General features: G+C 63.8%; 46 protein-coding genes and 5 pseudogenes (1 of these 51 running past the window's edge). 20 read left to right on the top strand and 31 right to left on the bottom strand.

Going from position 1 to position 52800, the window contains the following annotated elements:
- Positions 1-311: 311 nt before the first annotated feature.
- Positions 312-3104 (top strand): autotransporter outer membrane beta-barrel domain-containing protein, encoded by a 2793-nt coding sequence (locus A7A08_RS13950; protein ID WP_069096069.1) that lies wholly within the window; start codon positions 312-314, stop codon positions 3102-3104.
- A 254-nt stretch (positions 3105-3358) separates the two neighbouring features.
- Here A7A08_RS13950 and A7A08_RS13945 read toward each other — a convergent pair whose 3' ends face one another.
- On the bottom strand, positions 3359-3853 hold the full coding sequence (locus A7A08_RS13945; RefSeq protein ID WP_069096068.1) for a hypothetical protein: 495 nt from the start codon (positions 3851-3853) through the stop codon (positions 3359-3361).
- A gap of 163 nt (positions 3854-4016) precedes the next feature.
- Positions 4017-4199: a DUF2735 domain-containing protein gene (locus A7A08_RS13940; protein WP_069096067.1), complete on the bottom strand. Its 183-nt coding sequence runs from the start codon at positions 4197-4199 to the stop codon at positions 4017-4019.
- 442 nt (positions 4200-4641) lie between these two features.
- Here A7A08_RS13940 and A7A08_RS13935 point away from each other — a divergent pair, with 442 nt between their 5' ends.
- A complete protein-coding gene (locus tag A7A08_RS13935; protein ID WP_069096066.1) occupies positions 4642-5679 on the top strand; it encodes a glutamine synthetase beta-grasp domain-containing protein in 1038 nt (345 codons plus the stop codon).
- A 71-nt stretch (positions 5680-5750) separates the two neighbouring features.
- On the opposite strand, the gene A7A08_RS13930 is transcribed toward A7A08_RS13935, so the two are convergent.
- Positions 5751-6089 (bottom strand): cupin domain-containing protein, encoded by a 339-nt coding sequence (locus tag A7A08_RS13930; RefSeq protein ID WP_069096065.1) that lies wholly within the window; start codon positions 6087-6089, stop codon positions 5751-5753.
- A 106-nt stretch (positions 6090-6195) separates the two neighbouring features.
- On the opposite strand from A7A08_RS13930, the gene A7A08_RS13925 reads away from it, so the two are divergent.
- Positions 6196-6570 (top strand): hypothetical protein, encoded by a 375-nt coding sequence (locus tag A7A08_RS13925; RefSeq protein ID WP_069096064.1) that lies wholly within the window; start codon positions 6196-6198, stop codon positions 6568-6570.
- Positions 6571-6657: 87 nt separating this feature from the next.
- On the opposite strand, the gene A7A08_RS13920 is transcribed toward A7A08_RS13925, so the two are convergent.
- The 9 genes and pseudogenes from A7A08_RS13920 to A7A08_RS13880 form a co-directional block, all read right to left on the bottom strand.
- Positions 6658-7641, bottom strand: coding sequence for an HpcH/HpaI aldolase/citrate lyase family protein (locus A7A08_RS13920; protein WP_069096063.1), 984 nt, complete (start codon positions 7639-7641; stop codon positions 6658-6660).
- Positions 7642-7668: 27 nt separating this feature from the next.
- The gene (locus tag A7A08_RS13915) at positions 7669-10434 is read right to left on the bottom strand and encodes a phosphoenolpyruvate carboxylase (RefSeq protein WP_069096062.1); all 2766 of its coding nucleotides are present in this window, start codon (positions 10432-10434) and stop codon (positions 7669-7671) included.
- 173 nt (positions 10435-10607) lie between these two features.
- Entirely contained in the window at positions 10608-11510 is a 903-nt protein-coding gene (gene sucD / locus A7A08_RS13910; protein ID WP_069096061.1) for a succinate--CoA ligase subunit alpha, read from the bottom strand.
- Between the two features lie 14 nt (positions 11511-11524).
- Positions 11525-12714, bottom strand: a pseudogene (locus tag A7A08_RS13905) (malate--CoA ligase subunit beta).
- A 40-nt stretch (positions 12715-12754) separates the two neighbouring features.
- A complete protein-coding gene (gene fchA, locus A7A08_RS13900; protein WP_083226809.1) occupies positions 12755-13390 on the bottom strand; it encodes a methenyltetrahydrofolate cyclohydrolase in 636 nt (211 codons plus the stop codon).
- Positions 13391-13398: 8 nt separating this feature from the next.
- The gene (locus A7A08_RS13895) at positions 13399-14256 is read right to left on the bottom strand and encodes an NADP-dependent methylenetetrahydromethanopterin/methylenetetrahydrofolate dehydrogenase (protein ID WP_069096060.1); all 858 of its coding nucleotides are present in this window, start codon (positions 14254-14256) and stop codon (positions 13399-13401) included.
- 52 nt (positions 14257-14308) lie between these two features.
- On the bottom strand, positions 14309-15247 hold the full coding sequence (locus tag A7A08_RS13890; protein ID WP_069096059.1) for a D-2-hydroxyacid dehydrogenase: 939 nt from the start codon (positions 15245-15247) through the stop codon (positions 14309-14311).
- Positions 15248-15345: 98 nt separating this feature from the next.
- Positions 15346-16557 (bottom strand): aminotransferase class V-fold PLP-dependent enzyme, encoded by a 1212-nt coding sequence (locus A7A08_RS13885; RefSeq protein ID WP_069096058.1) that lies wholly within the window; start codon positions 16555-16557, stop codon positions 15346-15348.
- Positions 16558-16689: 132 nt separating this feature from the next.
- Positions 16690-18396, bottom strand: a complete 1707-nt coding sequence (locus A7A08_RS13880; protein WP_069096057.1) for a formate--tetrahydrofolate ligase — start codon at positions 18394-18396, stop codon at positions 16690-16692.
- A gap of 168 nt (positions 18397-18564) precedes the next feature.
- On the opposite strand from A7A08_RS13880, the gene A7A08_RS13875 reads away from it, so the two are divergent.
- Complete coding sequence (locus A7A08_RS13875; RefSeq protein WP_069096056.1) at positions 18565-19824, top strand: glycerate kinase type-2 family protein; 1260 nt, start codon at positions 18565-18567, stop codon at positions 19822-19824.
- 332 nt (positions 19825-20156) lie between these two features.
- Positions 20157-21050, top strand: coding sequence for a D-alanyl-D-alanine carboxypeptidase family protein (locus A7A08_RS13870; protein ID WP_069096055.1), 894 nt, complete (start codon positions 20157-20159; stop codon positions 21048-21050).
- 21 nt (positions 21051-21071) lie between these two features.
- On the opposite strand, the gene A7A08_RS13865 is transcribed toward A7A08_RS13870, so the two are convergent.
- Together A7A08_RS13865 and A7A08_RS13860 are read right to left on the bottom strand one after the other, a co-directional pair.
- Entirely contained in the window at positions 21072-21638 is a 567-nt protein-coding gene (locus A7A08_RS13865) for a CAP domain-containing protein (RefSeq protein WP_083226805.1), read from the bottom strand.
- Positions 21639-21720: 82 nt separating this feature from the next.
- On the bottom strand, positions 21721-22149 hold the full coding sequence (locus A7A08_RS13860; RefSeq protein ID WP_083226804.1) for a TlpA disulfide reductase family protein: 429 nt from the start codon (positions 22147-22149) through the stop codon (positions 21721-21723).
- A 265-nt stretch (positions 22150-22414) separates the two neighbouring features.
- On the opposite strand from A7A08_RS13860, the pseudogene argH reads away from it, so the two are divergent.
- The 4 genes and pseudogenes from argH to A7A08_RS13840 all read left to right on the top strand — a co-directional run bounded on the left by argH (position 22415) and on the right by A7A08_RS13840 (position 28218).
- A pseudogene (gene argH, locus A7A08_RS13855) lies at positions 22415-23811 on the top strand (argininosuccinate lyase).
- Between the two features lie 71 nt (positions 23812-23882).
- A complete protein-coding gene (gene lptM / locus A7A08_RS13850) occupies positions 23883-24083 on the top strand; it encodes an LPS translocon maturation chaperone LptM (RefSeq protein WP_069096053.1) in 201 nt (66 codons plus the stop codon).
- Between the two features lie 18 nt (positions 24084-24101).
- A complete protein-coding gene (lysA, locus tag A7A08_RS13845; protein WP_069096052.1) occupies positions 24102-25373 on the top strand; it encodes a diaminopimelate decarboxylase in 1272 nt (423 codons plus the stop codon).
- Positions 25374-25524: 151 nt separating this feature from the next.
- Complete coding sequence (locus tag A7A08_RS13840) at positions 25525-28218, top strand: TIGR02302 family protein (protein WP_069096051.1); 2694 nt, start codon at positions 25525-25527, stop codon at positions 28216-28218.
- A 20-nt stretch (positions 28219-28238) separates the two neighbouring features.
- Here A7A08_RS13840 and hpt read toward each other — a convergent pair whose 3' ends face one another.
- The 3 genes and pseudogenes from hpt to A7A08_RS17665 form a co-directional block, all read right to left on the bottom strand.
- The gene (gene hpt, locus A7A08_RS13835) at positions 28239-28847 is read right to left on the bottom strand and encodes a hypoxanthine phosphoribosyltransferase (RefSeq protein ID WP_069096050.1); all 609 of its coding nucleotides are present in this window, start codon (positions 28845-28847) and stop codon (positions 28239-28241) included.
- The gene (locus A7A08_RS17205; RefSeq protein ID WP_280948837.1) at positions 28847-29737 is read right to left on the bottom strand and encodes an FxLYD domain-containing protein; all 891 of its coding nucleotides are present in this window, start codon (positions 29735-29737) and stop codon (positions 28847-28849) included. Before A7A08_RS17205 ends, hpt begins: the two co-directional genes overlap by 1 nt.
- Before the next feature lie 237 nt (positions 29738-29974).
- Positions 29975-30076: pseudogene (locus tag A7A08_RS17665) on the bottom strand (zinc-ribbon domain-containing protein); the annotation flags it as partial.
- A 156-nt stretch (positions 30077-30232) separates the two neighbouring features.
- On the opposite strand from A7A08_RS17665, the gene ftsE reads away from it, so the two are divergent.
- The 4 genes from ftsE (at position 30233) to A7A08_RS13810 (ending at position 33425) form a co-directional block, all read left to right on the top strand.
- Positions 30233-30889, top strand: a complete 657-nt coding sequence (gene ftsE, locus A7A08_RS13825; RefSeq protein ID WP_069096048.1) for a cell division ATP-binding protein FtsE — start codon at positions 30233-30235, stop codon at positions 30887-30889.
- Between the two features lie 11 nt (positions 30890-30900).
- Positions 30901-31908 (top strand): cell division protein FtsX, encoded by a 1008-nt coding sequence (locus A7A08_RS13820; RefSeq protein WP_069096047.1) that lies wholly within the window; start codon positions 30901-30903, stop codon positions 31906-31908.
- Between the two features lie 93 nt (positions 31909-32001).
- A complete protein-coding gene (locus A7A08_RS13815; RefSeq protein ID WP_083226801.1) occupies positions 32002-32685 on the top strand; it encodes a YdcF family protein in 684 nt (227 codons plus the stop codon).
- Positions 32685-33425 carry a lysophospholipid acyltransferase family protein gene (locus A7A08_RS13810; protein WP_083226800.1) on the top strand — a complete coding sequence of 247 codons (741 nt, stop codon included), beginning with the start codon at positions 32685-32687 and terminating at the stop codon, positions 33423-33425. Before A7A08_RS13815 ends, A7A08_RS13810 begins: the two co-directional genes overlap by 1 nt.
- 639 nt (positions 33426-34064) lie before the next feature.
- Here A7A08_RS13810 and A7A08_RS13805 read toward each other — a convergent pair.
- From A7A08_RS13805 to hisC, 3 genes and pseudogenes are all read right to left on the bottom strand, one after another.
- Complete coding sequence (locus A7A08_RS13805; protein ID WP_069096083.1) at positions 34065-34604, bottom strand: gamma-glutamylcyclotransferase; 540 nt, start codon at positions 34602-34604, stop codon at positions 34065-34067.
- Between the two features lie 70 nt (positions 34605-34674).
- A complete protein-coding gene (locus A7A08_RS13800; RefSeq protein ID WP_069096045.1) occupies positions 34675-35622 on the bottom strand; it encodes a prephenate/arogenate dehydrogenase family protein in 948 nt (315 codons plus the stop codon).
- Positions 35619-36757, bottom strand: a pseudogene (gene hisC / locus A7A08_RS13795) (histidinol-phosphate transaminase). The gene A7A08_RS13800 and the pseudogene hisC overlap by 4 nt, the downstream one beginning before the upstream one ends.
- Before the next feature lie 185 nt (positions 36758-36942).
- Here hisC and metX point away from each other — a divergent pair.
- Positions 36943-38151, top strand: coding sequence for a homoserine O-acetyltransferase MetX (metX, locus tag A7A08_RS13790; RefSeq protein WP_069096044.1), 1209 nt, complete (start codon positions 36943-36945; stop codon positions 38149-38151).
- 1 nt (position 38152) lies between these two features.
- The gene (metW, locus tag A7A08_RS13785; RefSeq protein ID WP_069096082.1) at positions 38153-38794 is read left to right on the top strand and encodes a methionine biosynthesis protein MetW; all 642 of its coding nucleotides are present in this window, start codon (positions 38153-38155) and stop codon (positions 38792-38794) included.
- Here the strand turns inward: metW and A7A08_RS13780 are convergent.
- Positions 38791-39549, bottom strand: a complete 759-nt coding sequence (locus A7A08_RS13780) for a methyltransferase domain-containing protein (protein ID WP_069096043.1) — start codon at positions 39547-39549, stop codon at positions 38791-38793. The genes metW and A7A08_RS13780 overlap by 4 nt on opposite strands.
- Positions 39550-39754: 205 nt before the next feature.
- On the opposite strand from A7A08_RS13780, the gene gloB reads away from it, so the two are divergent.
- Complete coding sequence (gene gloB, locus A7A08_RS13775; protein ID WP_069096042.1) at positions 39755-40516, top strand: hydroxyacylglutathione hydrolase; 762 nt, start codon at positions 39755-39757, stop codon at positions 40514-40516.
- A 23-nt stretch (positions 40517-40539) separates the two neighbouring features.
- Here gloB and A7A08_RS13770 read toward each other — a convergent pair whose 3' ends face one another.
- Positions 40540-40926: a winged helix-turn-helix transcriptional regulator gene (locus tag A7A08_RS13770; protein ID WP_069096041.1), complete on the bottom strand. Its 387-nt coding sequence runs from the start codon at positions 40924-40926 to the stop codon at positions 40540-40542.
- A gap of 130 nt (positions 40927-41056) precedes the next feature.
- Here A7A08_RS13770 and A7A08_RS13765 point away from each other — a divergent pair, with 130 nt between their 5' ends.
- Together A7A08_RS13765 and A7A08_RS13760 are read left to right on the top strand one after the other, a co-directional pair.
- The gene (locus A7A08_RS13765; protein ID WP_069096040.1) at positions 41057-41653 is read left to right on the top strand and encodes an FMN-dependent NADH-azoreductase; all 597 of its coding nucleotides are present in this window, start codon (positions 41057-41059) and stop codon (positions 41651-41653) included.
- Positions 41654-41749: 96 nt separating this feature from the next.
- Positions 41750-42181, top strand: a complete 432-nt coding sequence (locus A7A08_RS13760) for a cupin domain-containing protein (protein ID WP_425349034.1) — start codon at positions 41750-41752, stop codon at positions 42179-42181.
- Here the strand turns inward: A7A08_RS13760 and A7A08_RS17470 are convergent.
- From A7A08_RS17470 to A7A08_RS13740, 4 genes and pseudogenes are all read right to left on the bottom strand, one after another.
- Positions 42178-42639 carry an adenylate/guanylate cyclase domain-containing protein gene (locus A7A08_RS17470; RefSeq protein ID WP_342586694.1) on the bottom strand — a complete coding sequence of 154 codons (462 nt, stop codon included), beginning with the start codon at positions 42637-42639 and terminating at the stop codon, positions 42178-42180. The two genes, A7A08_RS13760 and A7A08_RS17470, sit on opposite strands and share 4 nt — an antisense overlap.
- A 122-nt stretch (positions 42640-42761) precedes the next feature.
- Positions 42762-43430 (bottom strand): annotated as a pseudogene (locus tag A7A08_RS17465) (adenylate/guanylate cyclase domain-containing protein); the annotation flags it as partial.
- Positions 43431-43555: 125 nt separating this feature from the next.
- A complete protein-coding gene (gene phbB, locus A7A08_RS13745; protein ID WP_069096037.1) occupies positions 43556-44281 on the bottom strand; it encodes an acetoacetyl-CoA reductase in 726 nt (241 codons plus the stop codon).
- A 115-nt stretch (positions 44282-44396) separates the two neighbouring features.
- Positions 44397-45578 carry an acetyl-CoA C-acetyltransferase gene (locus tag A7A08_RS13740; protein WP_069096036.1) on the bottom strand — a complete coding sequence of 394 codons (1182 nt, stop codon included), beginning with the start codon at positions 45576-45578 and terminating at the stop codon, positions 44397-44399.
- Between the two features lie 303 nt (positions 45579-45881).
- Here A7A08_RS13740 and phaR point away from each other — a divergent pair, with 303 nt between their 5' ends.
- Complete coding sequence (phaR, locus tag A7A08_RS13735; protein WP_069096035.1) at positions 45882-46505, top strand: polyhydroxyalkanoate synthesis repressor PhaR; 624 nt, start codon at positions 45882-45884, stop codon at positions 46503-46505.
- Between the two features lie 42 nt (positions 46506-46547).
- Here the strand turns inward: phaR and A7A08_RS13730 are convergent, their stop codons facing one another.
- From A7A08_RS13730 to mtgA, 4 genes are all read right to left on the bottom strand, one after another.
- Positions 46548-48374 carry a GGDEF and EAL domain-containing protein gene (locus tag A7A08_RS13730; protein WP_069096034.1) on the bottom strand — a complete coding sequence of 609 codons (1827 nt, stop codon included), beginning with the start codon at positions 48372-48374 and terminating at the stop codon, positions 46548-46550.
- Positions 48375-48698: 324 nt separating this feature from the next.
- Positions 48699-49148, bottom strand: coding sequence for a hypothetical protein (locus A7A08_RS13725; RefSeq protein WP_208430644.1), 450 nt, complete (start codon positions 49146-49148; stop codon positions 48699-48701).
- Positions 49149-49187: 39 nt separating this feature from the next.
- Positions 49188-49373: a 50S ribosomal protein L32 gene (gene rpmF, locus A7A08_RS13720; protein ID WP_069096033.1), complete on the bottom strand. Its 186-nt coding sequence runs from the start codon at positions 49371-49373 to the stop codon at positions 49188-49190.
- Between the two features lie 125 nt (positions 49374-49498).
- On the bottom strand, positions 49499-50236 hold the full coding sequence (gene mtgA, locus A7A08_RS13715) for a monofunctional biosynthetic peptidoglycan transglycosylase (RefSeq protein WP_141694007.1): 738 nt from the start codon (positions 50234-50236) through the stop codon (positions 49499-49501).
- 118 nt (positions 50237-50354) lie between these two features.
- On the opposite strand from mtgA, the gene A7A08_RS13710 reads away from it, so the two are divergent.
- Positions 50355-51245 carry a polyprenyl synthetase family protein gene (locus A7A08_RS13710; RefSeq protein ID WP_083226798.1) on the top strand — a complete coding sequence of 297 codons (891 nt, stop codon included), beginning with the start codon at positions 50355-50357 and terminating at the stop codon, positions 51243-51245.
- Positions 51246-51271: 26 nt separating this feature from the next.
- Here A7A08_RS13710 and A7A08_RS13705 read toward each other — a convergent pair whose 3' ends face one another.
- Positions 51272-52800, bottom strand: partial view of an autotransporter outer membrane beta-barrel domain-containing protein gene (locus A7A08_RS13705; RefSeq protein ID WP_069096032.1) — the 3' portion only. The gene runs 1279 nt beyond the window's last position; the window shows 1529 of its 2808 coding nt (coding positions 1280-2808); the start codon falls outside the window, past its right edge — the gene reads right to left on this strand; the stop codon is at positions 51272-51274.

Below are 52800 nucleotides of genomic sequence, written 5' to 3'. Positions count from 1 at the left end.
CGCATCCGACGCCGACGAGCACGGCATCAAGGGCCGCGCCTCCTGGAAGTTCTAGATCGCCCTCCCACGGGAGAGGGCGTTCCGCCTCCATGAGCCTATAATCCGTCCAGCATGCCGGCGTGCGTACCGGGTTTGCATTCGGCCACACCCTTGTGGCTAGCCCGCCACAGCGCGGCGACAAAAGCAGCGGAGAGAGGGCCGCTTTCTCCGTGCTTCCGTATATCCCGCCATCCCATCCGGCTACATTTCGGAGAGGATTTCAATAACTTAAGCGCGAGAAACGCGCCGAATACACCCTGGGGGAGGGGCGTGTGACCATTTCAGTAAAGCGGCAGATCCTGCTGTCGACGACGATGCTTGCCGGTGCGATGACCGGCTATTCGGGCCGGGCCTATGCGGCCTGCACGAATTCCGGGGGCTCCACCTATCTCTGCTCCGGAAGCGAGACGACCACCCAATCGATCAACGCCGCCAATCCGACTGTGACCACCGCGTCGGACATGAATTTCGATACGACTGGCGGCATCGGAAACGCGCTGACCATCACGGGCACAGGCGACATCTCCTATACGGACGGATATGCGTCGACCTCTCTTCGGAGCCTGGAGAGGGGTCTTTCGGTATCGAACAACACCGTTGGCGCGGGTTCGACGGCGATCTCCACCGCGGGCGCAATCTACGGTCGAAATGCCGGCATTGTCGCTTGGAATAATAATGGCGTGGCGGGCGATTTGAGCCTCACCACGAACGGCGCCGTCAGCTCCGGTGGCGATGGCATTACGATGACCGGGGGGACTCTCACGGGCGATCTAACCGTCACAAACAATGCCGCCGTTTCGAGCGACGGTTACGGCATGTACCTGGCGCATACCGGCAACGGGGCGCTCACGGTCAACGTCAATGGCGACGTTAAGGGCACCGTCCGCGATGGCATGGACATCAACCTCTACAACGGCACCACGACCATAACCTCGTCGGCCGGCACCACGATTACTGGCGGAAACGACGGCATTGACCTCGATCATAACGGGACGGGCGAGGTGGTCGTCAGTGCCTATGGCAACGTTAAGGGCGCCCAAGCCGCTATCGATATCTCCAACATGGGACCTGCCGAGACACGGATCACCATCGGCGGGGACATATCTGGAAGCTCGGGAGCTGGGCTCGAAATTGCCGGCGCACGCAATTACGCCACCGTTCTCGCCGGTGGCTCCGCCACTGGCTCCTTTGGAATCCGCAGCAGCAGCTTTGGAAGCGCTAACGACATAACCGTGGCGGGGCGGGTCGAGGGCACCGCCAACTTCGCTATCGTGCTGCCGAATTCAACCTCGGGGAATCGTGTCGAACTTCAGACCGGTTTCGAGGTTGTCGGCATCGTGGACTCAGGCGCTGGCACCAACGACAGCCTGGAATTCGGGGGCTCCGGCAGCGACAGCTTCAGCCTCAGCGATATCGGTCCAAAATATCAGAACTTCGAGGACTTCAATGTCATCGGTGGCAAATGGAGCTTTTCGGGCACCACCTCCAAAACCTTCAGCGTCACCGGCGGCACACTCGGCGGCACCGGCACCTTCGGCGGGCTGAATGTCGGCAACGGCGGCACCATCGCGCCGGGCAATTCCATCGGCACGCTCAATGTCGGCAATATCACTTTTGCGCAGGGGTCGACCTACCAGGTGGAGGTCGACAACTCAGGCAATTCGGACCTGATCAATGCCAGCGGGACGGCGACCATCAACGGCGGCACGGTGAGCGTGCTGGCGCAGTCGGGGACGTACGCCACCGGAACCCAATATACGATCCTCACGGCAGCGGGCGGTGTGACAGGGCAGTTCTCCACTGTCACCGCGAATTTCGCCTTCCTCGATCCGACACTCAGCTACGACGCAAACAACGTCTACTTGCTGTTCGGTCAGGCGGCGAGTTTCGTGTCTGCAGCCCGCACGCCGAACCAGCGAGCTGTCGCGGGCGCATTGGATGCCTTGCCCACCGATAACGAAATCTTCGTCCAAGTCCTGAACCAGACCGAAGACGGTGCACGGCAGGCATTCGACGCACTTTCGGGCGAGATCCATGCGAGTGTCGGCGGCGCCCTTCTGGATGAAGGCCGCCATATCCGCGATGCGGTGATGGGCCGGATGGTGCAGGCGTCTTACGACGGCACCGGTCTCGGCTCGGGCGGACCACAGAACACTCAAGCATCACCTTCCGGCATGATGATGCTGGGCTATGGCTCCAAAGACCTGGGCTCTTACGAGCCGCTTCCCACGAAAAAAGGTCCGGTGTTCTGGACGCAGGGCTTCGGGAGCTGGGCCAATTTCGACGGCAACGGCAATGCGGCCAGCCTCGACCGCGACATGGGCGGTTTCATCTCGGGCGTCGATGCGGAGGTGATGCCCGGCTGGCGGGCCGGTATCGCCGCCGGCTACAGCTACACCGGGCTCGACAAAGAGTCCCGTCTGAGCAGCGCCGACGTGGATGCCTATCACCTCGTGCTCTACGGATCGGGTAAGGTGAACCGCTTCGATGTCCGTGGCGGTGGCGCCTATAGCTGGCAGGATATCGAGACCTCACGGAACATCGTGTTCCCCGGCTTCTCGGAGTTCGAGCAAGCGTCCTATGACGGCGACCGGGGACAGCTCTTCGGCGAGATCGCCTACCCGGTCGTGCTCCATCCCAGCATCGCCATGGAAGGTTTCTCAGGGCTGGCTTACGTTCATCAAGAGACCGACGGCTTCACAGAGTCGGGCGGTCTCGCGGCCTTCAACTCCTCCGGGTACAACGAGGATGTGACCTATTCCACGACCGGCTTCCGTGCCGCGACGACGATGGCCTTCGGCAACGCAGTCATCACGCCGAATCTCTCGGTCGCTTGGCTCCATGCCTTCGACAGTGTCGACACCGACCTGGCGCTGGCCTTCGCCGCCGCAGGACCGAGCTTCGACATCCAGGGTACGCCGATCGCGCGGGACTCCGCTCTCGTCCAGGCAGGCCTCGACTTCGCGGTCTCGCCCAACGCGACCCTGTCGGTCGCCTATGACGGGCAGTTCGCATCCGACGCCGACGAGCACGGCATCAAAGGCCGTGCGAGCTGGAAGTTCTAGAAGGTTCGCCTGAAGCATCTGCCGTCCCTCTCCCCCGCGGGGAGAGGTCGAGCGCATGGCGCTCGGGTGAGGGGGAGAAAGACTCGATAGTTGGGTCCCTCACCCCTCCCGCGTCGAACACGGGAGAGGGAGCACGCCGAGCCAATTGGACGGTCTCCCTCGGTCTCATTCCGGCGAGAGCCGGCCCCACAAGGCCGGAAAGGCGGTCTGCGGTTGGATACCGGCTTGTGCCGGTATGACGGTGTCCGAGAGCCCTATTCAGGCAGGTCGCACTCCTCGAGGAGCATCGTCCACATCTCATCCGGCGCGAAGGTGACCTTGCCCGTATCGCGCACCTGGGAGAGCAGCTCACGGCCTTTCGCCGCCGTTTCCGGATCGTCCGCCCGAAGCTGCCAAAGCCCCATGACGTAATAGAGATGCGCCCGCGCCTCCTCGGTCTCCAGCGTCGGGCCGGATTCCGCCACCATGTTGCGTCCCTCTTCGCCGCCATACCAGAGCAGCATCATCCATCCATGCGCCTTCAGATCGCCGCGCGGCGACCCGAGCAGTATCTGCCCGCTTTGGATGACGAGCTGCTCCTCGCTTATATCGGCGAGCTCCGGCTTTTCCTCGATAACGCTGTTGAGGAGATCTGTCGTATTGCTCTTCACGAGCTGATCGACTTCCGCCTGGCACGTGCCGGCGAGGGCTGGCCGCGCCGTTGCGGCGATCATGAACGAGACGAGAAGGCAGGCGAGCAGGCGCGGCATTCGATTTCTCCCGTGAAACACCGGGAAATCTTAGGCGGGGCCGCGCGAGATGTCGATTCGACGCAACCGAGGGCTGGCTGCGGACAAAAAAGAGGGCCGGGCTTTATCCAAGCACGACCCTCTTCACCATCGGCAGCCGCTTGCGCGGCCGCATCGGTCGCCGTCAGCTGTTGTTGGCACGATTGGCATCCCGGATCGCTTCTTCGTGATACCAGGCGCCGCCGGACGCCGTGTTGACATGAGCGTAAGACTGCTCCGTCGCCGTCCGCGTCTCGCGCCGCTCCAAGCCAGCGCGACCGCCAGCAGGGAACTGAATTATCTCAGCCGTTTCCCTAAAAGCATTCATCGCTAGTTCCTTTCTTCAATACTCCGGTTCGGCAAACAACATCGCCGTCACGGGTGTAGTTTCCCGTATATAGGAGTCAGCCACCCCTTTTGCATAAGAAAATAGCCGTTCGCCTAATATTTCAGCTTACTTTATTCTGCCTGCCCAATCGGCATACGGGAGATCGGCCAAAACTGACTCTTTTTTAGCGCCGTCGGGTGCGGCCTCGGGGCGCGGCTCTGCAAAGGCCGACAATGGCGAAGTCCTTTTGTTTATTAAGAAAATATGAAATGCCCCGGCCCGGCCCTCGCCCCCCTGGGCCCTTGATCCCTTCTCGGACTCCGGCCCCACCGCCAATTGGCACATTTAATGCGTCTGCAGGGGCGTCAACGAGGCCCTGAGCTCAGCGGCCGCTAGGGCTAGGGACGGCGCACTGCGCTTTCAGCAGACAAGGGAAAAGCTAATGACCAAGTATAAGCTCGAGTACATTTGGCTCGACGGCTACGAACCGGTACCGAATCTTCGGGGCAAAACGCAGATCAAAGAATTCGAGACGTTCCCGTCTCTTGAAGAACTTCCGCTCTGGGGCTTTGACGGCAGCTCTACCCAGCAGGCCGACGGCAGCAACTCCGACTGCATTCTGAAACCGATCCGTGTCTTCCCCGATGCAGCCCGCGAAAACGGCGTTCTGGTGCTCTGCGAAGTGATGCTGCCCGACGGCGAGCCACATCCCTCCAACAAGCGCGCCACCATCCTGGATGACGACGACGCCTGGTTCGGCTTCGAGCAGGAATACTTCTTCTACAAGGACGGCCGCCCGCTGGGCTTCCCCACCGACGGCTATCCGGAGCCTCAGGGCAAGTACTACACCGGCGTCGGCTATTCGAGCGTCGGTTCGGTCGCCCGCGAGATCGTGGAGGAGCACCTGAACCTCTGCCTCAAGGCCGGCATCAACCACGAAGGCATCAATGCCGAGGTGGCCAAGGGCCAGTGGGAGTTCCAGATCTTCGGCAAGGGCTCCAAGAAGGCCGCCGACGAGATGTGGATGGCGCGCTATCTGCTGGAGCGCCTGACCGAGAAATACGGCATCGATATCGAGTATCACTGCAAGCCGCTGGGCGACACCGACTGGAACGGCTCCGGCATGCATGCCAACTTCTCGACCGCCTATCTGCGCGAAGTCGGCGGCAAGGCCTATTTCGAGGCGCTGATGGCCCAGTTCGAGAAGAACCTCGAAGACCACATTGCCGTCTACGGCCCGGACAACCACATGCGCCTGACCGGCAAGCACGAGACCGCCCCGTGGAACAAGTTCTCCTACGGCGTGGCCGATCGCGGCGCCTCGGTTCGCGTGCCACACTCCTTCGTCAAGAATGACTACAAGGGCTATCTTGAGGATCGCCGCCCGAACTCCCAGGGCGACCCCTACGCCATCGCCTCCCAGATCCTGAAGACGATCTCGGAAGTGCCCATGGAGGGCAAGGCGACCGCCGCCGCGTAGCGGATCCTCTCCTCAACGAGGGACGGAACTGGGGGGCCCGGCGCGGCCCCCCTTTTCTTTTGCGCGATAGGTTAGAAATGCACGGCGAGCCATACCGTCGGCGGCTCGCTTTGGGTCCACGCGACCCGATGCCGGCAATGGGCCGGCAGCATCACCCAGTCGCCGGGGCCCAGTTCCCGCTCCTCCGCCTCGCCTTCGATCTGAAGCGCCGCGGCGCCTGAGACCAGCAAAACGAACTCGTCCGTCTCCTGGTCGTACCAATCTCCTTCAGGCGTCGCCTGGCCCGTGGAAACGATCCGCTCGATCCGAGCATCCCCCTTCTCCGCCAGAATGTGGAAGAGTTCGTCGGCGAGTGAACCGTTGGGAAGATTTGCTAGCAGCGATCCGGCACTCGCAGCGGGCATATTCATCACGTTCTCCCGAAAACCGAGAATACGACAACCAAAAGTGCGTGACTCCAAAGAATGCAATTTGCAAGTTATCGGCTGCATTCTGAGTGTCGTTTTGGGGGGAGTTATGGTTTCGCGTACCGCACTGGTTGTGCTCGTTTTGATCGGTCTTGTAATAGGTAGCTGTGCGAAAAAGGCAGAGGACGTTCCTGCCGCGTATGTCTCACCTCTCACATATCAGCCTTACAACTGTCAGCAGCTAGCCGGCGAAGCGGAGCGCGTTTCGCAGCGGGCAGCTGAATTGTCCGGGGTGCAGAACAAGAAGCGTACCCGAGACACGGTCACCACGACGGCTGCGGTTATCGTTTTCTGGCCAGCAGCTTTTCTGGTGAACGGTGACGATGCTCAGACGGCAGAACTCGCTCGCCTGAAGGGCGAATTCCAAACGATCCAACAGGTATCGGTGCAAAAGAATTGCGGCTTGCAGTTCCAGCAAGGTTGACCCGGTGCTCTGTAGATCAGCGCCCAAAAACAAAAAGGGCGGACCGTTGAGGCCCGCCCCTTTGCGTCTCTCATGTGAGAGAGCAGCTTACTTGCTGATGGCCTCGGCCTTGTCGATCAGCGCCTTGGCCTGACGGATAGACGCGATGTCGATCAGGCGGCCGTCGAGAGAGACGGCGCCGCGGCCTTCCTTCTCGGCAACCTTCATGGCCTCGAGGATACGCTTGGCCTTGGTGACCTCCTCGTCGGACGGGCTGAACACCTCGTTGGCGAGGTCGATCTGCGACGGGTGGATGGCCCACTTGCCTTCCAAGCCGAGCACCGCGGCGCGGCGGGCGGCGGCCTTGAAGCCCTCCGGATCGGAGAAATCGCCGAACGGACCGTCGATCGGACGCAGGCCGTAGGCGCGGCAGGCGATCATCATGCGCGACAGAGCGAAGTGCCACGGGTCGCCCCAGTAGTACTCGCGCTCGGCCTCGTCCTGGCCCTCACGCTTGTCGGTCAGCACGCCGTAATCCGGGTGCGGGCCGCCGATGCCGATGGTGCGCGCGCGGGTCGACGCGGCATAGTCGGCAACGCCGAAGGACATGGCCTCCAGGCGCTTGCTCGACTGGGCGATGGCTTCCACATTGGCCATGCCGAGCGCGGTCTCGATCAGCACTTCAATGCCGACCGGGTTCTCCTTGCGGCCGATGGCCTGCTCGACCTGGGTGATCAGCATGTCGATGGCATAGACGTCGGCGGGCACGCCCACCTTGGGGATCAGCACCATGTCCAGACGCGGCGCCTTCTCGATCACGTCGATGACGTCGCGATAGGCATAATGGGTGTCGAGACCATTGATGCGGATCATCATGGTCTTTTTGCCCCAATCGATGTCGTTCAGGGCTTCGATGATGTTTTTCCGGGCCTGCTCCTTATCGTCCGGCGCGACGGCATCCTCAACGTCGAGGAAGATGACGTCGGCAGAGGACTTGGCCGCCTTTTCGAACAGGCTCGTATTGGAGCCCGGTACAGCCAGTTCGGAGCGATGAAGGCGGGGCCTCGCCTGCTCGATGATCGTGAAACTCATGCGTACTTTTCCTTTCCGTGTTGAACCTTAACCGGTGGCTCCCAAACCAGCGGCAATGCAGTTGATCGACATGAGCAGCGGGACTTTGTATTCCTCCCGCTCGCTCTCGGTTTCGGCGCTTCTGAAGCGCCTCAGCAGTTCGACCTGCTCGCGGTTGACCTCGTTGATGGTCGGCAAGCGGTCTTTCAAGGACCGGCTGAAATCGGGAAAACGCTCGGCGATTTGACTGTCGCCGCTCACCCGCAGGACCATCTCCGTGGTCAGGCGGTATTCCCGTTCGATCATTGAGAAGATGGCATCCCGCGCCTTCTCGTCCGCGACCAGGCTCGCATAGTTGCGGCCCACGGAGAGATCGACGATCAGAAGCATCTTCTCAACCTCGTCCATCACCAGCCGGAACAGACGGGAATCCGAGAACATGCGGCGCAGCAGCTTTTCGCCGCTCTCGCCCCGCACCTCCAGGAAGCTCTTGATGCCGCTGCCAACGCCATACCAACCGGTGATGGCATGGCGGTTCTGCGACCAGGCGAACACCCATGGGATGGCCCGCAGATCGCCCAGGGACTTGGCGCCGAACCGGCGCGCCGGCCGCGAGCCGATATTCAGCAGTGAAATCTCCTCCAGCGGGCTGGCCGACTGGAAATACGTCACCAGATCCGGATGGGTCAGGAACTTGGTATAGGCGGCCCGCGACGCGCCGGAAAGCGCCTCCATGGCGTCTTCAAACTCCGCCCGCGGCACCAGCGCCTCTTCGCGCTCCGACTTCAGCGCATGGGCGAAGACCGACGCGCCCAAGAGCTCCATCTGATACAGCGCCGTACCCTTGTTGGCGTATTTGAACGACACCACCTCGCCCTGCTCCGTCACCCGGAACCTGCCCCGGATGGAACCCGCAGGCTGAGCGGCGATGGCCCGGCCCGTCGGCGCGCCGCCGCGGGAGACCGAGCCGCCACGGCCATGGAAGAAGGCAATCGGAATGCCCGCATCGTGGGAAAGCTTGGTGAGCCGCGACTGGGCCTTGGAGAGCTCCCAGTTGGAGGCGACGAAGCCGCCATCCTTATTGGAGTCCGAATAGCCGATCATCACCTCCTGCACCCCGCCCTGCCAGCGGGTGCTGCGGCGAACCACCGGAATATCGAGCAGCTCCTTCATGATGGCCGGCGCCGCCCGCAGATCCTCGATCGTCTCGAACAGCGGCACGATTGGCAGCGGACAGATCTCCGTTCCCGTGGAGTCGAGGAAGACGCCGGCTTCCTTGGCGAGCAGGTAGACGCCGAGGATATCGGCGACCGATGCGGTCATGGAGAGAACGAAGCCGCCGAACGCCTCGCGGTCCAGCCCTTCACGCATCTCCGCCACGAGACGGAGCGTCGCCAGGGTCTCCGCCGCTTCCTCGGGCAGCCCCGCCAGATCGCGCTCCGAATGCTTCGGCCGGCCGAGCTCGGTCAGCAGCCACTTCTTCCACTCTTCGGAATCGGGGGCCGGCGGCTCGCCGCCGTCCTTGCCCTCAATGCGCTTCCAGATCTCCTGCAGCGCGGCCGTCGTCCGGGTGGTGTTCTCGCGCAGGTCCAACCGCACTGTCGAGAAGCGGAAAATCTCCACCGCTCGTCGGATCGGGCTCACCATGTCGGCGGCGATGGATCCCGAATTGGCTTCGATCAGCCCGGTCTCCAGCGTCCGCAAATCCGCGATGAGCTCGTCGGCGTTGGCGTAGTGCGGCCCGTCCGGCGCGGTCTTGCCTTCCGTGCGCAGGATCGTCGATTCCAGCTTGCTCAGCACGCAGGTCAGGAACTGCCGGTAGGCCTCGCCCGGATTGCGCGCTTCGATCTGAGCTTCCCGGCCGCTCGCCGCCAGCTCGGCTTCCAGCGCCTTCGTGAAGCCCTCTGAGATCGGGCTTACGCGCTTGCTGATGGACAGCATCCGCACCAGCTCGTTCAGGCGGGTCCGGTAGTGGCGCATGCTCGCCAGCGCGTTTTCTTTCAGGGTCGTGCGCGTGACGTCGGAGGTGACGAACGGATTGCCGTCCCGGTCGCCGCCGATCCACGAGCCGAACTGGAAGAACGGCGGGACCTCGAAATCCTCGCGCGGGTAATAGAGCTCCAGCGCTTCGGTCAGGTCGTCGACCATCTCCGGCGCGCGCTCGAAAAGCGTCTCGTCGAAGAAATGCAGACCCCAGGAGACTTCCTTGTCGACCGTAGGCTTCTCCAGATGCAGCTCACCGGTCATCCAGATAAGCTCGATCTGATCCCGCAGGGAATCGAGATGACGGCGGCGCTCCCGCTCCGTCCAGCGTGTCAGCTCCAGCTCGCGCAGCAGGAGATAGACGCGTCGGAGCTTCTCCAGCACCGTAACGCGCTTGGCCTCCGTCGGGTGGGCGGTGATCACCGGCCGGATGCGTAGGCTTTTCAGCAGAGCCTGGATCTCGGCTGCCTCGATGCCGTCCCGCGCCGCTTCGGAGATCACATTGGCGAACGTCCCCTTCAGCTCGTCCCGCCCCCGGGTCTTCTCGATATGACGGCGGGCGCGCATGGCCGCGTTCTGCTCGGCGATCGAGAGCAGCTGGAACCAGATTCCCTGGGCCTGGAGCGCGCGGGACATCATCTCCGGACTGAGCTCGGAGAAGTTCGCGCCACCGCGAAGCACGGATTCGATTTCGGGCTGATGCTGCCGCGTCACGTCGAGCAGCAGCTTGAACAGTATGTCCGCCGCCTCCTGCGCAGACGTACCGGAGATGATCGGTAGCTTTCCTGCCGGTTCGGCGGAACGTGACGTCTGGTTCAGATCCCGGTCCATGGAACTGGTGAGCCTCCCGACTGCAACGATCGTTTCAGATCCCGGAATAGCTCACCCATGCGGACACCCGGTGCCCACGTCTCTGGATCGCCTCTGAGCTAGCCCCTTCCGGTCTTGGAAAACACTGCCAAGCCGGGGATCGGTTCCACCGATGCCCGGCCGGCGTGCATGTCTTACGCGACCTGGCGGCCTCCGTTCTGGAGCACCTTCGCCATGGTCGAGCCGAACTCGCTCGGATTCGGAGCGACGGTCAGCCCGCAGGCCTTCATGATTTCCGCCTTTTCGGCCGCGCTATCGCCTTCCTTGGAGATGATCGCGCCCGCATGGCCCATGCGGCGGCCTTTCGGCGCCGTCAGGCCTGCGACGAAGCCGACGACGGGCTTCTTCATGTTCTTCTGGATCCACTCGGAAGCCTCGGCCTCCTGGGGACCGCCGATCTCGCCGATCATCAGAACGGCTTCGGTCTCGGGATCCTGCTCGAACAGCTCCAGGTGATCGAGGAACGACGAGCCGTTGATGGGATCGCCGCCGATACCGACCGAGGTCGAAATGCCGAGCCCGTGCTCTTTCAGCTGCGCGGCCGCTTCATAGCCGAGCGTGCCGGAGCGCGAAATCACGCCGATGGAGCCCTTCAGATAGATATGACCGGGCATGATGCCGAGCATGGACTTGCCGGGCGAGATGATACCGGCGCAATTCGGGCCGACCATCATCGGGCGCTTGTCCTTGGGATAGCGGTAGAGATAGCGCTTCACCCGCATCATGTCCTGGGCCGGAATGCCGTCCGTGATCGAGCAGATCAGGCGGATGCCCGCATCGGCCGCTTCCATGATCGCATCGGCGCAGAACGCCGGCGCCACGAAGGTGATGGAGGTGGTCGCGCCCGTCTCGCGCACGGCTTCCTTCACGGTGTTGAACACCGGCACGCCGTGATGCTCCGTGCCGCCCTTGCCGGGGGTCACGCCGGCAACGACGTTGCTGCCGTAATCCAGCATTTCCTTGGTGTGGAAGCTGCCCTTGTCGCCGGTCATGCCCTGCACGACGATCGGCGTCTTCTCATCGATAAGAATACTCATGACGCTGCCTCCCCTTACGCCGACGCGGCTTCGAGCTCGGGGCTGGCCCCGCAAGCTTCGACCGCTTTTTGTGCTGCTTCCGCCAAGGTGTCGGCGGTGATCAGATCGAGCCCGCTTTCGGCCAGGATCTTCTTGCCTTCGTCGACATTCGTGCCGGCCAGGCGGACCACCAGCGGCACCTTGATGTCGACCGTCTCGCACGCCTGGACCACGCCCTTGGCGACCCAGTCGCAGCGATTGATGCCGGCGAAGATGTTCACCAGGATCGCCTTGACGTTCTCGTCCGACAGCACGAGCTTCAGCGCCGTGGCGATACGCTCCGGCGAGGCGCCGCCGCCCACGTCCAGGAAGTTCGCCGGGTTGCCGCCCGCATGCTTGATCATGTCCATGGTCGCCATGGCGAGGCCCGCACCGTTGACGATGCAGCCGATCTCGCCGTCGAGACCGATATAGTTGAGATTGTGCTCCTGGGCCTTGGCCTCGCGCGGATCCTCCTGAGAGGGATCGTGCATGTCGGCCACATTGTTATTCCGGAACAGCGCGTTGTCGTCGAAGGACATCTTCGCGTCCAGGGCCACCACGCGGTCGTCGTTGGTCACGACCAGCGGGTTGATCTCCAGCATCATGGCGTCGCAATCGCGGAAGGCGCGATAGGCGTTCATGATGAGCTGGGTGGCGCGCTGCACCTGCTTGATGTTGAGGCCGAGATCGAAGGCGATCTCACGGGCCTGGAAGGATTGTAGACCCACGGCCGGCTCGACGATGACCTGGATGATCGCTTCCGGGTTTTTGTCGGCGATCTCCTCGATCTCCATGCCCCCCTCTTTCGAGGCGATCACGCGGATGCGCTCCGCCTTACGGTCGAGGACGAAGCGAGATAGAACTCTTTTTCGAAGGGCTCGGCCAGCTCGACATAGACCCGCTGCACGGGTTTGCCTTCGGGGCCGGTCTGGTTCGTCACCAGGTTCTTGCCGAGGAGGTCGGCCGCCGCATCGCGGACTTCGTGATAGGTCTTGCAGAGCTTGATGCCGCCGGCCTTGCCGCGCGCGCCCGCATGAACCTGGGCCTTCACCGCCCAAAACGAACCGCCGAGCTCCGTCGCCGCATAGACCGCCTGATCGGGGCTGAAGGCGACGGCGCCTTTGGGAACCACCACCCCGAACTGCGACAGCAGCTCCTTCGCCTGATACTCGTGTACGTCCACGTTGTCGTCCTCCCTTGACTGGTCGGCGAGTCTTTTGAGCCTAGCTTAGCTTGCCCTCAACGACTCCATAGGCTTCCTCCGTTGCCGACCCAGCGCCGGACAGAAGCCCTTCCAATTCCTTGAGCTTGGCCTGAGCGAAGTCCTTATCGTTTATCATCTTCGCGTTGGTCAAGACGTTCAAAGCCGCACTCCGCAAAGCCGCTTGTCCAGCGAGAACAGCGACGCCCGCGTCGCTGATCACGTTGAGATTACCCTTGTCGGAGACGATCTTTGCGAGGTCGATCACCTCGCGCGAGACCTTGCAGCACTGCAGCGGCACGTCCGTAGCGGTCTTGAGTGCCGCCTGAATTGCTTCGCTGCGCGCTTCTTTCTCTTCGTCCGTCTCCTTGGGCATTCCATAGGCTCCCATGACCTGATCGAATGCCTGTACATCGTCTGCGATCATCCCGGTCAGCGCAACCCGCAAGGATTCCGACTTCTCCAGAACCGACTTCATCTCGTCCTCGACCTCGACATACTTCTTTTTGCCGATGGTGAGGTTGCAGACCATGCTGATCAGGGCCGCGCCCATGGCGCCCATGATGGCGGCCGCGCTGCCGCCACCCGGAGTCGCGGAGGAGCTGGCAAGCTCCTCCAGGAAGGTGTCGATAGACGTGTCTTTGATCTCGTCGCTCACACCGGACCTCACGCCATCTCTTTTGCGGCGGCGTAGATCTCTTCGGCGTCGAACACCTGATCCTGGGATTCGAACAGCTTGCCGATGAGCGCACGGTGCAGCTTCAGCTTCAATCCGCCGATGCCGAGCGCGCCGAAGACGGTCTTGCCGTGGCGCTCCTTGCCCTTATCGGTCGCCTCGAGGCCCTCGACGCCGAGGGGCGGCTGAGCGTTCACATCGGCAATCAGCTCGATATTCGGGTTATCCTTCCAGGCCTCTTCCTTCAGCAGCTCGATACCGATGCCGCCGGCTGCGAAGACGATATTCGCATCCTTCACCGCCTCGGCGAACTGGTCGGGATTGGAAGCCTCGAAGCCGGAGCACTTGACGTCGAACCGCTCGGCGATCTGCTTGGCCGCCGCATCGGCGCGGTCCTGCTTGCGCGACGTGAGCACGACTTCGCAGCCCTCGCTCGCGAGCATGGCGCCGGCGCGCATACCGACCGGCCCCGTGCCTGCAAGCACCACAGCCTTCTTGCCCTTCAGGTCGGCGGCCTTGGCGAGCAGCGCCACGCCAGCCGCGGCCGTCGTGTTCGAACCGTTGGAATCCAGCATCACCGAGACGCGGAAATTCGCGAAGAAGCGCTTCTTCACGTGCTCGAGCAGCTCCTCACCCTTGGCCATGGAGCCACCGCCGATGAAGATCGCGGTGTTCTTCTTCTCGTCACCGCCGCGGGTGTAGATCGTCCCGTCGACCAGCGCGCCGACATTGTCCGGCGTCACATCGGCATAGCCGGCCACGCGGTCGGCGCCGCCGTCATAGGCCACAACGGTATCGAACACGCTCGGATGCGGGTCCGTATCGAACATAAACAGCAACTTATCCATAAATACCCTTCCTCGAATAAGCTTTGCGGGCTTGAGGCTCTACCGGCCCCTTCTACTCGACGACGTTCTGGGGCTTTCCGGCGACGAAAGCCTCGATATTGTCGACGAGCTGGTCCGCCAGGACTTGCATCGCCTCCTGGCTCGCCCACGCCACGTGGGGCGTCACGATCAGGTTCGGCAGGTCAGCATCGATCAGCACATTGCCGTCGACCGGCGGCTCCTTAAGCACGACGTCGAAACCGGCGCCGCCGATCTCGCCATCCTTGAGCGCCTGGACGAGCGCGTCCTCGTCGACCAAGCCACCGCGCGCGGTGTTGATCAGGATCGCGGTCGATTTCATCATCTTAAGCTCTTTCTCGCCGATCATGTTCCGCGTATCGGGCGTCAGCGGCGCGTGGAGCGTGATGACATCGCTTTCCTTGTAGATGGTCTCCAGATCGACCAGACCGTCCTTCGGCGCGACGTCGTAGGCGAGCACCTTCATGCCGAGCGCCTCGGCCCGCTTGGCGATGGACTGGCCCAGGGCCCCGAAGCCCACGATGCCGAGCGTGGAGCCCGCGACGTCGTAGATCGGATAGTCGAAATAGCAGAACTGGCGCGCCTTGCTCCAATCGCCTTTGCGGACGGAAAGCACATAGGGAACCAGGCTCCGGCGCAGCGCGAACATCAGTGCGATCACATGCTCCGGCACCGTGTTGTAGGCGTAGTTCCGGATATTGACGATCGTGATGCCGTTCGCCTTGCAGTAATCCTTGTCGATCACATCCGTGCCGGTCGCGGCGACCGCGATCAGCTTGAGATCGGGCAGCTGCTTAAGGGTGTCCTCGCGCATCGGCACCTTGTTGATGATGGCGATGTCGGCGCCCTTCAGCCGGTCCACGATCTGATCGACCGTGGTGACGTCATATTCTTCGTACTCGTGCTCGAAATTCGGCGCCCGGACATTGGCGTCGAGGGTTTCGCGGTCGAGGAAGACGATCTTATGTGCCACCTGGAATACTCCCCCCGGTTACTCGTTGAATCTATTGTTTCATTTCGGCCCCGGCCGCGCCTTCGCGCATCTCCGGGACCGCACTTCTCAAAGAATGATTATTCGGCTGCGATCCTGGCGTGCTGTTGACCGTGCGCCTTGCGCAGATGCTCCTGCGCCGCGGCCACGCCCTGACCGAGCGCGATATCGATCCCGGCATCCTTCATCGCCATTTCCGCGCCGGTCACGGCGCTCAAAACCATGAGCTCGTTCAGATCGCCGAGATGGCCGATGCGGAACAGCTTGCCCGCGACCTCCGACAGACCCGCGCCGAGCGAAAGGTTGTAGCGCTCGAAGGCGAGCTTGATGACGTCGGAACCGTTGACGCCTTCCGGCACCATGATCGCGGAGACCGTGTCCGAATGCCATTTCGGGTCCTTGGCACAGAGCGCCAGACCCCAGGCATCGACGGCAGCACGGACCGAGCCGGCCAGGCGATGATGCCTGGCAAACACGTTGTCGAGCCCTTCGGCGAACAGCCGGTCCAGCGAAGCGCGCAGACCGTGCAGCAGCGCCACCGCCGGCGTGTACGGGAAATATCCATTCTCGTTGGCGGCGATATAGTCGCCCAGCTCGAAATAGCCACGCGTGCATTTGGCGTCCGCGCGCATGGAAAGCGCCTTCGGGCTCGCGCACAGAATGCCCAGCCCCGCCGGGAGCATCAGCCCCTTCTGGGAGCCGGTGATGGCCATATCGACGCCCCACTCGTCCATGCGGAAGTCGATCGAGCCGATCGAGCTTACGCCGTCGACGAACAGCATTGCCGGATGGGACGCCGCATCGATCGCCTTGCGGACGGCACCGACATCGGACGTCACGCCGGTCGCCGTCTCGTTATGAACGATCAAGACGGCCTTGATCTCGTGGTTCTTGTCTTCTGACAGCGCGGCTTCGATCTTCTCCGGATCGGCGCCCGTGCCCCACTCTTCCTCCTGGACGATCACCTCGATGCCGTGACGGCGGGCGAGCTGGATCCAGAGATGGCTGAACTGGCCGAAGCGCGGCGCGAGAACCTTGTCGCCGGGCGACAGGGTATTGGTGATGGCCGCTTCCCACGCGCCGGTCCCGCTCGACGGGAAGATGAACGCCTGGCCGTCCTTGCTCTTGAAGATCTTCTTCAGATCTTCGAGCAGGGGCTTGGTGAGTTCGGGGAACCGGGGCGAGCGGTGATCCTCGCTGGGCACATGCATGGCCCGCAGGACGCTCTCCGGCAAGTTTGTAGGGCCTGGGACGAACAGGAAATTGCGTCCCGGCCGGAATCCTTCGGGCATTGCCTCCTCCGACGAAATTTCGGCGTACCTATAGCTTGCAGCCACGCTGAAGGGCAAGCGTGGTCGCGACGGGCGCCGAAACTGGCAACCCCCCGGAGCCGGATCAGCTCCCCTTTAAGAGACACCTTCCTCCTAGAAGAGGCCGGTGATGTGACCCTGCTCGTCGAGCTTGATGTTGTTGGCCGCCGGCACCCGGGGCAGGCCGGGCATCGTCATGATGTCACCGCAGATCACCACGATGAACTCCGCGCCGGCCGAAAGCCGGATCTCGCGCACCGGAATGGTATGACCGGTGGGCGCGCCCTTGGCGTCAGGGTTGGTGGAGAAGCTGTACTGGGTCTTCGCCACGCAGATCGGGAAGTGGCCGAAGCCCTGATCTTCGAGCTCCTTGATGCGGTTCATCACGCTCTTGTCGGCCGTGACGTCCGCCGCGCCGTAGATGTCCTTGGCGACCTTCTGGATCTTGTCCCAGAGCGGCATGTCGTCCGGATAGAGCGTCTTGAATTCGGCCTTGCCCTCGTCGCAGATGCGCACGACCGCTTCGGCCACGTTGGCTGCGCCCGGACCGCCATTCGCCCAGTGATCGGACAGCTCGCACTCGACATCGATGCTCTTGCAGAGTTCCTGCAGCTTGGTCATCTCGCCTTCGCTGTCGCCGGAGAAGCGGTTCACCGAGACGAGCACCGGCACGCCGTAGGACCGCATGTTCTCGACATGTTTCTTGAGGTTCGCGAAGCCTTTCTCGACTGCATCGACGTTCTCGGCCTTCAGGTCGTCCTTGGCCACGCCGCCATGCATCTTCAGCGCGCGGATGGTGGCCACGATGACCACGCAATCCGGCGAGATGCCGGCCTTGCGGCACTTGATGTCGAGGAACTTCTCGGCGCCGAGATCGGCGCCGAAGCCCGCTTCGGTCACCACGTAATCGGCCATCTTCAGGGCTGCCTTGGTGGCGATCACAGAGTTGCAGCCATGGGCGATGTTGGCGAACGGGCCGCCATGCACGAAGGCGGGGTTGTTCTCCAGGGTCTGCACCAGATTGGGCGCCAGCGCATCGCGCAGCAAGGCCGCCATGGCGCCGGGCGCCGACAGCTCTTTCGCCGTGACCGGCGTCTTGTCGCGGGTCTGAGCGACCTGAATGTTGCCCAGCCGGCGCTGCAGATCGGCCAGGTCCGTCGCCAGGCAGAAGATCGCCATGACCTCGGAGGCGACGACGATGTCGAAGCCGGCCTCACGCGGGAAGCCATTCGCCGCGCCGCCGAGCGACGTCACGATGTTGCGTAGCGCGCGGTCGTTCATGTCGATGCCGCGGCGCCAGCTGACCCGGCGGGAATCGATGTCGAGCGAATTGCCCCAATAGATGTGGTTGTCGATCATGGCCGCGAGCAGGTTGTTCGCCGCGCCGATCGCATGGAAGTCGCCGGTGAAGTGGAGATTGATATCCTCCATCGGCACCACCTGAGCGTAGCCGCCGCCTGCCGCGCCGCCCTTCATGCCGAAGCACGGGCCGAGGGACGGCTCGCGCACGCAGATCATCGCCTTCTTGCCGATGTGATTGAGCGCATCGCCCAGGCCGACAGTCGTGGTGGTCTTGCCTTCGCCGGCCGGGGTAGGCGTGATTGCGGTGACCAGGACGAGCGTTCCGTCGGGCTTGTCCTTGATCGTCTCCAGATAGTCGAGGGAGACCTTCGCTTTGTAATGGCCGTAGGGGATGAGGTCGTCGGAGGACAGTCCGAGCTTCTCTTCTGCGACCTCGACGATGGGCCGCATATCCGCCTCTTGCGAAATCTCGATATCGGATTTCGGATTGACGTGCTGCTCGTTAGACCCCTTGGACATGCATTCCTCTCCACTCAACCAATATTCATCGCCCGCGTTGAAGGCGGGGCTGTTATCAAGCGCAGCAACTTAATTCAAGCGCTTGCCTTCTGACAATCCTATGTGCAGTTTCTACCTCCCCTAAGTGCCGGGACTACCTCTTTTAATATACCCTCGATCGAAGAATTCATGACACCGCAAGAGCTTCTGAAATCCATGTTCGCAGCCGCCGTGGAGGCAGCCTCTCCCGCCGTCTGCGTGCCCCCCCCATCTGCCGTCGCCGCCGAAGGGCAAGACGTCGTGATCGGCGCGGGCAAGGCCGGAGGGGCCATGGCCAAGGCGGTCGAAGACCATTGGGACGGGCCGCTCGAAGGTCTCGTCGTCACCCGTTACGCCCATGGTCTTCCGACCGACAAGATCGAGGTGATCGAGGCGGGCCATCCCGTACCGGACAGCGCTGGACGCGAAGCGGCCACCCGCATCTTGAAGATGGTCGAAGGCCTGACCGAGGACGATCTCGTGCTCTGTCTCATCTCCGGCGGCGGCTCGGCGCTCCTCGCCATGCCGGCCGAGGGGGTGAGCCTCGAAGACAAGCAGGCAATCAACAAGGCGCTGCTGAAATCCGGCGCGACAATCGGCGAGATGAACTCTGTGCGGAAGCATCTCTCCGCCGTGAAGGGCGGTCGCCTCGCCATGGCCGCTGCGCCGGCTCGCGTCGTCTCTCTCATGATCTCGGACGTGCCCAACGACGATCCGTCGATCATCGCATCGGGCCCCACCGTCGCCGATCCGTCGAGCGGCGCCGACGCCATCGCGATCCTCAAGAAGTACGACATCGACATCCCGGACAATGTCCGCGCGGTCCTGGAAGATAAGGCGAACGAAACGCCGAAGCCCGGCGACCCGCGTCTTGCCACCGTCGAGAACATCATGATTGCCACGCCCCAGGATTCCTTGGAAGCCGCGGCGAAGGTCGCCGAGGACGCAGGCTATCCGCCCATGATCCTCTCCAACTGCATCGAGGGCGAGGCCTCAGACGTGGCTCTCGTCCATGCGGGCATCGCGAGGCAGGTGGCCGAGTTCGGCCAGCCTGCAAAGGCGCCGTGCGTGCTGATCTCCGGCGGAGAGACGACCGTCACCGTGAAGGGTAACGGGCGCGGCGGCCGCAACGCCGAATTCCTGCTCGCTCTCACCGTCGCGCTGGAGGGGCACGATGGCATCTACGCCCTGGCCGCCGACACCGACGGCATCGACGGCACCGAGGACAATGCGGGCGCGATCCTCACCCCGGACAGCTTGCAACGCGCCGCGGACAAGGGCGTTAGCGCCAAGGATTATCTGGCCGACAACAACGGCTACAACTTCTTCTCCTCCATCGGCGACCTGGTCGTGACCGGCCCGACCCGGACCAATGTGAACGACTTCCGGGCCATCCTCATCGAGAAGTGACCGTCCGCCCACAGCACGCAATAAGTGCAGGAAGACGCAGGCTGAACCGCAACTTCGCAGTTGAAGATTGAAGCCCAGCCGCTAGTCTTCGCACCAGCAGCAAATCAGTTGCTGCCGTTCGGCGTTCGCCGCCCGCTTCGAGGGGGTTTGGGGCTAGAATCGAAGCGAATAAAGGCCAACGACGCCGGACCGTCCGACGATCGGTGTCCGCAAGACACGAGGGTCCGCCACAGCCGGCGAGCGCGACGCGCATCGGCCGGGATGGATCCTCAAGCCAATGGCGCCTGAGCCGGCAGCAACCATGCTGCGCGGCTCCGGTGAGGGAAGCTTTGATGATGCTAAGACGTCTCGCCGTTGCGCTGCTCTCAGTGGCGCTGCTGCTGCCGCCCCATCTCGCCCATGCCGGACCGGCGCTCGTGTTCGAGCCCTATAACGGCACCGTCTTCTATGCGGAAGATCCCGACGTTCCGTGGTTCCCCGCCTCTCTCACCAAGCTGATGACCGCCTATATCGCCTTCTCCGATATTCGCGCCGGCCGGGTGACCATGGACACCATGATTTCATGCTCCGCCCACGCCCAATCTCAGGCGCCCACCAAGCTGGGGCTGCCCGTAGGCGGGGAGCTCACCCTCGAGATCGCCATCAAGATCATCATCGTGAAATCCGCCAATGACGTCGCGGTCATGGTGGCGGAAGCCCTGGGCGGGGGCAGCGAGCAGGCCTTCGTGGTCCGCATGAACGCGGCGGCCCAGCACCTGGGCATGACCCACACCCATTTCGCCAACGCCAACGGGCTTCCCAACGAAGACCAAGTCACGACCGCCCGCGATCTCGGCCGTCTCGCCCGCGCCCTCATCCTGCAATTCCCGGAATATGCCGACATCTTCAAGCTCCGCCACGTGAAGGTGGGCGACAAGATCCTGCGCACCCATAACGGCCTGTTGCGCGACTTCGAAGGAGCCGACGGCATGAAGACCGGCTTCATTTGCGACTCCGGCTTCAACATCGTCGCCAGCGCGACCCGAGACGGCCGCCGCCTCGTGGCCGTGGTGCTGGGCGAGGTTTCCGTGCCTGCGCGGCGCGACCGCGTCACCGATCTCCTGGAGAACGGCTTCAAGCGCTATTTCTGGAAGTCTCTCTTCGGCACCACCATCGACGGCCTCGCTATGCAGGCTTCGTTGAGCGACCAGCCGGCTCATTTGCGACGAGAGATCTGCGGGGGTTAATCCACCCGCTACGGGCTGCTGCTATTCCCAGTTGGATTTGTTCTCCGCCGTCAGAGGCGCTGCCAGCACCAGCGCCCAGAACGACCGGAAGTGGGTCTCGCGGTCGAACGCCACGGCGATTCCCATCTCGGTCGCATCGGGGAGCAACAGGTTTCGATTGTGGGGCGGGCTGTCCTTCCAGCCCTGCAGGACCTCTTCCCAGGTCTTCTGCCCGGCCGCGATATTCTCCCCCGTGAGCCCGGCCACATAGCCCGTCCGCTTCACCCGGTCGCTCGGCGTCGAGCCGTCCGACCCGTCGTGATCGAGAAGGTCCCGCTTCGCGAGATCCTCGGCCTGAATCTGGGCCGCCTGGTTGAGCTGGGCGTTGACGGCGAGCGGCTTCAGCCCCTTGGTTTCCCGGTAGGCGTTGATCGCATCGCGCGCCTTGGCCGCGTCCAGCACCGGCGCCTTCTCCAGCGGCGTGCCGGGCCGGACCTCCTTGACGGTCGGCAGCTCGGCGCACCCCGCAAGCAGCGCGGGCAGCAGGAAAATTGGGAACAAGGAAAGCGCGGCAAGTCGGAAGCGGATCACACTGCGCAATCGCATCATGACCGCCCCCTTGCCTATTGGGTTTCCGCCGCGCCGCTATCCGATTGGCCGGTGCCGCCGCCGTCGGCGATCGCTGCCTTGATCAGGCGGATGCCTCCGGCGAGTCCCATTCCGCAGGCCCGACCAACCTACCCATCTCCTCGCCCTCTCGGTTGACCAGCAGGGTGGTCGGCATCCCCACGGCCTTGAGTTGGGTGAACAGCTTGCTGGACGGGTCGCGATAGAAGGCGAGGTTTTCGGCCTTCACCTCTTTCAGGAAATCCTTCGCTTTGTCCGGGCTGCCGCGGTCGATATTCATCGCCACGACCTCGAAATCCTCGCCGCCCAGATCCTTCTGGAGCATGTCCAGGGCTGGCATCTCTTCCCGGCAGGGGTGGCACCAGGTCGCCCAGATGTTCAGGAGCACCACCCTGCCCTTGAAGTCGGCCATGGCGACCTCTTTCCCGTCCGCGCCTTCCATGGGCATCGGCGGTAGAGGCTCGGGCGCTTTCTTGATCACGAAAGCTGCCATATGGCCCTTGTTCAGCCCGGCCAGCGGCCCGCTACCGGGTCCCTTCGCTGCCGGAGCCTCGACGGCCGAATCATTCGAATCTGCTGTTTCTGTGCCTGTTTCGGCATTTTCTGGCCCTAAAACCCAAAAAATAATGCCAAAACCGATAATCGCCGCTATAAGCGCGGCAACCCCATATCCGATCGGCGATGGCTTTCGGCTCTCGCTGTCGCTCACTTGGTTCCTCGCCTGTTTATGGCTTCGCCCAACGGAGTAAGGCTCGACAATGGCCAACACCATGTGGGGCGGCCGGTTTGATTTAAGCCCCGCCCAGATCATGGAGGAGATAAACGCCTCCATCGGCTTCGACAAGCGTCTGTGGCGCCAGGATATTCTGGCATCGAAAGCCCACGCCGCCATGCTCGCCGCCACCGGCATCATTTCTGCCGATGAAGAAAAGGCAATCTCCGGCGGGCTCGACACCATCGCAAACGAGATCGAGACGGGGGATTTCAACTTCTCGCGAGAGCTTGAGGACATCCACCTCAATATCGAGAATCGCCTGAAAGAGTTGATCGGACCGACCGCTGGAAAGCTCCACACCGCGCGGTCCCGCAACGACCAGGTGGCGACCGACTTCCGCCTCTACGTCCGGGACCAGATCGACGAGATCGATGGCGGCCTGGCGGCTCTGCAATACGCCCTCGCGCAGCAGGCCGCAGCACACGCCGCCACGGTCATGCCCGGCTTCACCCACCTACAGACTGCCCAGCCGGTGACCTTCGGTCATCACTGCCTCGCCTATGTCGAGATGTTGAGCCGCGACCGCGGCCGCTTCGCCGATGCTCGCGCCCGGCTGAACGAATCGCCTCTCGGCTCTGCAGCCCTGGCCGGCACGGGCTTTCCCATCGACCGGGAGATGACGGCTCAGGCCCTTCGGTTCGACCGGCCGACGGCCAATTCTCTCGATGCGGTTTCCGACCGGGACTTCGCCCTTGAGACGTTGGCGGCGGCGACCATCGCGGCGATGCATCTGTCGCGGCTTGCCGAGGAGATCGTCAACTGGGCCTCGGCGCAATTCTCGTTCGCCAAGTTGTCGGACCGGTTCTCCACGGGCTCGTCCATCATGCCCCAGAAGCGCAACCCCGACGCCGCGGAGCTCATCCGCGCCAAGACAGGACGGATCGCCGGCGCCTTTCACTCTCTGCTCATGGTGATGAAGGGTCTGCCGCTGGCCTATGCCAAGGATATGCAGGAGGACAAGGAGCCCGTCTTCGACGCCCTCGTCTCTCTGAAGCTCGGCATCGCCGCCATGACCGGCATGGTCGGCGACATGGAGCCCAACAAGAAGGCCATGAAGAAAGCGGCCGGCCAGGGCTTTTCCACCGCCACCGATCTGGCGGATTGGCTGGTGCGCGAGGCCGGCCTGCCCTTCCGCGATGCCCACCACGTGACGGGCCGCATCGTTGCGCTGGCCGAGGAGAAGGGTAAGCCCTTGGCAAAGCTGGAGCTTTCCGACCTTCAGGCCATCGATCCAAAGATCACCCAGGACGTCTATTCGGTCCTCTCCGTCGCCGCCTCCGTGAAGAGCCGCAAGAGCTATGGCGGAACCGCGCCGTCCAATGTCCGCCGCGAGGCAGGCGCTGGATAAAGCGGTTGGCGAAAGAGCTCCCGACAGGATAGAAGAGGGTTAGTCGGAACCGGCGGATCCTTACGGGCGCCGCCAAACGAAACTGGATCGGAAGGGCAGCACCATGGGAGGCAAAACCATGGATAGCGCGTGGCGGGTGATCGTCATCGTCGCTCTGCTTCTGGGCGTGGGCCTGAGCGCCTGCGGCCGCAAGGGTTCGCTCGAGGCGCCGCCCTCGAAGGTGCCGACGACCCGGGCCGATCCCGAGACCAGGATGCAGAAGGCGCCCGACCGCCGCCTGATCATCGACCGGTTCCTCGAATAGCGCCTCCGAGCCGATAACATGCACCACTTCGCCTACCGGCGGGGCGTGCTCCACGCCGAGGAGGTCAACCTCGCCGACCTCGCGGCAGACGTGGGCACCCCGTTCTACTGCTATTCCACCGCGACGCTGCAGCGTCATTACCGTGTTTTCGCGGAAGCCTTCGAAGGCTTCGACGCGCTCGTCTGCTATTCGGTGAAGGCGAACTCCAATCTGGGGGTGCTCGCCACCCTGGCCGCCGCCGGGGCGGGGATGGACGTGGTCTCCCAGGGCGAGCTGCGCCGGGCCCGCGCCGTCGGCGTAGCCCCCGAACGCATCGTCTTCTCTGGCGTCGGCAAGACCAGGGAGGAGATGGCCTTTGCCCTCCAGGAAGGCATCTACGCCTTCAATGTCGAATCCGAGCCCGAGCTCCGCACCCTGAGCGAAGTGGCCGACGCCAAAGGCGCGATCGCCCGCATCGCGCTCCGGGTCAACCCGGATGTCGACGCCAAGACCCATCACAAGATCGCCACGGGCCGCGCCGAGAACAAGTTCGGCATCCCCTTCGATCAGGCGCTGCACCTCTACGGCCTCGCCCGAGACCTGCCCGGCATCGAGGCCGAGGGCGTGCATATGCATATCGGCAGCCAGATCACGGATCTGGAGCCGTTCCGGAATGCCTTCGCGCTGCTGACCGAGCTGGTGAGGAAGCTCCGCGCCGACGGCTTCACAATCAACTTCGTCAATCTGGGCGGCGGCCTCGGCATTCCGTATCGCAGCGATGCCCCCGCCCCGCCGCTTCCCCTCGACTACGCCGCTCTCGTGCGCGAAAGCGTGGAAAGCCTGGATTGCCGCCTCCTATTCGAGCCGGGCCGCATGATCGCCGGCAATGCGGGGATCCTCGTCACCCAGGTGATCTACGAGAAGGAAGGCGCGGCCAAGAGCTTCACCATCGTGGATGCGGCCATGAACGACCTCATGCGTCCCACCCTTTACGAGGCCTATCACGAGATCTGGCCGGTTCGGGAGCCTGCTCCCGATGCCGTCCTTGAGACCACAGATATCGTGGGCCCGGTCTGTGAAAGCGGCGACTTTCTCGCCCAAGACCGCGCCCTGCCGAAGCTCGCCCCCGGCGATCTCCTGGCCGTCATGACCGCCGGGGCTTACGGCGCCGTATTGTCGTCCCAATATAATAGTCGCTTGGCCGTACCCGAGGTGCTGGTTTCGGGCGACCGCTACGCAGCGACCCGGCCCCGTCCGACCTACGAGACGATGCTCGCCGCCGAGCATATGCCCGACTGGCTGAAGGCGTAGGCGACGCCCCGAAAGCGCGACCCTTCGCGCTTCACAAAATCGCGAGATCGGCTTTGGGCGGCGGCAAAGTGCAGCTAAGCTCCCTCACCCAGGATTGGAGAGGATGCCGGTGGTATCCAGACGCAAGAACAGCCTCAAGACTCGCAGAGAAATGCGCCAGCGCGCGGAAGCCGAAGCCGAGCTTTCGCGCAGCTTTGAAAGCCGTGTCTCGCTGAGCTGGCTTTCCCTGGCCGCCGAGCGCGTATGGGAGGCCTTGCTGTGGCCCGGCATCGTCGTCGGCGCCTTCCTGGTCGTCAGCCTTCTGCAGCTTTGGGTCTATCTGCCGCCCATGGCCCATCGGGTGGTCCTTGCCGGCTTCGCCCTTACCCTCCTCGCGTCGCTCTTCCCGCTGGCCCGCCTCACCTGGCCCACGCGCCAGGACGCCGTGCGCCGCCTGGAACGGAACGCCGGGGTGAAGCATCGTCCCGCCTCGTCCTACGAAGACACCATTTCCGGCGATGCGGATGCCGAAACCGGCGCCCTCTGGGCCGCCCACCGCCGGCGCCTCGCAGCACTTCTCCAGAAGCTGAAGCCGTCCTGGCCCGAGCCCCGCAACGACCGCCGCGATCCCTATGCCGTGCGGGCGGGGCTTTTGCTCATGGTGTTCGTCGCCATCGTGATCGCCGGCCCGGACAGCTTCAATCGCCTCAAGCAGGCCTTCGCATTCGCGCCCATCGATTCCCAGGCGCTGCTTCGCCTCGATGCCTGGGTTACCCCGCCGGTCTACACTGGCGAAGCGCCCATCGTGCTCGCCGACGGCAGCGAGAGTTTTGGCGCGGGCTCCGAGATGTTCCGCGCCCTCACCGTGCCGGAGCGAAGCGAGCTGATCGTCCGGGCCCATGCGCCCGAAGGCGAGCCCGTTCGCCTGACCCTCAGCGAAGGCAAGAACGGCAAGCCGAAGACCATCGAGCCGGAGGAAGGGCGCAACCAGCTCATCGAGTATCATGTGCCCCTCGACAAGGCCGGCACGGCAACCGTCGAGATCAACGGCCAGACCGCGGCGAGCTGGCAGTTCGCCCTCGATGACGACCGGGCCCCGACCATCAGTCTCAAGGGCGAGCCCACCAAGACTCCCCGCAGCGCGCTTCGCCTGAGCTACGAAGTTTCCGACGATTTCGGTGTCGCGAGCGCCGAGGCTCAGTTCGAACTGCTGCAGGAGACAGAGGACGGCAACTTCCCCATCGCCCTCTCCGGCATCGACCCGGACAAGGATCCCCTCTTCGAGCCCCCCCAGATGGCGCTGAAGCTGCCGAAGGCGAACATCAAGCAGGCGACCGGCACCTCGACGAAGGATCTGACCGCGCATCCCTGGGCCGGCCTGCGCGTCGCCATGACCCTGGTCGCCAAGGACCAGGCGGGTCAGGAAGGGCGCAGCGAGGTCTACGAGTTCGTGCTGCCGGAACGGCAGTTCACCAAGCCCCTCGCCAAAGCGGTCGTCGAGCAGCGGCGCAACCTCGTCCGCCACCCCGATCAGGCCGACCAGGTCGCCCTGGCCCTCGACGCCCTGACACTTGGCGCCGACAAGGTGAAGGAGGATTTCCGCGTCTTTCTCGGCCTGCGGAGCGCCTTCTGGCGCCTTGAGGACGACACGTCGCGCGAATCCCTCATCACCGTCGCCAACCAGCTTTGGGACATCGCGCTTCGCATCGAGGATGGCGATCTCCCGGCCGCCGAGCAGGCCATGAAGGCAGCCAAGCAGGCTCTCGAGGACGCTCTGAAGAACGGTGCTTCGCCGGAGGAGATCGAGCAGCTCGTCGACAATCTCCGCGACAAGCTCGAGAAATACATGCAGCAGCTGGCGCAGCAGGCCCAGGAGAAGGGCAACCTGCCCAAGGACGCCCAGCCCCAGTCCGGCGAGCAGATGGTCTCCCAGCAGAATCTCGATCAGATGCTGGAGAACATCAAGAAGCTGGCCCAGGCCGGTTCCAACGAGATGGCGGAGCAGATGCTGTCCCAGCTTGAGGACGTACTGAACCGCCTGCAGACCGGCACATTCTCCGAGAACGCCAAGCAGCAGCAGATGCAGAAGGCCATGGAGAAGCTTGGCGATCTCATCAATCAGCAGCAGCAGTTGATGGACGAGACCTTCAAGAAGAACCAGCAGCAGGGGCCGGGTCAGAACGAGCAGTTCGAGGTGAGCCCGCCCGGCCAGCCCATGCAGTACGGCCGGCAGATGTTCCCCGAGCTGTTCGGCCAACCGCCCCAGAACCAGCAGCAAGGCCAGATGGGCCAGCAGCAACAGGGCGATCAGCAGCAGCCTGGGCAACAAGGTCAGCAGGGCCAGATGGGTCAGCAGGGCGAAGGCCCGAAGGGTCAGCCGGGCCAGGGACAGGGTGATCAGGGCAACGATCTGGCCCAGCGCCAGGGCGAGCTGATGGATCAGCTCCAGCAGCTCATGGACGCCATGCGGATGGGCGGCTCGGAAGCGCCGAGCGAACTGGGCAATGCCGGAGATTCCATGGGCCAGGCCCAGGACTCCCTCGGCCAGAACCAGCTCGGCAACGCCGCCCAGCAGCAGGGCATGGCGCTCGACAATATGCGGGAGGGTGCGAAATCCCTCGCCGAACAAGCCATGCAGAGCGATTCCCAGCAGCAGGGCCAGGCGCAAGGCCAGACCACCCGCGATCCCCTTGGCCGTCCGAACAAGAACAACCAGCCCGATTACGGCCTGTCGGTGAAGGTGCCCGACCAGATCGACATTCAACGCGCCCGCCAGGTTCTGGACGAGCTGCGCCGGCGCCTGGGCGATCCCCAGCGCCCCATGATCGAGCTGGAATATCTGGAACGGCTAATCCGGTCCTACTGAACCAGCCTACCCTCTGCGGGTTAGCCCTCGGCGCCGTCGGCCGTCTTGTCGGCCCCTGCCGGTTCCAACGCCGCCGCCGTCTCTTCGGTCACAACGCCGATATAGGGCAGCTCCCGATAGCGATGGGCGAGGTCCATCCCGTAACCGACGACGAATTCCGGCGGACAAGCGAAACCCGTGAAGTCCGCCTCGATCGGTACGGCGCGCTCCACCCCCTGCTTGTCGATCAAGACGCAGCTCAGTACCCGGTTCGCGCCGCGTTGGAGCAGGAGATCCTTCGCAAAGGCCAGCGTCCTGCCTGAATCGAGGATGTCGTCGATCAGGATCACGTCGCGGCCGGAAAGCGGCGTCCCCACATCCCGCAGCACCTTCACGCTGCCCTGGGACGTCGTTCCCGCGCCGTAGCTTGCGAGGAAGATGAAGTCGATCTCAGGCGCCATGCCCCTGGCATGCAGCGCCCGGATGAGATCGGCAGCGAAGATGAAGCTCCCCTTCAGCACCGCGACGATGACGAGGCGTTTGAGATCGGCCGAGGCGATATCCTGAGCCAGTTCCTCCACGCGCGCTGCAATTCGTGGCGCGTCGTAGAGTGGCGTCACATCGGAGCGCTCGGAAGTGCCGGCGCCCATCAGCCTTCCTGCTGGAACCGCACCCGGAAGCTGCGGACGGTATCGGGAGGCGACGGAATCTGCGTGGCGAACTCCGATCGGCCCTCGGCGCCGAGATTGGTCTCGCTCCCCGGCGCCATCCACTCGGAGATCTTGTCGCCATTCTCGTCGAGCAGCGCGATCAGCACATTCGGCACCGAAGCGTCGGCCTCCGTGAAATTGACGATCTGCCCTTCCACCTGAAGCATCCGCTGGCCCTGATAGCGGGTCCATTTATAGGTGACGTTCTCGAAGCCGAGCGCAGCCTTCTCCACGGGCGCGATGCCCATGGCCTGATAGAGATGGGCGGAGCCCGGGAGCGCTGCCATCACACTGGCCGGCATCAGCAGGAAGATGGCCAGAACGCCGACCACGAAGAGGCCGAGCAGAGACCAGCCGGCCAGCAGCAAGGCACCCTGCCCGCCGGGTCCTTCACGGGTCCGGCCGAGCTTGGCTGCGATACCGCCCTCTTTGCGCGGCTCTGCGACCACCGGCGTCGTGGTCTTAGGCGGTGCCGGCGGCTCCTCGCCATACTGATCGTCGAAGCCGAAATCGGCGTCTTCCTGATACGTCTCCTCCGTGTCGTTGAAGCTCGCATCCGCTCCTGTCTCAGGATGTCCGAAATCGGCATCGGCCTGCGGCCCGCCCGGAGGGGGCGGTGGCGGCGGAGCGGAACGGGTCTCGCCGGCCGGGCCTGCGGCCTGCGCTGGCCGGCCTTCGGGCGGATACCCGCCTGGACCTTGCGGACGTTGCCCCGGCGCGCCTTGAGGTCCAGGTCCCTGAGGACGGGGGCCTTGCGGAGGCGCCGGCGGACGGCCCGGACCGCCCTGCATCCCCGGCTGGCCGGGTTGTCCGCCTTGTCCGGGCGGCATGGGCGGACGTTGGGGCGGGCGCTGCCCTGGAGGCGGCGGCGGACCGCCGGGCGCTCCGGCCGGTCGGCTCCCTTCGGGACCGCGTGGCGGCTGACCGGCACCCTGATTCGGTCCCGGCCCCGGAGGCGGTGCGGAATTCTGTGCAGGCGGCTGAGACGGCGCGGGCGCTTTCCCTTGCGGCGGCGGCGCATCGGGCGCAGCCTCGCTCTCGGCACTCACCGGATGCGCTTGCCAGACATTGCCGCACTTGCTGCAGCGAACCTTGCGGCCCTCAGGAGGGAAGGCAGCGGCAGTTTGAAAACGGGCGCTGCATGCGGGACAAATAATTACTGATGCCATTGTGAGTTCACCGGGCTTCTAGGCGACGCTTGCGATTGGCGGGCGGCCTCACGCCTTTGCCCAATTCGATTGATACCGGATGGCGAGTTCAGCATAAAGGCCCGCATGGGCACAATTATGCTGAATCGGGGGTAAACGGCGCATTGAGGGAAACGTTTGATACGCTTTGACGATGTCGCGCTCCGCTACGGCTCCGGCCCCGATGTGTTGCGGCATATCACATTTCACATCCATCGGGGCTCTTTCCACTTCCTGACGGGCCCTTCCGGCGCCGGCAAGACCAGTTTGCTCAAACTGATCTTCATGTCCTTGCGGCCGTCCGATGGCGCCATCTACGTGGCGGGGCAAGATGTGGAAAAGTTGGATTCGGCCGGCCGTGCGGGGCTCCGGAGACGCATCGGAATCGTTTTTCAGGACTTCAGGCTGCTCGATCACCTGACCACCTGGGAGAACGTCGCCCTCCCCTTGCGGGTCATGGGGCTGCGTCCCAACGAGTATCGGGAGGACGTCACGGACCTGCTACGCTGGGTCGATCTCGGGCATCGAATCAACGCCTATCCCGAAGTGCTTTCCGGCGGCGAGAAGCAGCGCGCCGCGATCGCTCGCGCCGTCATCGGCAAGCCGGAGCTTCTGCTCGCCGACGAACCTACCGGCAACGTGGATCCGGAGATGGGCGACCGCCTGCTGCGTCTCTTCATCGAGCTGAACCGGTTCGGAACGTCGGTGATCATCGCAACCCACGACTACGCCCTGATGGAGAAGCTCGCCGTGCCGCGCCTCGTCCTTCAGAACGGCCAAGTCGAAATTCATTGAGTGGAGGTCCGTTGAACGCCGCGCAGCTCTGGGACGAGTTTCGGACCTATCCGTGGGATAGCCTGTGGCAGGGAATGCTCCCGGCCCGCTATCGCTCGGAGAACGCCCAGCTTCTGCCCGAAGCCACCATCGCCTGGACCGCGCTTACCGTCGTCATCGCCATCATGACATTCCTCGCCTGCCTGATGGTGGGCACGGTCTACATGATCAACCAGTCGGCAAGCGCGTGGGTGAACGACGTGGTGAGCGAGGTCACCATCGAGCTCGACCCCGTCGACACGCCGGACATCGAAAAGAAGATGACCTTGGTCTCTCTCTTCCTGGCCAAGCAGAAGGGGATCACCGAGGTGAAGCCGCTCTCCTTGCAGGATTCCGCCGATCTCCTGGAACCCTGGCTGGGCAAGAGCGACGCCATCAAGGAGCTGCCCATCCCGCGCCTGATCGCCGTGGAGATCGACCGCTCGGATCCGCCCGATCTCAATCTGATCGGAGAGGCGATCGAGAAGAATTTCGATGGCGTGACCTTGGACGATCACCGCCGCTGGCAGTCGGAAATCCGCGGCGTGACCCGCACCGCAGCCATGGGCGGGCTGATCCTCCTAGGCCTCGTGGCCGCCGCAACCGTCGCCGTCATCATCTCCGCCACAAGGAGCGCCATGGCGTCGAACCGGGAGGTGATCGAGGTACTCCATCTGATCGGCGCCTCCGACGGCTTTATCGCCGGCGAGTTCGAACGGCATTTCTTCGGGCTGGGTTTGCGGGCCAGCCTGGTGGGGGCTGTCGCCGCCTGCCTCGTCTTCCTGTTCCTGCCGCTCTTCATGCATCTCGTCGGCGGCGGACTCGTCGCGGCCGCGGAAACGCGCCGTCTGTTCGGCGCCGGCAGTCTCGATTTCGGCGGCTACCTTCTTTGCACTCTCGTGGTGATCGTCGTCTCCGGCCTGTGCATGGTCACCTCGCGCCTCGGCGTCATGCGGGTTTTGCGCCGATACGATGCGCCCATCGCCGTGCGCGACGAGTAATTCTCGCCGAGCCCTGTGTGAGTGCCGAACGCGATTTTCCGAAAGTGAAATTCAGCCTATTGTGCCGCCTCCCGGGGCAGCATGGATTAGACCGTGTCGGAAGCCGAAGCCACATCTCCCATAAGATCGCGCTCGCTCTACGCCTTGCTTAGGGCCGGTTTCGACGTGCTGATGCTCTTCGTGGCCGTGCTGCTCGTGGGCTTCGTGCTGTTCATCGCCAGCGTCGACCGCGAGGCCGCCGATCCGCCCAAGGCCGACGGTATCGCCGTGCTGACGGGCGATACGGCCCGGATCGACGAAGCCATGAATCTGCTTGCCGGGGGCAAGGCAGAGAGGCTCCTCATCAGCGGCGTTTATAAGAAGACCACCAAAAAGGAGCTCGAGGCCCTCGGCACCAGGAACAGCCAATACCTGTCCTGCTGCGTGGATCTGGACCACGAGGCCAAGAACACTATCGACAACGCCACCGAAACGTCCGCCTGGGCCGCCAAGCACGGCTACCAGAAGGTGATCATCGTCACCTCCAACTACCACATGCCCCGGGCCCTGGCGGAGCTGGGCCGGACGATGCCGGCCGTAGAGCTCTACCCTTATCCCGTGATCGACAAGAAGGTGCATCTCGACGATTGGTGGCTTTACCCCGGCACCACCAAGCTGCTTCTGTCCGAATATCTGAAATATCTGCCAGCGATGCTCCGGCTCGCCGCCACCCGGGTCGTGAGCAAGATCGTCTATGGCGAATGGCGTTCCAGGCCCGAGGAAATCGACGAACCGTGATGAAGGCGATCCAATACGCCCGGTCGATCCTGTTCCAGTTTCTCTTCTACTTCACGACCACGGCGATGCTGGTGCTTTGGTCTCCACTGCTCCTGATGCCCCGCTCATGGGCAATGGCGGCCTTTAGGATCAACGCGCGCCTGGAGATCTTCCTGCTCCGCGTCGTCGCCGGCGTGAAGCTTGAGGTGCGCGGCCGCGAGAACATCGTCGATGGGGCCTGCCTCGTCGCCTCCAAGCATCAATCCGCCTTCGAGACCTTCGCCCTGATGCCTCAGCTGCGCGATCCGGCCTATCTGATGAAGAAGGAACTCTTCCGGATCCCCTTTCACGGCTGGTTCTCCTACAAGTTCGGCATGATCCCCGTCGCCCGGGATCAGGGCGCGAAAGCTCTGCGGGAAATGCTGAAAGCGGCCCAGACCCGGGCCGCCGCCGGTCGGGAGATCATCATCTTTCCGGAAGGAACCCGCCGGCCCGTCGGCGCCGAGCCCGACTACAAGACCGGGGTGTTCCTGCTCTACCAGGCGCTTAAGCTGCCATGCGTGCCCGTCGCCCTGAATTCCGGGGTGTTCTGGCCGCGCCGCACCCTGCTTCTGCGACAGGGTACCGTCGTTTTCGAGTTTTTGCCCCCCATTCCGGCGGGCCTGCCGCGGGCGGAATTTCTCGCCCGTCTCGAAGAGACCATCGAATCCGCATCGAATCGCTTGGCTGCGGAAGCCCGGAGCCAGTTGGCCCCTTTCTAACCGTATCGTCCCCCTGGAACCATCAGCGGAATCAACGCGTTTTGCCTCTAACTTGACGCTAGAGGGACCGATGTTCTATATTTGTTCGCGAAATCGGGAACTTCAGACTATACCCTGTCTTGAAATCGTCACGGACAGGCCCATTTCCAGGACGAATCGCACGATACCGGATGAACTGACATGTTCGTGACTGCCGCAGAAATCCATAGCGAAACCGTTGGCCCCGCTGACGAGCCTGCGCTCGTTTGCGCCGATGAGCCTTTCGGCAAGCTTTTCATTATTGGCGGGGAGCCTCGGGTCAGCGCTATCTTCATAGCGTCTACAGCCTGATCGGGTGCCCGGCTCTGCCGCAGGCGAACTATATCCTCGTCCGCCGCGATGAGGACGGGAGCCGCACGCCCCTCGCGGTCGGCGCGACCACCGGCGACACCACGTCTCTCAATCTTGCTTCGCTGCGCCACCGCGGTGCGAAGCTCGGGGCCAATGAGGTGCATATCCACCTTCTGGCAGAGACCGACGCCGAGCGGGAAGAGGTTTGCAGCGATCTCCGCGCCACTCAGGAGCAGGCAGCACCGATCGCTGCGGCCGCGTAAGCGCCCCCGCCTATACCGATTTTTCCAAAGTGAGAACCGTGCCGGCCTAAAGCCGGCCGGTCAGCCGTGCCGCCAATCCGCTCAGCAGCCGGTCGTGCACGCCCGCATCTTCCAGATGTCGGACCGTGTTGAGCACGTAGTCCACGTTCTTTCCCGACTCCCCGATGCTTTCCGAGACGATGCGCATCTGCTCGTCCAGGGACAGCCGGCCTGCATATTGCTGGTTATTGCGGTCCACCAGGAAGCAAATCGCCTGGACTCTTCGATTGGAGCCGTCCAGCAGCTGCACCGGCCGGACGACCTCACGATAGACCTTCGTCACCTGCTCCCTCTCTCGCAGATACTCGAGCGTCTCTTCCTCGTGCCCGCTGCGGACCCGGAACACCACCCCGCGGCACGCGCCACCCTGATCAAGCCCGAGCACCAGCCCCGGCCGCTGTGGCGTGCCGCGATGGGAAACCGAATAGATGCACATGGATCTATGGGCGCCCTTGAGGAGCCCCGGCGGCGATTCCTCGAAATAGAAGCCGGGCCGCCACATCAAGGAGCCGTAGCCGAATACCCAGAGTTCGTCCTCGACCGCCATACCCGCTCGATAGTCCAGAAAGCCCATCCCAAAACCTACGCCGTCCCGGCGGCATTCTTGAGGCCCGGGTTCAGCTGTCGGACTTCGGCCCGCCTGTGTCGCCGGCGCCCCTTCGCCCGAAATCCGGTGCCTCCGTTTCCTGCCCGGCCTCGATGATGCCTCGCCGGATGGCCCGCGTCCGCGTGAACAGATCCTGCAGCGCGTCGCCGTCCTCCCACCGGATCATCCGCTGCAGCGCGGCGAGATCCTCGGAGAACCGGCCCAGCATCTCCAGCACGGCTTCCTTGTTGTTGAGGAAGATATCGCGCCACATCACCGGGTCCGACGCCGCGATACGGGTGAAGTCGCGGAACCCGCCCGCGGAGAACTTGATCACCTCGGACCGGGTCACCTCCTCCATATCCGCCGCCGTCCCGACGATATTGAACGCAATGAGATGGGGAAGATGGCTGGTCGTCGCAAGCACCAGGTCGTGATGCTCCGGCGTCATGATCTCGACGTCCGAGCCGAGCCCGTGCCAAAGATCGCTGACCTGTTGAAGCGCCTCGTCCGTGGTCCGTTCCGAGGGCGTCAGGATCGCCCAGCGCCCCTCGAACAGCGAGCCGAAACCAGCCTCCGGACCGGAATGCTCCGTGCCCGCGATCGGATGCCCGGGCACGAACGCGATATCCTCCGGCAGCGCCGCCTCGACTTTGGCGATGACCGCGGCCTTCACGCCGCCGACATCGGTCACGACGACGCCTGGTTTCAGCGCTCCCGCGATCGCTTTGGCGGCAGCGCCTGCGGCCCCCACGGGCATGGAAAGAATTACCAGATCGGCAGTCGCGACCGCTGCTTCGGGCGTGGCGGCGATCTCATCGCAGAAGCCAAGCGCCTTCGCCCGGCCGCGGACATCCTCTGAGGCGTCATAGCCGACGACGCGGGAGGCAAGCCCCTTGTCGCGCAAGCCATGCGCCAGCGATGACCCGATCAGGCCGAGGCCGAGGATCGCGACGGTGTCGAATATCGGTCGGCTCATGCCACCCCTGCGCCGTTCTTGACCTGCGTTCCCGGCATGCCTTCCACGAAGCTCTTCAGCACAGCGAGGAGCGCCCGGTTCTGCGGCTCGGTGCCGACGCTGATACGCAACGCGCCGGGCAGGCCATAGCTCTCCATACGGCGCACGATGATGCCGCTCGCCTGCAGGAACGCATCCGCGGCAGCCGCGTCGCGGCCCTCCGTTTCCCGGAAATGCACAAGCAGGAAATTCGCCGCGCTCGGCGTCACGCCGAGCCCGAGCTTCTGCAGCTCGTCCGTCATCAACTCCCGCCAGACCCTGTTGTGCTCCGCCGACTTCACCGCAAATTCATGGTCCTCCAGGGCGGCGACGCCCGCTGCCACCGAAGGGCCCGTTAGGTTGAACGGCCCGCGGATGCGGTTTAGCACCCCGGCGATCTCGGGCGGCAGTACGCCCAGCCGACCCGCGCCGAGGCAAGGCCGTAGATCTTCGAGAAGGTACGGGTCATGACCGTATTCGGCGTGGCATCCACCAGCGCGATGCCCGGCTGATAATCGTCCTTCAGGACGTATTCCGCATAGGCCGCGTCGATCACCAGCACCACATCCTCGGGCAGGCCCTCGCGTAGGCGCTTCAGCTCCTCGAAAGGGAGATACGTCCCAGTTGGATTGTTCGGGTTGGCCAGGAACACGACCCGGGTCCGCTCCGTCACGCAGCCGAGGATGGTGTCGACATCGGCGGTCAGGTCGGTCTCCTGCGCGACCACCGGGGTCGCCCCGCTCGCCATGATCACGATCGGATACACCAGAAAGCCGTGCCGGCTGTAGATCGCCTCGTCGCCAGGTCCGAGATACGCCTGCGCCAACAGACCCAGCAGCTCGTCGGACCCCGCCCCGCACACGATCTGCATCGGGTCGAGCCCATAGAAAGCACCGATGGTCTCCCGGAGCGCCGCGGCCGAGCCTTCCGGATAGAGCGAGAGCTGATCGGCCGCCGCCTTGAAAGCGGCAACCGCCTTGGGGGAGGCGCCGAAAGGATTCTCGTTCGAGGACAGCTTGGTCACCGGCCCGCCGCCATCGACCTTGCTCTTGCCGGGAACGTAAGGCTCGATATCGAGAATCCCCGGACGCGGGGCTAGCTTGCGCTTCGCCATGATGTCCGAAAACTCCTGAGGCTGATAAACAGAAATATCGCCAAGCCGCGCGCGGCCAGCGCCCTGTGATAGGACCAATCCTTCAGTAAAAGCAAAGGAAAGAATGATTGACTTATCGGCGTGAAGGCATAGCTAGCGGTGCCTAGGTTAGTTCAAACGCCTCCCCGGGAGGCGCGAGTAGGCGAAAGATGAGCGAGACCCCCAAAGCGGAGGCCTTTTCGGAGAATTCGCTCAGATTGGCAGAGATTTCCAATCCCTCGAGCGAGATCGTCCATTTCCCGGCGGACCAGCCCCTGCAGCTGGACTGCGGCGGCACGCTTGCGCCCTTTTCCATCGCCTACAAGACCTACGGCACGCTCAATGCCGACAAGTCCAATGCCGTTCTGATCTGCCATGCCCTGACCGGCGATCAGCACGTCGCCAACGAGCATCCCATCACCGGAAAGCCCGGCTGGTGGACCACCATGGTCGGTCCCGGCAAGCCGGTCGACACGGACAAGTATTTCGTCATCTGCACGAATGTGTTGGGCGGCTGCATGGGCTCGACGGGCCCCAGCTCGCCCAATCCCGACACGGACGGTGTCTACGGCCCGGATTTCCCCGTCATCACCATCGGCGACATGGTCCGCGCCCAGGCGCGTCTCATGGACCATCTCGGCATCGCGCAGCTACTCTGCGTGATCGGCGGCTCCATGGGCGGCATGCAGACCCTGGAATGGGCAGCGAAATACAAGGACCGCGTCTTCTCCGCGATCCCCATCGCCTGCGCCGCGCGCCACTCCTCTCAGAACATCGCCTTCCACGAGGTTGGGCGTCAGGCCGTCATGGCTGATCCCGACTGGTGTCAGGGCCGCTACGACGACGAGAAGAAGCTGCCCCGCAAGGGCCTCGCCGTTGCGCGGATGGCTGCCCATATCACCTATCTGTCCGACCAGGCGCTTTACCGGAAATTCGGCCGTAACCTGCAGGACCGGGACGCCGTCACCTTCGGCTTCGATGCGGACTTCCAGGTGGAAAGCTATCTGCGCCACCAGGGCGTGAGCTTCGTCGACCGCTTCGACGCCAATTCCTATCTCTACATCACCCGGGCGATGGATTATTTCGACCTCGCCGCGGACCATGACGGCGTGCTCGCCAACGCGTTCACCGGGACCAAGACGCGGTTCTGCCTCATCTCGTTCACCAGCGACTGGCTGTTCCCCACCGAGGAAAGCCGCGAGATCGTGCACGCCCTGAATGCGGTCGCCGCCAATGTCAGCTTCGTCGAGATCGAGACCGACAAGGGCCACGACGCCTTCCTGCTCCACGAGCCCGAGCTGTTCGATACCGTGAGCGGCTTCCTGAACGCCGCCGCGGCCAAGCGCGGGATCGTTGGCGACAATGCGGGAGGGCGCTGACATGAACGTCCACGCAGCCTCGCCCGCCGTCCGCAAGACGGACCCCTCGCGTATCGACCTTCTGCTCATCGCCGAGATGGTCACCCGCGGCTCCCGGGTGCTCGATATCGGCTGCGGCGATGGCGGGCTGCTGCGCATCCTGTCCGACAAGCACGACGTGGACGGGCGCGGCATCGAGCTGTCCCAGCAGGGCGTGAATGCCTGCGTTGCTCAGGGGCTCTCCGTCATCCAGGGCGATGCGGACCGGGACCTCATCTACTATCCCGACGACGCGTTCGACTTCGTCATCCTGAGCCAGACCATCCAGGCCACCCGCAAGCCCAAGGAGGTGCTCGAGCAGCTTCTGCGCATCGGCCGCCACGTCATCGTGTCGTTTCCGAATTTCGGCCACTGGCGCATGCGCACCCAGCTGCTCTTCAAGGGCACGATGCCCCGGACCTCCAACCTGCCCGACAGCTGGTACGAGACCCCGAACATCCATCTGTGCAGCATCAAGGATTTCGCCGCCCTGTGCGCCGAGCTCGGCGCCAAGGTCGAGCGCGCGGAAGTGCTGAACGCCTACGGCTACCGGCTCGGCTTCACCATGCCCTTCTTCGCCCAGAACCTGTTCGGCGAGCAGGCGGTCTTCCTGCTGAGCCGCTAGCTCTTCCCGGAAGCCTTCTCCCGCTGGAATGGCGCAACGGCGCCCGCCGGCACGGGTGCAAACCGCCCGGCGCGTTTCCGCTTCGCCTTGGACGGAACCGCGCCATAAACCTGCTTCGACGCCTCCACCATGATGACGCCGGAGAAGGCCGGCCAGAGCACCAAGCCGAGCCGCTCCCAGAACAGCGACCATTTTAGCAGGAAGCGATAGTTGAAGGGCGGCATGTAGAGCGCATGCTGCCAGTGCTCCGGCACGAACGAAGCGTCCCGCAGCAGTCGCGAGAGCTGGGACCGGCTGTAGGGCCTGCCGGAGCCGAACGGCGTCGTCTCCACCCGCGCCCACAGCCCTCGCCGGTTCGGCACGATGACCAGGACCCGGCCCTGGGGCGCCAGCACCCGCCAGACCTCCCGCAGCAGGCTGCGGAGATCGTCCGTCCCCTCCACCAGATGAACTAGGAGAAGTCGATCTGCCGCCCCATCGAGCAGCGGAAGTTCGGCCTCCTCCACCAGCACGCTGCGCCGCGGTCCGGGATTCGGCCAGGAGATCACCCCCTGCTCGGCCGGCATCAGCGCGGCAAGTGTCCTCGCCTCGTCCTTGAACGCGCCGAGATAGGGGGTCGCGTAGCCCAGCCCGAAAAGATCGAGACCGTCGAGATCCGTCCAGCGGGCCCTGAGCCGGGCGCCCAGCAGACGGCGCACCACGTGACCGAGGGGCGAAGTATAGAATTCCTTCAGATCGACGACATCGAGATGCATGACAGCCTGTAAACGTTCTTTCTGCGACCCGGCAGCCGGGCATCTCCGCCGGGCGTTTCCGGAACTCTTCCCGAACTGTTAGAATTTCCTGCAGGTCCGGGACGCACGAGTCTTACCGAAAAATGGTGATCAAAGCCTAGAGAGAGAGGGATGGGCCCGTTCACCTGCGGACCGGGTGGAAACGTCAACATGCAAAGGGAGCGGCATGGAGATCTATCAATTCCCCACCAGGGGCGACAATTTCGGCGTGCTCTTGCACGACCCGGAAACAGAGGCGACGGCGGCAATCGATGCGCCGGATGCCGAGGACGTTCGCAAGGCCTTGAGCGAGAAGGGCTGGATACTCACCCACATTCTCGTCACCCATCACCATCATGACCACACCGCCGGCATCGTCGCGTTGAAGAAGGCGTCGGGCTGCATCGTGGTTGGCCCCGCAGCCGAGCAAGAGACGATCCCCGGCATCGACATCGCCGTGAAGGAAGGCGACACGGTCGAGGCCGGCAACATGAAGGCCGAGGTGATCGAGACGCCAGGCCACACGGCAGGCCATATCACCTATTTCTTCCCGGACGAGCCCGCCGCCTTCGTCGGCGATACTATCTTCTCCATCGGCTGCGGAAAGCTCATGGAGGGCAACGCCCAGACCATGTGGTCGTCCCTACAGAAGATCATGGAGCTACCGCCGGAAACCGCGATCTATTGCGGCCACGAATACACCCAGGCCAATGCGCGCTTCGCCCTCACCATCGAGCCGGAGAACGAGACCCTCCAGGCCCGGGCAAAGCAGGTTGAGGAGCTGCGCCGTCAGGGCAAGGCGACCCTGCCCACGACCCTTGCCCAGGAGTTGGCGACCAATCCCTTCCTGCGGCCCGACAGCCCTGCGATCCAGGAACGCCTGGGCATGACGGGCAAACCCCTCGACGAAGTCTTCGGCGAGATCCGTCACCGCAAGGACGTCTTTTGAAAATGGCGGACGCGCCTCGCCGCTCAGCTGCGCTGGCTCCGCTGGTCGTATAGGCGGTTCGCGGCGGCGATTTCCGGCTGATGCTCAAGCGCCCAGCGCGCCAGGGCATCGACCGGCTCGCGCAGCGAATGTCCCAGCGCGGTCAGCTCGTATTCCACCCGGGGCGGGACGGTCGCGAAGACCGTGCGCGTCACCAGCCCGTCCCGCTCGAGGCCGCGAAGGGTGAGGGTAAGCATGCGCTGGGAGATCCCGCCAACCTCACGCTTGAGCTCGTTGAAGCGAAGCGTCCTGTCGCCCAGCCGGCTGATGATCAGCACGCTCCACTTGTCGCCCACCCGTCCCAAGACGGCGTTGACCGCCTTGCAGTCGCTGGAATCGTGAGCGGGAAGATCTGCCTCGGTTACGTCCATGTGACCATCTCCCAGGGATGTGCCTCGCGGCCAAACCTGTGCCTAGGTTCCGAAAAAGTGCCTTCTTGCGCGATTTTTCGCGGGCACCAAAATAGCCTCAGTTACCAACCTATACCAAAGGTCAGAGGCTATGAAACTTCTTCATTTGGATGCCAGCATCCTCGGGGATCATTCCGTGAGCCGGACTGTCTCCGCCGCCGTCGTGGCGCAGCTCAAAGACGGAACGCATGATCTGGAGATCAGCTACCGCGACCTCGCCGACGCGCCGCCTGCCCATCTCTCGGCCGCCCACATCGGTCAGGGCGAGCCGGATGCAACGCCGTCCGATCTTGAGACGGGCCAGGCCATGCTCGACGAGTTCCTCGCCGCGGACATCGTGGTGATTGGAGCACCCATGTACAACTTCACCATTCCGACCCAGTTGAAGGCTTGGCTCGACCGTATCCTCGTGGCCGGAAAGACCTTCCGCTACACGGAAAGCGGCCCCGAGGGTCTCGCCGGCGGAAAGCGGGTGATCGTCGCCGTGTCCCGCGGCGGTCATTATGGACCCGAGTCGCCCGCCTCGGCCTTCGAGCACGTCGAGACCTATCTCCGCACTGTCTTTGCCTTCATCGGCATCCCCGATCCGGAGATCATCGTCGCCGAGGGCGTCATGGTCGGTCCCGACGGGCGGCAGCAGGCCATCTCCACCGCCCTCGACCAAGCAGCTCACCTCCAGGCCGCATAACCGAGCCCCTGCCCGGCCGCCCTCGTCATGGGCGGCTGGACGCATGGGCCGATCGCTTCCATGCTGCGGCGGCGACGTAGCGGCTGGGAGGAAAGCGTGAAGGACGCCCGAGAGTTTACTGCAGAAGACATCATCGCCCATCTCGGGCTGCAGCCTCATCCTGAAGGCGGCCACTTCCGCGAGACCTTCCGCGATGCACCGGGAGAGGACGGCCGAGCTCATTCGACGGCCATCCTCTATTTGCTGCGCAAGGGTGAGGAATCCCGCTGGCATCGCGTCGATGCCGCCGAGACCTGGCACTGGTATGGCGGCGGCGCGCTGATCCTCAGCATCGCCGATGGCGACGGACGTCGCACCATCAGGCTCGGTTCGGATTGGGCGGCGGGCGAAGTTCCACAAGCCGTCGTACCGGCCCATGCCTGGCAGGCTGCAAAGCCCGACGGCGGCTGGGTCCTGATGGGCTGCACCGTAGCCCCGGGATTCGAGTTCGCTGGGTTCGAGCTGGCGCCCGAAGGTTGGGAGCCCTAGTTCAGATCCCAGCTGCTGGCCTTCAGACGGCTGAGCGCCGCCTCAAGCTTGGCGATCGCGTCGCCCCGCTCCGCACGCTCCAGATCGATCAGCAGGCGGAAGCCGTCCGACTCCTCGCGGATCGCGCTCCCCTCCTCCACTTGGTCGTCATAGAGCCCGCGCACCTGGTAGCACCGCACAGGCTCGGCGAAGCCTTTTGCCGTGATCGCCGGGCGCTCTTCCGCCACGACCTCGTCCTTCACCAGGGCGTAGGTCTCGTGGCCGATCAGGATGCCGCCGCTGCCGGCGCTCACCTGCAGCCGGGAGGCACCGTTCACCACATTTCCGATGATGGTGTAGTCCATCCGGTCTTGGCTGCCGAAATTCCCCACGGTGCAGAACCCGGTGTTGATGCCGATGCGGAGCGCGAAGGGCCGCTCGATGCCGAAGGCCCGCCACTCGTCCTGCAGCTCATCCATCCGCCGCTGCATGGCCACCGCCATGCGCACGCAGCGCGCGCGTCCTCCTGGATGCCGCGCGATTCCGGATCGCCGAAGAAGGCGAGCACCGCATCGCCGATATATTTGTCGATGGTCGCGCCATAGGCATTGGCGATCTGCGCCATCTCCGTCAGGTAGTGATTGAGGAGATTGGTCAGCTCTTCCGACTCCAGATGCTCCGTCGTGCCCGTGAAGTCCACGAGGTCGGAGAAGAACACGGTCAGCTTCTTCCGGCTGGAGGCGAGCTCCACGCTCTGCTCGCCGGTGAAGATTGAATCGTAGACCTGGGAGGCGAGATATTTGGAGAGCTTCTTGGACAGCGCCTCCAGCTCCTTGTTCTTCCGGCGCACCTCCAGCTCAGCGGTCTCCCGCGCCTGGCGCATGGCCTGCATCCGCCGGGCCGCGTTGAGCGCCGCCGTGAGCTCGGCGATGAAGTCGCCCTGAACCTCCTTGATGACGTAATCCGCCGCGCCGAGCTTCAGCGCCGCTACCGCGATGCGGCTGTCGTCCGTGCCGGTCACATAGACCACCGGCGGGGGCTCGGGCAGCTTTTGGATCGCCTCCAGGGTCGTCAGCCCGTCCTGGTCGGCCATGTAATGGTCGAGCGCCACCACGTCGATGCCGCCGGCCGTCACCCGCTCGAGTCCGAGCTGGCCGCGATTGGCGATGTCGACCAGCAGGCCGCGCCGCTCCAGCCCCTTCTTCACGAGATGGGCGAGCCCTTCGTCGTCTTCGATGTAAAGGACGCGGACAGGTCTGTTCTCGGGCATATTGAAGGGCGGCTCACATAAAGAAGGGGACGCGCCCGGACGGACGCGCCCCAACTATATCGGAACGCAATATGGCGACCGCGCGTCGAAGCCGCACAGACACTATGGCCTTTCGGCCTAGCGCCTTAGATCATGTACTGGCCGCCGTTGATCGACAGGGTCGAACCGGTGATCCAGCCCGCCTCGTCGGCCGCCAGGAACGTCACGCAGCGGGAGATCTCGTCCACCTCGCCCAGACGGCCCAGAGGGATGTTCGCCAGGATCGCCTTCTGCATGATCTCTTCCGGTACGTTGGCGAGAAGATCGGTGTTCACATAGCCCGGCGCGATCGCGTTGCAGGTGATGCCCTTCTTGGCGTTCTCCAGCGCCACCGTCTTGGTGAAGCCGAGATCGCCGGCCTTTGCGGCGCAATAGTTCGCAATGCCCGCCTGGCCCTTCTGGCCGTTGATCGAAGAGATGTTGATGATCCGGCCGAAGCCCCGCTCGCGCATCCCGTTGATCACCTGGCGCGTCATGTTGAACATGGAATCCAGGTTGGTGCGGAGCACGTCCGACCACTGCTCGTAAGACATCTTGTGCAGCGGCGCATCCTTGGTGATGCCGGCGTTGTTGACCAGGATATCGACCGGGCCGACCTGGTTCTCCACATCGACGACGCCCTGCTCGCAGGCCGCGTAGTCGCCGACATCCCACTTGAAGACGGGGATGCCCGTCTCGTCCTTGAATTTGTTCGCGGCCTCGTCGTTGCCGGCGTAGGTGGCAGCCACATCGTAGCCGGCCTCCTTCAGCGCCTTGCTGATTGCACCACCGATACCGCGCGTTCCTCCCGTCACCAGAGCGACACGTGCCATTGATTCCTCCCTTGCGCGGCACATTGGCCGCCCGTCTTCTTGAACACCCAAAAGAAAACCAAACGCGCCCGAGAGATTGTCTCGGGCGCGCCCAGTGTAAGCTCAAATTCGACGATTAGTCCCGCTCAACGCACATGGCAATGCCCATGCCGCCGCCGATGCAAAGTGTCGCGAGACCCTTCTTGGCGTCGCGACGCTTCATCTCGTGCAGCAGCGTGACCAGCACCCGGGCGCCCGATGCGCCGATCGGATGGCCAAGCGCGATGGCGCCGCCATTGACGTTGACCTTGTCCATGTCCCAGCCGAGCTCCTTGTTCACCGCGCAAGCCTGCGCCGCGAAGGCCTCGTTGGCTTCGACCAGATCGAGGTCGTCGATGGACCAGCCGGCCTTGTCGAGCGCCGCCTTGGAGGCCGGGATCGGGCCGGAGCCCATCACAGCCGGATCGACGCCCGCGGTCGCCCAGGAGACGATCCGCGCCAGCGGCTCCACGCCGCGCTTCTTGGCCGCTTCGGCACTCATCAGAACCACCGCGGCGGCGCCGTCATTGATGCCGGAAGCGTTGCCGGCCGTGACGGTGCCTTCCTTGCTGAAGGCCGTGCGCAGCTTGGCGACGTCCTCGAGCTTCGCGCCGTGGCGGATATACTCGTCATCCTCGACCACCGTATCGCCCTTGCGGCCCTTCACGGTGACGGGCGTGATCTCGTCCTTGAACTTGCCCTCTTTCTGGGCGGCCTCGGCCTTGTTCTGGGACTTCACCGCGAATTCGTCCTGCTGTTCGCGGGTGATCTGCCACTTCTCGGCGACGTTCTCCGCCGTGTTGCCCATGTGATAGCCGTTGAAGGCATCCCACAAACCGTCACGGATCATGGTGTCGATGAACTGGACATCGCCCATCTTGTGTCCGCTGCGCAGATGCGCGCAATGGGGCGAACGGCTCATGTTCTCCTGACCGCCGGCGACCACGATCTCGGCGCTGTCGAGGGCGATCTGCTGGGCGCCGAGCGCCACGGCCCGCAAGCCCGAGCCGCAGACTTGGTTGATGGTGAAGGCCGTGGCGGATTCCGGAACGCCTGCCGCGATCGCAGCCTGCCGCGCCGGGTTCTGCCCCTCGCCCGCTGTGAGCACCTGGCCGAGAATCACCTCGCCGACCTCCTCGGCTTTCACCCCGGCGCGCTCCAGCGCCGCACGGATGGCGATTTCGCCGAGTTCGTGGGCAGGCACGCTCGAAAGCCCGCCGTTGAAGGCACCGATGGGGGTCCGCGCCGCGCTGGCGATGACGATCTCTTCCTCTTTCATTCCAATCTCCGCTTTTTACAGGCCGCCCCTTATACAGCAGCGAGCATCTGGGTCGACACCCCTCAATTGGCGGGCGGGCCGATCCAAGACGACGCATCGCTCGTAACAGTGCAGGAACGTACCGAGGTTTCCTCTTCCCAAACTGCGTTTCAAGATGGGGCTTCCAGGCGTGCGCAGCAAGCATCGCCTTAACGCTGAGGCAAAGCCTCTGGTGCCCTGCACAAAGAACGTGATAGTTGTTTCGCAGTTGCGGAAAGAGTAACCCTCGGTAGGTTGCGAAGAGGGTTTTAGGAGCAAGAAGACGTGGCACGCGATAGCGAACACGATGCCAAACCGGTCATCATCAAGAAATATGCCAATCGCCGGCTCTACAACACCGACACCAGTAGCTATGTGACGCTTGAAGATCTTGCCGCAATGGTCAGGTCGGAAAGGGATTTCGTGGTTTTCGATGCGAAGTCCGGCGAGGATCTGACCCACTCGGTGTTGACCCAGATTATAGTCGATCAGGAAAGCCGCGGCGAAAACCTCCTGCCGATTCCCTTCCTGCGCCAGCTCATCCGGTTCTACGGCGACAGCCTTCAGATGGTCGTTCCGAGCTACCTGGAAATGAGCCTGAACACCCTCACCAAGCAGCAGGATCAGTACCGCGGTCATTTCGGCACTGCCGCATTTGATGCGATGCAAGATCAGGTCCGGAAAAATTTCGAGACCTTCGAGCATGCCATGGGACTTTTCAGCCCGTTTGGCGCAGGCGATGCTCCCGCAAAGGGGTCGAAGCCGGAAAATGGCGTGAAGTCGCAGTCCTGCGCCGCCGGCGATACGGCGACCAAGGAGCGGGATAAATCCGGCGAGATTGAAAACCTGAAGGCCGAGCTTTCGGCCATGCAGGAGCGCCTGGAACAGCTTTCGCGCCGCTCCAGCTAGAGCAACCGTCCGCGAGACGGCATTCTCGCTGCCTGAACGGGACTACGCGTGATCGATATCGATATCGATATCGATCCGCCCTGCCCCGGTGCCCGAGTTCATGACGATCTCGGGCCCACCGAAGAAATATCCTTGCATGAAGGCGATACCGGTGCGCTCCAGCGCCTCCGCCGTGGCTTCGTCGCCGACACCTTCACCCACCGTCGCGATGCCGAGATTCGCGGCGAGATCGACGAGCGTGCGGACGAAATAGCCGTCCTGCACGCGCGCCGTGACGTTCTCGATGAAGGTTGAGTCGATCTTCACCAGATCCACGCCGAGGCTTTGCAGATGGCGGAACGAGCTGTAGCCCGTGCCGAACCCGTCCAGGGCGACCTGACTCCCGAGACGCCGCACGTCGGCGATGAAGTCGGTCATCTCCTCGAGCTTCGAGATCGCAGCCGTTTCGCTGATCTCGACGATAAGCCGTTCCGGCATGCGTCGATCGACATTGGCCAGGGACTGAAGTCCGGCCAGCCAGTCCCGGTCGCCCGAGACCGTCGGGCTTACATTCACGCAGAACTTCACGCCCTGCCTGGACCTCAGCAATTCGCCGACAAGCTCAAGCACCCGCGCGTCGACGAGCTTCGAAAGCCCGAACTTCTCGGCCACCGGCATGAACTCGCCGGCCGGCTGGATCGAGCCGTCCAGCATCTGCATGCGCAACAGGCATTCATAGGCGACGATCTCGCGGCTCTTCGATGTCACGATGGGCTGGATTGCCAGAACCATGCGGCGGTCGTTCAACGCCCGCACGATCTCGTCGGCCATGTTGGCCGCGCGCCGCCGCTCCGACTCCCGCCGCTCCGAGCGCTGATACAGCATGAAACGGTCGGCCGGGTTGGTGCGCGCGCCTTCCAGTGCCTGCAGGGCGCGGCCCGTCGCAAGTTGAGCGTTGCTTGCATGCTCCGGCAGCTTCACGGCGCCGACCGAGACCGTCGCCGGGATGGCGCCGCCGCTCGTATCGAACGGCCGGTCCCGCACCAGCGACATCAGCCGCCGGGCGATCACCGAGACGCCTTCGCCGGGACAGTTGTGCAGCAGCACTCCGAACTTGTTGGAGGCGAAGCGCCCCACGCAGTCGTTGCCGCGCAGCGCACGCGCAAGCCTCCGGCCAACCATGGCGATGATCTGATCGCCGATATCGAACCCGTAGGTCTCGTTGATCAGGGAAAGGTCGTTGACGGCCACCAGTAAGAAGGCGCCGTCGCGCTGTTTCGCGGCGCCGCCCGACAGCATCTCCGCGAGCCGTTCGGTTAGGCCGGTGCGGTTGAGCTGCCCCGTCAGTTCGTCGTGGCTGCCGAGAAACTGCAGGCGCTGCTCCTTCTCGTTCCAGTCGTCGACCACGCGGATGGTGCCTTCGACGAGGGCAGGCTTTCCGTCGGCGCCGAGACGGCAACGGCCGATCTCTTCGAGCCAGCGGGCTTTGCCGCCGCGGCGACCTTCGGGAAGGAAACGGTACTGGGTCCGGTAGCGGACCTCGCTTTGGGGCGCTCGCTTGGAACCTCCGCTCAGCGCGTCGAAACGCGGGCCGGCGTGGTCCGCATCCACGTGCAGGCCGAAGGCGCGGCCGGTGTTCATCGCCTTGATGTCGGGTATGTCGAGCACGGCCGCGGCATTCCCGGCCCAGGAAATCCGGTCTTGCACAACGTCCCAGCGATAGGCCGTCTCGCCCATCGTCTGCAGCACATCCTCGATTGCAATGGTGTCTTCGGCATCGGAACCCGGAGTTGCTTCGGGCTCCGGAGCGCCGGTATCAAAGCTGTCACCCTCTCCGGATCGCGCATCGCTGCGCCCTTGAGCGGTCAGCTCTCTCCAAGACGTCGTCACTTGCCGCCTACTCCCCTGTCTACGTCTCGGACCCATCGCATGCGTGGGTCTCTATTGCCGGGGAACATAAGCGCGGCCCCCTTAACAACGGCAGAATCGAGCGTCACACAACAGGCTTTGAGCCGGCAGAACACACGATTTTTCCCTGTAACCAGGGCTCTTTGTCTTACCGTGGTTTACCAACCACTAGCCGAACGCAAACAATTGCGCGCATCGCGGCCATGCGCGTCCGAACCCGTCAGCAGATAGGAAGAAACGATCGGAAGTTAAAGTGACGCCGGATGGAGGAAGGCGATAGGCGCGCCAAAGCCGGTTTGTATCGCCCTACATGTCTCCGCCGAAGGCATAGTCCCGGCGGGCGGCCCGGATCGTCACCGAGAAGCCGGCCACCACGTCGATCAGCGTCACCATGGTGATCAGGAAGAAAAGCGAGGTGGCGGCCAGATCCCACACGAGGAATAGGATCAGGCAGAGGATGAAGACCAGCAGCGACATGGCGTGATCGAACACGGAGTTGCCGCCGGTCTTGGTCGATTTCAGGATCTCGATAAACAGCAGGAACAGCGTGAATACCATCACGGCGTCCGTCGCCGTGAACGCCCAGCGTCCGCCTGAAGGCAGCGGCACCTCAAACAAGGTCGCGCCGAAATCGACGCCCACGAGAGCGAGGCCGGCATACAGGATCACGGACAGCAGCAGAAGCGGAACGAATGTCAGCCATCCGCTGCCACCCTCTCGTCTCCTGCCGCCGCCTGAATGGGGTTCTACGACCACCAAAGCCTCGACCTCGTTAGGGGATTGGCCGGACGGCCTTTAGCCCTCGTCGGCTTCTGCCAGGATCTGCCGTCCGCGATACTTGCCGGACTTGAGATCGATGTGGTGCGGCCGACGCAGCTCGCCGCTCTCCTTGTCCTCGACATAGGTCGGGGACTTCAGAGCGTCATGGGAGCGGCGATTGCCGCGCCGCATGGGCGTGACCTTTCTTTTCGGAACAGCCATGGTTCAATATCCTAATACATCTGCCGGGGGTTGCGCCCCGGGTCTTTCTCGACCGCCCTTATAATCGCTATCGCGCGGACTGGCCAGAGGCGTGAAATGCCCTTTGGCCGCCCCAATAGACCAGCTTACTCGAATACGCAATCGCTACGCTTGGCGATCAAGGGCATTCGGCCCTGTATCGCACCCGCAACCGCGCGGGTGACCGGCCCCGGGCGGCCGGGCCGCCGCACATGGGGATTGGGCAGGGCGGCCGCAAGCAGCGCCGCCTCTCGCTGGGTGAGCTGGGAGGCTTTCTTGCCGAAATGGTAGCGCGCGGCCGCCTCGGCGCCGAACACGCCGGGCCCCCACTCCACCACATTGAGATAAATCTCCATGTCCCGCGGTTTGCCCCAGACCGCCACGGTGACATAGGCGAGCGGCACCTCCAGGAATTTCCGCAAGTAGCTCCGGCTCGACCACAGGAACACGTTCTTCACCGTCTGCATGGGGATGGTGCTCGCGCCGCGCGGATCTCCGCCCTTGCTCGCCTCCTTCAGAGCGATCCGTACCGCCCCCCAATCGACCCCGTGATGCCGGCAGAACTGGCCGTCCTCGGCGGCGATCACCGCGACCGGCAAGTTCTTGGAGATTTCCGACAGCGGCACCCAGTGCCGCTTCAAGGTCTCGCCTTTCAGCTTCTCCACCGCCATCAGCGGCGTGAAGGGCGGATCCACGAAACGGAACACCACGATCGCCAACAGCACGGCCAAGCCGTAGGCGACCGCAAGCAGCACCACCGCCCCCGCAATGCGCTTGGCCCACAGCCCCGCTTTCGATCCCACGTTGTCTTCCCCGCCGGCCGGTTCGCCGCCTTTAACTGTCATAAGTTCCGCTTTTAGCGTCCGGTTGCCGGATCGAGCAACGTAGGATTAGGGTCCGCCCGGTATTAGGGGCCTCCGATATGAGAACGACTGGCCCGGCTTTGGGACCTCCGCAACGTCCATGACCTTCCAGCAAGAGCTCGACCGCATCGCCGATCTGACCGGCCACCATCTCGGCGGCCTACTGGATCGGCATCTCGCAGGCGAAGATCCCGCGCGGGTCGGCGAGGCCATGCGCCACGCGCTTCTTGGCGGTGGCAAGCGGGTCCGCCCCTACCTGGTCATCGCGTCGGCGAAGCTGTTCGGCGTTGCCGAAGAAGATGCCATGCCAGCCGCCGCCGCGCTGGAATGTCTGCACACCTACTCTCTCGTCCATGACGACCTGCCCGCCATGGACGACGACGACCTCCGGCGGGGCCGCCCCACGGTCCACGTCGCCTATGACGAGGCAACCGCCATCCTCGTCGGCGACGCCCTGCTCACCCTGGCCTTCGAGACCCTCGCCGATCCGAACACCCATCCCGATCCGGCGATCCGCGCTTCCCTCGTGCTCGCCCTGGCAAAGGCGGCCGGCACCAACGGCATGGTCGGCGGCCAGGCCCTCGACCTCGCCGCGGAAGGCAAGCAACTTTCGGCCGATGAGGTGCTCAAGCTTCAGGCCATGAAGACCGGCGCCCTGTTCCGCTTCGCCTGCGAAGCCGGCGCGATCCTCGGCGGCGCCGGCGAGGAACAACGCGCCGCCTTGATTCGCTACGGCACCGATCTGGGCCAGGCTTTTCAGCTCGCCGACGATCTGCTCGATCATGAAGGAGATGCCGAAGCGGCCGGCAAGGCGGTCGCCAAGGACGCCGAACGTGGCAAGGCGACCCTCGTGGCACTGTTGGGCGTCGACGCGGCCAAGGCCCGTCTCGAGACGCTGGTGGCCGATGCAGGCGAAGCGCTCAGCCCCTTTGGCGACGATGCGTCGAATTTGGTGGAAGCCGCCCGCTTCGTCGCCGGCCGCAAGACGTAGCTCGCGACATTGAGGCCGGCCTACGATCAGAATTTCACGCCGGCCTTGAACCCCGCAGCCTGGACCGCGATCCGCTCGCCGAACTGTCCGTCATAGAAGACGCGGACGCTGCTGTTGCCGGCCGTGATGAGTTCTACACCGGCAGCGATGTCGGCCTGCACGTCATCGGATTCGGCGACGATCGAGAAGGGCGAGACGCTCGAGGGCGCACCGGAGAACGAAGCCGCCACAGTCACATCGTCCTCGCTGTACCAGGTGACGCCGGCCCGCACGTAGGGGCGCACCAGCGTTCCGTTCGACCACCACCATTCGGTGCCGAACTCCACCGCCGGTGAGATGCTGAACACCGTATGGTCCACGCCCCGCAGGGCCAGGCCGGCACCGCCGGCGCCAAACTCGTTCACATTGCCGAGATCGACATTGGTGATGGCCGCGTCAATCATCGGCTTCGTGTAGAGGCCAGGATTGCCGAGCACGTAGCTCCCGTGGAGCCTGCCCTGCAGCACGTCGAGATCGTGGCTGGCCTGCGCCATCTCCGAGAAGCCGCCGAAATTCATGCTCCGCGTCGTGTCGTACCAGCCGTGAGCACCGCTGACCGCGCCTGCAAGCAGCAGCGATCCGGGATTATACTTCAGCGCAAGACCGCCTTGCAGCTGCTCGCCGTCGCTCCTGGCCCCGCTATTCGTCGACAGTGAGCTCGACTGGAAACCCAACCCGCCGCCAAGCCGCCAAACCGGGTTGAGCGCCACCTGCCCGCCCGCCGCGAATTGGCCCGCGGTCTCGTCGAACCCGATATTCTCGAAGTCGTTCTGAGCCTGGAAGTCGCGCCCCTTCGCGCCGACCCAAAGGCACTCGCCTTCGCGGTTGATGGAGGCGGTGTCGGTGCCATTGACATGGCAGCTCAAGAGATTGTCTGAGAAGTCGGACGCCGAGTAGAGAGCCAACAACTCGATATCCGCGTAGATCTCCGGAGAGAGCTGGTCCAGCGCATCCGTATAGGCCTCGAAGCTGTAGACGTTCAGCAGGCCGAGGAAGACCGGATCCAGAGAACCGCCCCCCGCACCCAGTACCTGGTTCAGGTTGGAGCCAATGGCCGTTTGATTGCGGTTCATCCCGCCGAGCGCGAAATTCACGTCGACATCGAGCACCACATCGTTGGGATTGGGAAACAGCAGCTGCGCTTGCAAAGCCGGGCTCGCAAGCAACCCTAGCCCGTTATCGGTCACTCCCCCGTCTGCCGACAGAATCGTGAACCTCTGGTCCACCAGCGCAGGGTTCTGCACCGAGACCTTCACGGTCCCATCCAGCGCCGCCGTGCCGGAGACATTGATCACATCCGTGGTTCGATTCCCGAGACTGAGGTCGGTGGCCAGGACGCCACTGCCGGTCTGCACCAGGTTGCCTGTGAGTGCCGTGGTACGGATCGATCCGCTGCCACCCGGCGACAGCGTGCCAGCATTGCGGAGCAAGTTTCCGCTGCCGATAAAAACATTCGCACCGGAATTGAAAACACCGCCGGAAAAGTTTTCGAACCGGTTGGCACCCGGACCGAGAT

This window comes from Methyloligella halotolerans (genome assembly GCF_001708935.1).
In the GTDB taxonomy this organism is placed as follows: domain Bacteria; phylum Pseudomonadota; class Alphaproteobacteria; order Rhizobiales; family Methyloligellaceae; genus Methyloligella; species Methyloligella halotolerans.
The sequence above is the reverse complement of the archived record's forward strand: the minus strand, read 5'-3'. Positions and strand labels throughout refer to the sequence as shown.

What these genes read in the sequence shown, in the direction of transcription:
- A7A08_RS13930 (WP_069096065.1), bottom strand. Translation starts at nt 6,089, where the DNA reads ATGAATATGCCCGCTGCGAGTGCCGGATCGCTGCTAGCAAATCTTCCC.
- A7A08_RS13915 (WP_069096062.1), bottom strand. Translation starts at nt 10,434, where the DNA reads ATGGACCGGGATCTGAACCAGACGTCACGTTCCGCCGAACCGGCAGGA.
- A7A08_RS13770 (WP_069096041.1), bottom strand. Translation starts at nt 40,926, where the DNA reads ATGGACGTAACCGAGGCAGATCTTCCCGCTCACGATTCCAGCGACTGC.
- gloB (WP_069096042.1), top strand. Translation starts at nt 39,755, where the DNA reads ATGGAGATCTATCAATTCCCCACCAGGGGCGACAATTTCGGCGTGCTC.
- A7A08_RS13870 (WP_069096055.1), top strand. Translation starts at nt 20,157, where the DNA reads ATGATGCTAAGACGTCTCGCCGTTGCGCTGCTCTCAGTGGCGCTGCTG.
- metX (WP_069096044.1), top strand. Translation starts at nt 36,943, where the DNA reads ATGAGCGAGACCCCCAAAGCGGAGGCCTTTTCGGAGAATTCGCTCAGA.
- A7A08_RS17470 (WP_342586694.1), bottom strand. Translation starts at nt 42,639, where the DNA reads ATGGATGAGCTGCAGGACGAGTGGCGGGCCTTCGGCATCGAGCGGCCC.
- rpmF (WP_069096033.1), bottom strand. Translation starts at nt 49,373, where the DNA reads ATGGCTGTTCCGAAAAGAAAGGTCACGCCCATGCGGCGCGGCAATCGC.
- A7A08_RS13925 (WP_069096064.1), top strand. Translation starts at nt 6,196, where the DNA reads ATGGTTTCGCGTACCGCACTGGTTGTGCTCGTTTTGATCGGTCTTGTA.
- A7A08_RS13860 (WP_083226804.1), bottom strand. Translation starts at nt 22,149, where the DNA reads ATGGCAGCTTTCGTGATCAAGAAAGCGCCCGAGCCTCTACCGCCGATG.
- sucD (WP_069096061.1), bottom strand. Translation starts at nt 11,510, where the DNA reads ATGAGTATTCTTATCGATGAGAAGACGCCGATCGTCGTGCAGGGCATG.
- lptM (WP_069096053.1), top strand. Translation starts at nt 23,883, where the DNA reads ATGGGAGGCAAAACCATGGATAGCGCGTGGCGGGTGATCGTCATCGTC.
- A7A08_RS13780 (WP_069096043.1), bottom strand. Translation starts at nt 39,549, where the DNA reads ATGCATCTCGATGTCGTCGATCTGAAGGAATTCTATACTTCGCCCCTC.
- A7A08_RS13885 (WP_069096058.1), bottom strand. Translation starts at nt 16,557, where the DNA reads ATGCCCGAAGGATTCCGGCCGGGACGCAATTTCCTGTTCGTCCCAGGC.
- A7A08_RS13865 (WP_083226805.1), bottom strand. Translation starts at nt 21,638, where the DNA reads ATGATGCGATTGCGCAGTGTGATCCGCTTCCGACTTGCCGCGCTTTCC.
- A7A08_RS13800 (WP_069096045.1), bottom strand. Translation starts at nt 35,622, where the DNA reads ATGAGCCGACCGATATTCGACACCGTCGCGATCCTCGGCCTCGGCCTG.
- A7A08_RS13880 (WP_069096057.1), bottom strand. Translation starts at nt 18,396, where the DNA reads ATGTCCAAGGGGTCTAACGAGCAGCACGTCAATCCGAAATCCGATATC.
- A7A08_RS13920 (WP_069096063.1), bottom strand. Translation starts at nt 7,641, where the DNA reads ATGAGTTTCACGATCATCGAGCAGGCGAGGCCCCGCCTTCATCGCTCC.
- A7A08_RS13940 (WP_069096067.1), bottom strand. Translation starts at nt 4,199, where the DNA reads ATGAATGCTTTTAGGGAAACGGCTGAGATAATTCAGTTCCCTGCTGGC.
- A7A08_RS13945 (WP_069096068.1), bottom strand. Translation starts at nt 3,853, where the DNA reads ATGCCGCGCCTGCTCGCCTGCCTTCTCGTCTCGTTCATGATCGCCGCA.
- lysA (WP_069096052.1), top strand. Translation starts at nt 24,102, where the DNA reads ATGCACCACTTCGCCTACCGGCGGGGCGTGCTCCACGCCGAGGAGGTC.
- mtgA (WP_141694007.1), bottom strand. Translation starts at nt 50,236, where the DNA reads ATGACAGTTAAAGGCGGCGAACCGGCCGGCGGGGAAGACAACGTGGGA.
- hpt (WP_069096050.1), bottom strand. Translation starts at nt 28,847, where the DNA reads ATGGGCGCCGGCACTTCCGAGCGCTCCGATGTGACGCCACTCTACGAC.
- A7A08_RS13875 (WP_069096056.1), top strand. Translation starts at nt 18,565, where the DNA reads ATGACACCGCAAGAGCTTCTGAAATCCATGTTCGCAGCCGCCGTGGAG.
- A7A08_RS13710 (WP_083226798.1), top strand. Translation starts at nt 50,355, where the DNA reads ATGACCTTCCAGCAAGAGCTCGACCGCATCGCCGATCTGACCGGCCAC.
- A7A08_RS17205 (WP_280948837.1), bottom strand. Translation starts at nt 29,737, where the DNA reads ATGCCGCCCGGACAAGGCGGACAACCCGGCCAGCCGGGGATGCAGGGC.
- A7A08_RS13765 (WP_069096040.1), top strand. Translation starts at nt 41,057, where the DNA reads ATGAAACTTCTTCATTTGGATGCCAGCATCCTCGGGGATCATTCCGTG.
- A7A08_RS13895 (WP_069096060.1), bottom strand. Translation starts at nt 14,256, where the DNA reads ATGGATAAGTTGCTGTTTATGTTCGATACGGACCCGCATCCGAGCGTG.
- A7A08_RS13740 (WP_069096036.1), bottom strand. Translation starts at nt 45,578, where the DNA reads ATGAAAGAGGAAGAGATCGTCATCGCCAGCGCGGCGCGGACCCCCATC.
- phbB (WP_069096037.1), bottom strand. Translation starts at nt 44,281, where the DNA reads ATGGCACGTGTCGCTCTGGTGACGGGAGGAACGCGCGGTATCGGTGGT.
- A7A08_RS13935 (WP_069096066.1), top strand. Translation starts at nt 4,642, where the DNA reads ATGACCAAGTATAAGCTCGAGTACATTTGGCTCGACGGCTACGAACCG.
- A7A08_RS13840 (WP_069096051.1), top strand. Translation starts at nt 25,525, where the DNA reads ATGCGCCAGCGCGCGGAAGCCGAAGCCGAGCTTTCGCGCAGCTTTGAA.
- metW (WP_069096082.1), top strand. Translation starts at nt 38,153, where the DNA reads ATGAACGTCCACGCAGCCTCGCCCGCCGTCCGCAAGACGGACCCCTCG.
- A7A08_RS13805 (WP_069096083.1), bottom strand. Translation starts at nt 34,604, where the DNA reads ATGGCGGTCGAGGACGAACTCTGGGTATTCGGCTACGGCTCCTTGATG.
- A7A08_RS13810 (WP_083226800.1), top strand. Translation starts at nt 32,685, where the DNA reads ATGAAGGCGATCCAATACGCCCGGTCGATCCTGTTCCAGTTTCTCTTC.